Below are 56,440 nucleotides of genomic sequence, written 5' to 3' on the forward strand. Positions count from 1 at the left end.
CAGACCTTGTTGATCGTCATGCCGGGCACCATGTCGGGCAAGCCGGCCTTGATGAGCGACTGGCGCGCCGGGTTCTGGCCCGAACCCGCCGCCAGCACCTGGCCCAGAATCACTTCGCTCACCTGATCCGGCTTCACGCCCGCGCGCTCCAGCACGGCTTTGATTACCGTCGCGCCCAGTTCCGCCGCCGCGATCTTCGCGAGCGAGCCGCCGAACTTGCCTACCGCCGTACGCGCGGCCGATACGATCACTACGTCAGTCATTTTCTATCCTCATCAAACAGCGAAACGTGAGCGGAATTTCCGCGCGCGTGAAATCCACACCACGCGGAAAAGCGTCCAGTTCGAATGGACGGGTGAGTTCGATGCGAAGAACTCGGGCAGATTGATGCGCAGCGTCGCGTGCGGAGCAATGTCCGACCGACCGATGCATGAGCGAGCGACTTCAAAAGGCGTCGCGCCGACTACGGAATGACCTCGCCCGTGAGACAAGGTTCGCTCCGCAGAAAAAATCCCGAACGGGATGCGGCAAACGTGCAGCCTGTTGCATGGCCCATTTAAATGGGCCTCTAATAAAATCTCTCAGGTTCAGCACCGGCCTTCTCTTTCACCTTGCCGCCGTAAATCGCGCGAGCGCGATTCATCCGCGCGAACTTTCGCGCAGTCTTGCAGCGGGCAGGTTGGAAGTTATCCGGTTTTGGGCGCTTGTGCGACGCACCAAATTAGTAATAATTCTAAACGGAAAATATGAGTAAAAAATTTCATATTGATAGGTATAAACCCTAAACCGGTTGAACAATTACCGACCTGATGTACGGTTTTTAGCAACATCGCTCGAACGCGCGTTCAATAATCATCCTATATGACAACGAAAATTGCGCAGGTTGTATGATGAATTGCCGCTCTCGGGTAAATACGTAGTGCAGTGGACCGACGCTTTAACGTGCCGCCTGTCGTCGATGCTAAAGCATTCGCGCCGGTTTATTTCTCATAAACGAATTAACTACTGCGTATAACAAACTCGTCTTTATCAGAAAGGAAATCCAGCTCTCTAACGCTGATATATGACGGCGTCATGAAAATATCAGCCGTTAATCGATTGCTCATTGCCGCGACATATTGCCGTCCATCAGCGGGAATATCGGCTTCGGCGGATAGCGAAATCCGCTCGAAGCCTCACGCATCGTCAAAGCGCTAAAACGATTTTTCCGCCCTTCGCGCGCGAGCAGCACGCCATCATCCGGTCGTTCGATTGCCGTTCGCCTTTCGTCAGCACCACGTCGCGATGATCGATCTCGCCGCCGAGCACCCGCACTTCACACGACCCGCACAGACCTTCTTCGCAGTCGCTCTGCACATCGACGTTCGCCCGTCTGAGCGTGGTGAGCAGCGTCTGATCGGCCGGGACGGTCAGCACGAGACCCGAATCCTTCAATTCGACCTCGAACGCGCGCTCGTGCTCCGGGTCGAGCGTGCCGAGCTTCGATTCGAAATGCTCGATCTTGAGCGCATCTTCGGGCCAGGTTGCGCTCGCCTCGCCGAGCGCATCGAGCATGCGCGCCGGGCCGCATGCGTAGACGAGCGTGTCTTCGTTCACCGCGAGCGTCGCAAAATCGTTGCGCGTGCCTTCGTCCGACACGTACTCGCGCAGGCGATCGCCGTGCAGCGCGCGCATCTCGTCGAGCAAGGCCATCGACGTGCGCGAGCGTCCGCTGTAATGCACCTCGTAGTCGAGGCCGAGCGTGCGCGCGCGCCGCGCCATCGCGCTGATCGGCGTGATGCCGATGCCGCCCGCGATCAGCACGAGTTTTTTCGCGCGCTCGTCGAGACGGAAATGATTGCGCGGGCCGCGGATGCGCCATTGCGCGCCGCGTTTCACGTTCTCGTGAACCCACGCCGAACCGCCGCGGCTTTCCGTCTCGCGCAGCACGGCGATTTCGAATGCGCCGGTGTCGCCCGGATCGCCGCACAGCGAATACTGGCGCGACAGCCCGGTTTCGCCGCAGACGACATCGATATGCGAGCCCGCCGTCCAGCGCGGCAGATCGCGGCCGTCCGCCGATACGAGCCGCACGCGCACGACGCGATCCGCGCAAGGCCGCACCGAATCGACGATCACCGCGCGGCTCACCGCATGCGACGACGGCTCGCCGATCCGCACCACCGCGCGCGGCTCGCGCACGGCCGGATTCGCGCGCTCGGGATTCATCGCCGGGTCCCATTCGACATAAAGATGCTCCGGCCCGCGAAACGACGTGTTCGGCACGTAGGTGAAACGCTGCTCGGCGAGCCGCATGTGCGGCATGCGGCGCGTGAGCTCGTCGAGGAAGACCTGCATCTCCATGCGCGCGAGGTTCTTGCCCATGCACTGATGCGCGCCGTAGCCGAACGTCAACTGATCGCTGGCGTTTTCGCGGCGGATGTCGAAGAGATCGGCATCGGCGAACTGATGTTGATCGTGATTCGCCGACGACGTGACGATCAACAGCTTCGATCCCGCGGGAATGTCGATGCCGCCGATCTTCACGTCCTTCGTCGCGAGCCGCCGCCACGCCGCGACCGATCCGTTATGACGCAAGCACTCCTCGACCGCGTTCGGAATCAGGCCCGGGTCTTCGCAGATGTCGCGCCAGGCCTGCGGATGCTGCAGCAGGAGCTTCAACGCATTCGCGGTCGCGTTCGCGGTCGTCTCGTGCGCGGCGACGATGCCCGCCATCATCATCGAATGCAGATACGAGTCGGTGACGACTCCGGGCAATTCCTTTTGCTTGCGGATGCCGTATTGCATCCAGCCGGGACCGGACGGGTCTTCGCGCATCTTGTCGAGCACCTTGCCCGCGAATTGCCAGAACTTGCCGACGGCGTGCGCGACTTCGACCTGTTCTTCGGGCTTGGGCCGCCCCCACGTGTTCACCGTGTGCGCGATCGAGTAGCGGCGCAGCGTGTCCATGTCCTCTTCGGGCACGCCGAGAAAATGCAGCGCGACGGTGAGCGGCACTTCCCAGAGCATCTGATCGACGAGATCGGCGCGTCCGTCGTCGATGAAGCGATCGACGTACTCGCGTGCGAGCGCGCGCACCATCGGTTCGTGATGCGCGAGCGCTTCGGGCGTGAACGGGTCCATCAACGCGCGGCGGCGCGGCATGTGCGCGGGCTCGTCCTCGTTGACGAGCGTGCGGTTGAGCGCGAAGCCGTAAGACGCGAGCACCGCGTTCGCTTCGGGACCGGTCGGCGTGATCTTCTCCAGAGCGATCGACGGACTGAACGTGAGGTTGTCGCGAAAGATCGCCTTGATGTCGTCGTAGCGCGTGACGACCCAGTAACCGAGCTTCGGGCTGAAGAACACCGGCTCCTGTTCGCGCGCCCAGCGCACGTATTCGGGCGGGTCTTGTTGATAGCCGTCGCCGAAAGGATCGAACTCGGCTGCGCGCGCGCTCACGGGACAGCCGTTCGGCGCGCGCGATTCTTCACGGAAGGGGCATTGGGGCGCGGAGTGCGCGCCGGCCACGTCGGTCATGCTCGTCTCCAGATGGTTTTTTTAGCGTGACCCTAGTATGACCGGCTTACCACTTCCAGCGCACGCCCAACCCTCCGCCAATCGAACTGCGATTCGAGCCACCGACGTTGGTCGAATAGGCGACGTTCGCGAACAGACTGCCGCGCGCGCTCACTTTCGCGACGATGCCCGCGCCGAATTGCACGGTCGTCGCGGAGACGCTCGTCGGGATGACGGTCGAGCCCGCGAAGGTCGCCGTGTCGGTCGCGCCGAAATAGCGCCACAGATTCGCGCGCAGATACGGCTCGAGCGTCGTGCCCGCTGCATCGACGTGGCCATAAAGCCGCACGCCGAGTCTGCCGATGAAACCGTTCGCCTCGTGGAAGGACACGGTCGAGATGCCGTCGTCGATGTCGTTCAGGCTTGCGTGTTGCCAGATGAGTTGCGCTTGCGGTTCGATCGCGAGCGCGGCGGAAAGCGGAACCGGCAGGCCCGCTTCGAACGATGCGGCGAACGCGCTGCCGTGCGTCGAGGCGCCGACGCCGCGGTTCGATTGCGGCTCGGCCGTGAGCGAACTCCCGAGCAGCACGGCGTCCGTGTACCAGCCGCCCGGGCCGATGTGCGTCCAGTAGAGCCCCGCGCTATACGCGTTGAGCGACAGATGGCCGGCGTCGGCGTTCGGAAAGCCGAGCGCGAAGCCGTTGACATCGCCGCTCGCGCGCGCGAAGCCGAGCAGGAAGCCGTAGTGATTGCGATGGCCGCCCGGCGTCGTGTCGGCGTAGATGTCGTGGCCGATCTGCACCCCGCCGATGCCGCCGCTGAATTCGGGATCGGCCGCGCCGCTGTTGTGCTGCGTCGCATGTCCACCCCAGACGCGCGCCCACGCTGCGGGGAGCATGCCATCTTCCGTCAACAGCGCTTGCTCGCCCTGTCGCTCGTGGAACGTGCCGATTTGCTGAACCGTCAGCTCGCGCGCCATTGGCGGCAGTTCGGCATAGACGGGCACTTCCATGCGATAGAGCGGAGTCGGCGCCGAGCCGGCCGGCGGTGGCGGTGGAAGCGGCGGCGTGCCGGCGGCGGCCATCGGCGTTGGCGCGGGCACGGGCGGGGTTGGCGGGTTCGTTGGCGGATTCGTTGGCGGATTCGTTGGCGGGTTCGTCGGTGGATTGGTTGGCGGATTCGTCGGCGGAGCCGGGGCAGGCGCGGGCGCAGGCGGTACGCTCGAACGCAGATACCAGTTGTCCGCCGTTCCCCCGCTGACGCCGCCTTTGAAGAGGTAGTACGCGTAAGCGCCCGCCTCCGCCGGATGCGCGAGCGTGAACGCGCCCGCCGACGTCGCCGCGCCGTTCGTCGATTGCACGACGAGAATGCCGTCGCCCGTCGTCAGCGCGCCCGCACCACCGACGTTCGTCACGCCGATCGATGTCGTTCCCGTGCCCGCGCCTTGCGCGATCACGAGTCTGTCGCTCGGCGAAGCGTCCGCGCCCAACGTGCTCTGCACGAGAAGCCGCCCGTCGTTGCCGGTGTAGTTGCCGCTCACGACGAACGCGTCGCTCGTGCCCGGGCCGCCATTGGTCAGATCGATCGTGCCCGCGTTGTTCAGCGCGACGAGCTGCCCGGCGATCGCCGGCTGTATCGACGTGCGTCCGATGCCGCCCGCGAAGATCGTGCTCGTCGCGTCGAGGTTGAGCGTGCCCGCGCCGGTCGCGGCATCGCCGAGCGTGAGTCCATTCGCGTCGAATGTAAGCTGCGTGCCGTTCGACGCGTTCACCGTCTCCCAATTGGAGAAACGCGCGAGCCCGTTGGTCTGCACGTTGTCGAACGTGAGCGAGTCCACGCCGGGACCGCCATCGAAAGCGGTCGTCGGAGCAAGCGCGCCCGCGTTCAGATTCCGGATCACGGCGGAGTCGTTGCCCGCGCCCAGCGAAACCGGCCCCGCGATCGTGCCGCCGCTCCACGTGAGCGTGTCGGCGCCGAACGTCGTCGCGACGCCCTGCCCGATCGATCCGCCCGTGATCGTCAGCGCGTTGTTGCCGCTGCCGAGATTCACACGCCCGCCAATCGTTCCGCCCGACAGATTGAACGTGTCGTCGCTCTGAGCGGAAGTCACATTGCCGTCGATCTGACCGCCCGACATCTCGTAGATGTTCGCGCCCACATTCAAGTCCACGTTGCCGATGCGCCCGTTCGTGATGCGCACGACATCGCCACTGACGATCGCGCCGACGATGCGCCCGCCCGACATCGTGAAGGTGTCGCGCCCATCGCCCTGATCGAGCGAATCGACCTGGCCCGCCGTCATCGTGAAGGCGTCGATGCCGTCGCCCTGGCGAATCTGACCCGTGACCGTGCCTCCGTTCATGTTGAACGTGTCGTTGCCGGTGTCGGTGCGCACCGCGACGCCCGCGCCTCCTGAAATCGCGCCCGTGTTGGTGACCGAGACACTGATCTTGCCGCTCGCAACGATGCCCTCGCCGCTCGTGCCGAGAATCGTGCCGCTATTGGTGATCGTTTCGGCGCCGCCCGCGACCGTCACGCCCGTCGCGCCCTGAATCGTCCCGGCGTTGTCGAGCGTGCCGCCGCCGTTCGCGATGATGCCGCTCGCGCTCTGGCTCACGATGTTCCCGCCCGTCGTGTTCGTGATCGCGGCGCGGCTGGCGACGAACATGCCCAATCCGCCCGCGCCATGCGCGACGATCGATCCCGTGTTGCTGATCGCGCCGGTCGTGGCGTCGAGCGAAACAATGCCGTGTGCGTTGAGGCCCGACACGTCGATCGTGCCGTTGTTCGTCAGCACGTTCTGGCCGACGCCGCCTACGATGCCGCCGTCGGCGAACATCGCGTGGGCCGACGCGCCGGTCGTCGTGATCGAGCCATTGTTGATGACCGTGTCGCCGCCGGTGTTCGCGCCCATGCCGACCGACCCCGAACCGCTCGTGACGAGCGAGCCGTTGTTGATCAACGTGCCGCCGCCCGGACTCGCGAAGTCGTTCATGGCCGCGGCGTTCGCTCCGGTCGTCGTGAGCGTGCCGCCGGTTTCGTTGCGCATCATGACGGCCGCTCCGCGGTTCAACATCGCTTCCGAACTGGCGCCGGCGGTGAACACGGCGCCCCGGTTCACGAGCGTGTTGTGTCCGGACGCGGAGCCTTGGGAACTCATGCCGTCGAAATCGTTGCCGCTCACGCGCAGCGTGCCGGCATTCGTAACGATGCTGGCGTCGCGAACCAAAACCACGTTGTTGTCGATAACGTCGATTTCCGTTCCGGGCAGCACATTGATCGTGACGTTGACGCTGCCCGGCACCGCGATGATCGGCAAAGTGGACGGATTCGGCGGGCGCGTATCGCATGTGACCGTCTCGCCGGACTGCGGGGCGTTGTTGTCACATGCGCCGAGCACGGGCAGCGCGCGAAAGATATACGAGACACCGAGCGCAAGCGAGATCGCGTGCGCGCGCGGCCTCGATCGAACTGGAATCGACGAGCGACGCATGAGTTCTCCGACCTCGCGGACGTTTTCGATTTACTCAGCAGTCCAGCGCATCGTTGCATCGTTGCATCGATGCGCGCGTCGCCGGTTTCCGCCTGCAATGCTATGGACAGGGTAGTGCACGCGATGGCTTACGCAAAGCGCGCACGATGGTGCGCCGCGCCGCAAGTCACACAGGCTTGCCCTCGCTCGACGCCCAGTTGGGCATCAACTGATTGCTCGGCAGCGTCTCGTCGATGAGCTTTTCCGCGGTCTGCCGTCCCGCGACGGGCAGGCCTCGCGGATCGAGCGCGCCGATCTGCACCAGCACCGAAGCCTGATCCCAATAGATGTGTTCGTTGTATAGCTTGTCGCCGCGAAAGCGGATCACGGCGAGCATCGGGACTTCGAAGTATTTTCCCGTCGGCGCGAGTCCGGGCAGCAGCCAGTCGATTTCGCGATCGTGCGTCGCACAGAACACGAACTCGTCGACGACACGGTCCGCGCCGATCGTGCGCGACACCGGTATCAGTTTCGTGTCGGCCGGATTCGAGTGGACGAAGTGATACTTATAGAAACGCTTCAATTGATCGTGACCGACGCCGCCGGTCATCGTCGGAACGTGGTTCACGTAGGGTTCGGCGACCATCGTCGGCATGACGGCGTCGACGTCGCGCGTGCCGAATTCGAAATAGCAGTGCTGCTCCCACAGCAGATTCAGATCGAAGAGCGGGCCGAGCACCTTGCGCAGCATCGACAGCGTGCGCGAATAGGCCATCAGCGCGGCCGGTTTGTCGTAGCGTTCGCTGCCGGAAACGACGAAGCCCGCCGATGTGCCCGGATACACGTATCGCTCGATGTGCGGCCGGCCCGCAAGCGCGGCCTCGACTTCGCGCGAATCGTGCGCGCCGTGTTCGGCGAAGTGGAAGACCATCGGGCAGCGGATCGTCGGGATATCGGCGAGGCAGGCGGCGAAGTCGTCGGCGTAGTAGCAGGCGGCGCAATCGACGTCGGCCTGCGCGGCGATGCGAGTCGCGAATCGCCCGCCGCGCCCGAATCCGACGACGCCGACCTTGCCCGCATGGCGCGGCAACGCGCGAAGGCTATCGACGAGCGCCGCGAAGTTTTCGGCCGCGATGCCGCCGGGCCGCGCATCATGCTCGGGAAGTTGCGGCGCAAGCACGACGTAACCTTCTTCGGCGTAGAGATCGGCCGTGTGGCGAACGAAGTCGTCGAGACCCGCCGTGTCGTGCAACAGCACGATGCCCGGTCCCGAACCCTTCGCGGGCTGCGCCATGTAGGCGGGAATGGTCGTGCCGTCGCGCAGGGTGATGTCGATGAACGCGCCGCTCATTGTCCGTGTCTCCTTATATATAGAGCGTGTTTGCCCGCGCGCGCTTCGCGGCTACGGGAGCAACGTGTCGGCAAGCAGCTTGACGTTGAGCACGACGATCACGCTCGCGATCAGCCACGCCAGCCCGCTCGTCCAGCGCGAAACGGCGAAGACGCCCATCTTGCGCCGGTCCGACACGAAACGCACCAGTGGAATCACGGCGAACGGCAATTGCATCGACAGAATCACCTGACTGAGCACGAGCAACTGGCCCGTGCCCTTTTCGCCGTAGATCGCCGTGACGACGATCACGGGAACGATAGCGATCGCGCGCGTGATGAGACGCCGCGCCCAGTTCGGGATGCGCAAGCGCAGGAACCCTTCCATCACGATCTGGCCGGCGAGTGTCGCGGTGACGGTCGAGTTCAGGCCCGACGCGAGCAGTGCGACCGCGAAGAGCGTCGATGCGATGCCCAGTCCAAGCAATGGCGACAGCAAGTGAAACGCGTCGCCGATTTCCGCGACCTCCTCGTGGCCGCTCGCGTGAAACACGGCGGCGGCGACGATCAGAATCGCGGCGTTGATGAAAAGCGCGAGCGTCAGCGCGATGGTGCTGTCGACGGTCGCCCAGCGGATCGCGGCGCGCCGGGCCCGGACCGACTTGCCATATGCACGCGTCTGCACGATCGACGAATGCAGATAAAGGTTGTGCGGCATGACCGTCGCGCCGATGATGCCGATCGCCACGTAGAGCATTTCGCGATCCGCGACGATGCGCGGCGAAGGAATGAAACCGCGCAGGACATCGGCGAGTGGCGGCGCGGCGGCGGCGATCTGCAACGCGAAGCAACTCGCGATCACGACCAGCAGCGCGATGACGAACGCTTCCAGCAGGCGAAAGCCTTTGTTGATCAGCAGCAGCAAAAGAAAGGCATCGAGCGCGGTCAGCAATGCGCCCGCGATCAGCGGAATGCCGAAGAGCAGTTGCAGCGCGATGGCGGTGCCGATCACTTCGGCCAGATCGCACGCGACGATCGCCGCCTCGCACGCCAACCACAGCATGAAGTTCACCGGCTTCGAATAGTGATCGCGACACGCTTGCGCGAGATCGCGTCCGGTCGCGACGCCCAGGCGGACCGCGAGCGCCTGCAGCAGAATCGCCATCAGATTCGACAGGAGGATGACCGTCAGCAGCGTGTAACCGAAGCGCGACCCGCCGGCGATGTCGGTCGCCCAGTTGCCCGGGTCCATGTAGCCGACGGAGATCATGTAGCCCGGACCGGCGAACGCGAGGAAGCGGCGAATCCATTTGCCGCCGGCCGGAACGTGAACTGTCGCGTACACCTCCGGCAGACTCGGGCGGAACGCGTCGTCCTGCTCGGGCGGTTTCGGGGTGGGACGGACAGGATCAAGCATCGGCTCGTTTCTCCTGCGCATATCGGCGGTGGATGTCTTGAAAATATGCGCCGCGCCGGATGAACATTCAAGCGCGCCGGACCGGAATGTCGCGCATTGAGTCCTGATGCTGATAATTCGACTTATCAGATGTGGCGATTTTCCTTGTCAAATTCAGAACTGGTTGATAACCTCGCGCCAACTGACTGAAAAGAAAGCAGAAATGGCTGGCAATACGGCACGCTCCGGACGGAGTTCGATGCAAGGCACGGTGGACAACGGTCACTTGCGCGCGCCGAGCCGGCTCACGCGCCAGCACTTCGCGCTGTATCGCGGTTATCTCGATGGCGTGTCGGAGACGCAGTTGCACGCATCGTACGGCGATGCCAGCACCGACGTCCGCACCACGCGACGGCTGATCACCGCCCTGCGCGACACGCTCTCCGTTCTCGCCCGGCGCGCGCAGGATACGGAAGCCGCGCACTTGCTGCGGCTTCGTCCGGGAAGTATTCCGCTGTTCGAGCCGCAGCCCGCCGCTGCGGCCGCCACGCTGGAGGCGTTCCGGGAGAAGATCGATCCGGACGGCGTTTACGGCGAATCCGAGTTGCTTGCGCTGTACGAGGAAGCCTATCCGCCGGACGCCTCCCCTGCCCTGGACCGGCGCGCCGCGCGAAACGCGCGGTTGCGGCGCCGGCAGGCGGATGCGCTCGCGCGCATGGAGGCATCGCTCGCGCAGGATCCGAGTCCGGATCATCCTGTCGACGGCTGGTTCGAGCCCGCAGTCACGGCGCGGCTCACGGCGGCCGGGCTCGCGACCCTCGCGGATGTGATCGAGCTCATCGAACGCCGACGGCATCGCTGGTACACGGCGGTGCCACGGCTCGGTCCGAAAGGCGCGCAACGGGTGGTCGACTGGCTTCAGCTTCATGCTCAGGCGCTTCGGCACACGCTTTCACCGGTCGCGCTCGTTCCGCGCCGGCAGTGGCAAATGGACGATGTGGCGTCCACGCAACCCACGGAACACGACGCGGTCGCGATTGCGCCGATCGAGGCGCTGCGTGTTCCGGCGGCGCTCGACGGATCGAAAGGCACGAATCGCGCGAGCACAGGCGCGCCGTTCGACACCGATATTCGCGCGATTTTTGCCTGGCTCGACGCCCGATCGGGCAGCGTACACACGCGGCGTGCGTATCGGCGCGAAGCCGAGCGCTTGCTGCTGTGGGCTTTGGTGGAAAAGGGCAAACCATTGTCGTCGCTGGATGGCGGCGAATGCGGCGAATACATCGACACGTTCTTGGCGGATCCGCAACCAGCCGTTCGATGGATCGCCGCGCAACGGGGCGAGCGATGTTTCGCCGGCTGGCGCCCTTTCGCCGGCCCGCTTTCGGACCGCAGCCGCGAAACGGCGCGCTCAATATTGAGCGCGTTTTGCGAATGGCTCGTCGGCGAGGGTTATCTGGCGGTCAATCCGCTTGCCGGGTTCGCTCGCGTCGCGACGCCGCCCGTATTCGAATCGGCCGTGCGCACGCTCGACCTGGCGCAGTGGACGTGCGTGCTGCAGTCGGTCGAGCGTGCCGAGTATTCCTTTTCGGAGCACCGCGACAGATTGGCGCTGCTTCTCGCCTACGCGACCGGCCTGCGTCGCGCCGAACTTGCGGCCGCCACGACGGACGCGCTCAGCGTGGGGCGGCTGCCGGGCGTTGACGGCGCGGTCTGGCGTCTTTCCGTCGATCAGGGTCGCGGCGCGCCACGCACGGTGCTTTTGCCGCCGGTCGTGATCGAGGCGATAACGGAAAATCTCGCCATGCGCGGCCTGCAAAGTCCCCTGGATTGCGCGGAAGGCACGCCGATCATCGCTCAGGCGCGCGGCGGGCGCATTCTGACGGCCGACGGCATCGGGAAGATTTTCAAGAGCATTTTCTCGGATGCCGCGGCGTTCATGGAGTCGCGGGCGTCCGGAAGCGGCCTGCATTTGAAGCGCGCCAGCACGCACTGGCTGCGCCACACCCATTCGACACACGCCCTCGCCCACGGCGCCGAACTGCGCGAAATCAGCGCCGGCCTCGGGCACGCCGACCTCTCCACGACCGCGCTTTATCTCAGAAACGAGGATACGAGTCGTTTCCTCGGCGTCGAAAAGCTGATTCGCAGCGCATCGATGGCGCTGAAATCTTCGGATCCATCCTAATTTCGCGTTTACACAGGCGGGCGGCGTTGTAAAAATGCCCGGTGCAGGCACTCAAGTACTTCAGAGTTTACTTGAGGTTTACCGGTTCGCCGTTTATTCTTCGGTTTGCAGCTCGTTTTCCACCAACCGAAGAATTATTTGCTTACCCAGGCCCGCCAGTGACTGCGAATTCCATGCTAAGCGCTCGGCTTCCCGAAGTCGATCAATCCGTTTCGATCGAAACGCTCTTGGGAGTGGCCGCCCAAGCCACTGACATTCTCAATCAGATCCGCGACGCGATGTTGGAGCCGTATCCGCGAAAGAGCGCGCCGACGTTTACGAGCGCGCAGGTCGCGTCTTTGTGCGGCGTCGACAAGCAGCGGTTTCAGTACCTGACCACCAAGGGCGGTCTGCCCGCGGGGACATCGAAGGGCGCGGGCCGCAGCAAGGAGTTCACGCTCGAAGAGGCGCTGACCTGGATTCGCGCGACGAAGGAGCGCGCGCGCCGGCCGGAAGGCAAGCGCGGTCGAATCGTGACCGTCGCGAACTTCAAGGGCGGCGTCGCCAAAACGACGACCGCCGTGTCGGCCGCGCAAGCCTTGACGCTGCTCGGGCGCAGGGTGCTGGTCATCGACTGCGATCCGCAAGGCACAACGACGCAGTTGTGCGGATGGGCACCCGACGCCGAGATTTCGGACGATCAGACCCTTCTTCCGCTGGTGTACGGCGATCGTGAGACGCTGCACTATGCCGTGCAGGAAACGTACTGGCACAACCTGGATCTGATCCCGGCGTCGTCGTCACTCTTTGACGCCGAATTCGAGATTCCCGCCAAGGTTCTGAACGATAGCACGTTCGAATTCTGGGAAATCGTTCGCAAAGGCTTGATGCCGCTGGCGAACGAGTACGACGCAATCGTCATCGACACGCCACCGGCGCTCAGTTATCTGACGATCAACGCGTTGCTCGCGTCGGACGCGATCTTGCTGCCCTGCCCGCCCGAAGCGCTCGACTTCGCGAGCTCGACACAGTTCTGGCACCTTTTCGCCGATATCGCGAAGAAGTTGCCTGGCGTGCTCGAGCAAAAGCGCTTCGATTTCGTGAACGTAATCATGACAAAGGCGAAGTCGGACGATGTATCGCGCGTTGTGCGCGGCTGGCTTCAGAAGGCCTACGGCGATCGTGTGCTGCCCTTCGAGATTCCGGAATCGACCGTACCGAAGGGCGCATCGGCGCAACTGTCGACGGTCTACGACCTGTCGAAGCCAGACGGCAGCACGGCCGCATACAACCGATTCAAAGAGCCGCTCGACCGACTCGCCGAGCATCTCGACGCGCAATTCGTTCGCGCGTGGAATCAGACGGAGGAATAAATGGGCATCGGGGACAGACTCCTCGCCAAGACAGCGAACATCGGCAGCAAGCCGACGGACGCGGCGCAATCACGTCCAGTCAATACGGAGCCGCGCACATCGCCCGGGCGGTTGATGGATGCTCAGCATCGCATCAACACCGCGCAGGCGCGGATCAAGGAACTCGAGTCGCAACTCGAGGAGCGAGCCGCGCTCGAAGTTCCGCTCGACGCGCTCGTTGAAGTGAATGGGCGGCGGCGAAAGCTCACCGCCGAGCAGTTTCAGGAACTGAAAAACAATCTTGCCCAGCACGCGCTTGCCACGCCAATTTTGGTGCGCGCGTTGCCGGACAGTCGCTATGAAATCGTCGCGGGACACAATCGCGTCGCCGCGTATAAAGAGCTCGGACGCTCGACGATTCGCGCGAACGTTGCGTCGATCGAGGAAGGCGAGATCGAGTTTGCGGCGTTCTTTTCGAACCTGCTTTCGCCGTCGCTGACGGATTTCGAGAAGTACTGGAACTTCAAGCGATTGCAGGAATTGAGCGGACTTTCACGCGCCGAGATTTCCGAGAGCGCAGGATTGAGCAAGAGCCACGTCACGCGAATTTTTTCATTCGACGCGTTACCGGAAGCGGCCAAGCTTGCGCTCGCTGAAAAGCCCGAGCGACTGGGAAGCAACGCAGCGCAGAAGCTCGCGGCACTGACTGAAGCGGGCAAGGCGGACAAGGTGGTGGAGGCAATTCGCCGCCTGATCGACGACGAAAATTTCACTCAAGACAAGGCTGTCGCGCTCGCAACGGAAAAGCCGCGCGTCGCTGCTCCCAGTGCCACAGTCGTTCGATCAGGACGCAGAAAGGTTTGCGAGGTTTCCACGAGAAATGGCGTGGTCGGCGTTCGTTTCTTTGAAAAGGATGCGACCGATGCGGCGCAGTGGGGACAACGAATAGCCGACTTCATCAATAGAACGCTGAGTGAGTCGGAAGAGGACTAAGGTTCTAGTAGGTTTTCTTTTGAAATCAACAACTTAATAAGTCGATTCGATTCAAGTCGGTTGAGCCTAGCAGAACCCCCTTAGAAATCAACGACTTGCAATAACATCAACGGCGAGGCCGCTATGTGACGAGCAAGCTGTAGAAAGACAAAAGCCTTCGGCGCCAACCGAAGGCTTTTGAATATCGGGCTTAATTGCATATCGCCCGTTCCGCTTCCCGACGCCAATCGGGTCACGAGTACACACATCTCGGAGTTTAGCGGAACGCGATAAGCAGTCAAGCGTTTGTCTTCCATTTTTCGAAATGGACGTACTTGATATGCGTATCGCGCAACTTTCCGTTGCAGGCGAGGTTATTTCTCGCCCTAAAGAATCTAATCCGGTGTCGGCGGTAGCTGACCAACTCGCTCTCGATGAGTACGCTTGCGATCGATCGAATCTTCCTTGGGTGATTTTTCGCGCAGCGCATCGCGCGACCCATACGACCGCCCTGCCCGCACGTGCGCGCGCCCTGCTCGCAGCGCTCGCTCGAACCGTCGATGCCTCCCGCCCATACGCGCCGATCTTTGCCCGGCGTGAACTGCTCACCGGACGCGCCCAGCAATCCATGCGCACGTTCTACCGCAGCATGGACGATCTCGAAAGCGCCGGCTTTATCACCCGCCCGCCGCAGACACGCTATGGCGCGGCTGGACTGTTCGGCCGCGCCTACATTCATCTGACGTCGAAAGCAGCCGTCTTGCTCGGACTTGTCGAATCCATAGACGAGTCCGACAAACGGACCGCCCCGACTTCGGAGGAGGTCGCCGGCACCGAAAGCACCGTTTCTTTGGCTCCGCCGTCTGCCACGGTGGCAGACCGCCCTATATATAAGGATCTATTCCCTACTACTCAAAAGAGACAACCAGGACGCCTTCCCGCGGACCTCACGCGTCTGCTGCCTCTGGGATTTCGTGAATTCCTGATCTTCAAGCTGATGCGCGAAGCAAAACTCCACGGAAAGCTCCTGTCCGATGTCGTTGAAGCCAGCTGGCATCATCTGCACCGCGCGACGCATCCGATTAGCTATCTCCGGACATTGCTTCGCGCCCCCGTCGACTTTGCCTATCGCGTACGAAGCCAGCGAGACGCGCAAGTCGAGGAGCGAAATCAGCGCACGCGTTCGAAACGCGTCGACACGGCGATCTCGGGTCTTGCCGGCCAATCCTTTGCCAGCCGCGACGGATTGCGACGCTATCGTGTTTCTGAGGATGCCCGCTCCGTTCTCGTTCATCATCGCCACGAGAATCAGCCGCGGGTACACGCTGGCGGGTGGGCACCAGATTTCCTTGCCGCGATCGAGGCAGGCCATATCGTGCCGTTCGACCACAAAGTCTCTGATGACGTCCACGGACATGCTCCACAACTCGCGTCAGAGCGTCCCGCCGAACTCGATCGTCGATCCGAGGCCCACCTCAACGATCTCAGAACGTTCCTACGCTTGAAGCAAGCTGGCGCCGCCCCATCTACGACACAGAGGGAAACGACGAAGCCGCCGGGTCAAAACCGCTCGGCCTCGTTTCCTTTGAGTTCGCTCTTACAGACGATATCGCGAGTGGCGTCATCGGCGAGGACGCGCGCGACCGAAACCGGATGAGCTTAGATCAGACAAATGACACGCCCTGAGCACAGTCGACAAGTTTTCAAATTAACTGCTGCGTCGCAACAAACGCTGATATACTCTAAGGTTGCGCCTTAATGGGCGATTGGAAAACGCAAGTACCGCGTCTGGATGCGGTTTGCGTGTTTTGCTCGATGCGATTTTCAGCAAGCCGTCCGTGGTCGAAGCTGTCATCGAAATCATGGCGAGCCGTTACGCTCGCTGCCGGGGATCTGTCGTCGCCGAGCAAACCTGTCGAGGAGAAAGTATGGCAAGTTTTGATCGGGAAGATTCGGAGCTGGATATCGTCGCGCCGGCGCGCAAGGCACCCGGCCGGCGGGCGAACAAAGGGAAGGGCCAGGCCGGCACGATACAGCCCGATGTCGCGATGACCGCGGAGCAGAATGAAGAGCGGCAACGTCAGATGCGCGCGCTCATCCAGTTGGGCAAGGAGCGCGGTTATCTCACGCACGCCGAGATCAACGACCATCTGCCGGACAACTTCGCTGAAACGGCGGCGATGGAAACCATCGTCAGCACGTTTCACGATATGGGTGTCGCGGTCTACGAGCAGGCGCCCGACGCCGAAACGCTGCTCTTGAGCGACGCCGCCCCGAGCGTGGTCACGGACGAGCAATCGGACGAAGAAGCGGAAAACGCGCTGTCGACCGTCGATTCCGAATTCGGCCGCACGACCGATCCCGTTCGCATGTACATGCGCGAAATGGGCGCGACCGAGCTGCTCACGCGCGCTGGCGAAATCGCCATTGCGAAGCGGATCGAAGACGGCTTGCACGAGATGATTCAGGCGATCGCGGCTTGCCCGTCGACCGTCGCGACCATTCTCGCGGATGCGGCGCAAGTCGAATCGGGCGAGCTGAAGATCGACGATCTGGTCGATGGCCTGAAGGAAGAAGACACGGCGGACGAAGACATTTCGACTCCCGATACGACCGATTCCGCCGAAATCGATACGGATTCCGACGATTCGGACAGCGACGACGATGACGACGACGATCTCGACGGCGGCGGCGATGCCGGCGCGTCGAACGAAGCGCGTCTGAAGCAACTGAAGGCCGACTGCCTCGAGATCTTCGCGCGCGTGCGCGAGTTGTCGGAACAGGCGAGCAGTACTAAGGGTTCCGGTGCGGTCGCGACGAAGGCTGTCGAAAAAACGCGCGCCGAAATCCAGCGCGAGCTCGGTTCGATTCGCTTCACGGCGAAGACCATCGATCGTCTGTGTGTCGACGTTCAGCAGCGCGTGGCGCAGGTGCGGGACATCGAGCGTCGCGTGTTGCAGATCGCCGTGGATCGTTGCGGCATGCCGCGCGAGAAGTTCGTCGAATCGTTCGTCGGTCACGAAACCGACCTCGAATGGACGACGCGCGCGGCGGCGGGCTCGAAGCAATACGGCGCGTCGCTCGAGCGCAGCCTGCCGGCGATTCAGTCCGAGCAGCAAAAGCTCATCGACATCGAAGGCACGGTCGAGATGCCGCTCAAGCAACTCAAGCAGATCAACCGCCAGATGACGGCTGCCGAGCTGAAGATGCGTCAGGCCAAGCGCGAGATGATCGAAGCGAATCTGCGTCTCGTCATTTCGATCGCGAAGAAGTATGTGAATCGCGGCATGCAGTTCCTGGACCTGATTCAGGAAGGCAATATCGGTCTGATGAAGGCGGTGGACAAGTTCGAATATCGTCGTGGCTGGAAGTTCTCGACGTATGCGACGTGGTGGGTTCGTCAGGCTGTGACGCGTTCGCTCGCCGATCAGGCGCGCACGATTCGCGTGCCGGTTCACATGATCGAAACGATCAACAAGCTGAACCGCATCTCGCGCGAGATTTTGCAGCAGACGGGCCAGGAAGCGCATCCGTCGGTGCTCGCCGAGCGCATGGAAATGCCGGAAGAGAAGATCCGCGGCATTCTCAAGATCGCGAAGCAGCCTGTGTCGCTGGAAACGCCGGTCGGTGAAGATGCCGACGCGACGCTCGGCGACATGATCGAAGACCAGGGCGCCGCGTCTCCGGCGGATGCCGCCGTGCACGCGAACATGCGCGCCGCGATCGACGATGCGCTCAACGCGCTGTCGCCGCGCGAGGCGAAGGTGTTGCGTATGCGCTTCGGTATCGACACGGCTTCGGACTACACGCTCGAAGAGCTGGGCAAGCAGTTCGACGTGACGCGCGAGCGTATTCGCCAGATCGAGAGCAAGGCGATGCGCAAGCTCATGCACCCGAGCCGCGCCGACAAGCTGCGTCCTTTCCTGGATCGCTGATCCTGCGAGGCGTCCGGACCCGTCCGGACGAACTCGAAAGCGCGTGCCGCCGATTCAGGCGGCACGCGCTTTTTTATTTCCGTGACGACATCAACCGTGCGCGGTGCCTTTGGGCATCTTCGCCGCCGCGCACACCTGCAGCGCGGCGATCGCTTTATCCGCGAGCGTGAGCGTTTCCTCGCAGGCGCGACGTTCGCGGAAGATCGAGCATCCGCCGCCCGCGTTGACGCGCGCCACGGCGTTGCGCACCTTGTCCAGCGCGGATTGCGGCGAACCAGTATCGCGGATGATCGAGGCGACATCGAACGCGCTGCCCGCGTCGGTTTCGACGTAGCCGGGGCATTGCGTTTGCGCGTGCGCCGCGACGCAGATCAATCCGAACGCGGCGACGGCGCAGCGAAGCGAAAGCGCGCGGGCAAAAAGAGAGCGGAAGAGGGCATCCATAGGCGTCACCAGCGTCAGATATCGCATCGAAAGAACGGGCACGTCCGGCGAATTCGTGTGGATATCCTGAGCATCGCCGGGCAAGTTCTTGATGTGAAACGCATTTCATCCGGCGAACGAAATTCGCGCGCTGCTTCGTTTCCCATTCTGAACCGGATCAAAAGTCGCGTCGACCGCGCACAAAATCGTTAAATCTGAAAGGTCCGGACAGTTTGTCCGAGTTCGCGCGCCTGCGCGTCCAGCGACAGCGCCGCGTCGTCGATGCCGCTGCCTTGCTCGCGTGGCGCCGTCGCGATCGCTCGATTCGACGTGCGCATTCACCTCCATGATGTCCCCGATTTGCGGCGCTGCTTTCCAACGAAAGGGACAGATGCCCGCACGCCGCACGGGCATTCGCGATCAGTCGCGCTTCGGGATTTCCAGGCCGCGTTTCACGGCAGGCCGCGCGAGGAAAGCTTCGAGCACGCGCTCGACGTTCGTGAACTCGTGAAAGTCGACGAGTTCGCGCGCTTCGTAAAAGCCGATCAGATTGCGCACCCACGGAAACAGCGAAATATCCGCGATGCTGTATTCGTCGCCCATGATCCATTCGCGGCCATCGAGCCGCTTGTCGAGCACGCCGAGCAGCCGCTTCGATTCCGCGACATAACGCGCGCGCGGCCGCTTGTCTTCGTATTCCTTGCCCGCGAACTTGTGGAAGAAGCCGACCTGCCCGAACATCGGGCCGACGCCGCCCATCTGGAACATCAGCCATTGCAGCGTTTCGTAGCGTTTCGCCACGTCGTCGGGCATCAACTGGCCGCTTTTCGCCGCGAGATACACCAGAATCGCGCCGGATTCGAACAGCGGCAACGGCTCGCCGTTCGGCCCGTCCGGATCGATGATCGCGGGAATCTTGTTGTTCGGATTGAGCGACAGAAACGCGTCCGACATCTGGTCGTTCTTGTCGAAGCGCACGAGATGCGGCTCGTAGGGCAGGCCGGTTTCTTCCAGCATGATCGAAACTTTCACGCCGTTGGGCGTCGGCAGCGAATAAAGCTGGATGCGCTCCGGATGCTGAGCGGGCCATTTCACGGTGATGGGAAAATCGGAGAGCGCGGTCATGTAAGGTCCGTTTCTAGTCGAACCGCGAATATAACCATTTCGCCGGAATCGTGTTCCGCACGGCCGCGATGCGCCGTGTCACGGAACGGACGCATCGGAAAGCAAGGATTGAGGGATCTCGAACAGACGTCGCCTGTCGAAGCGCAGAGTCTGTCATTACCTCGAATACAAAGACGATTGTAGGAATCGCTGAACGACACGAGGATTGCGCGTAGCGCCCCAGGTCAAGAAGTCAACCGACAAAGAACAAACCAAGCCCTTGCGGGAACAATGCAGCGCGTGCGCGGAGTGCGGGCCGGTTCGCTGGCTCGCTTATTGCATCGACGCGGATGCCCAAGCATCCGTGTCGGACTTTACGAACCGTTGGTTACCGCTGCCATGAAAACCGCTCCTCTCGCAACGCTCACCGCATTCGCTGCCGTGGTCGGGGGACTGCTGCCCAGCCTGTGCGATGCAACGCCTCTCGAAAGCCAGCTCGACTGCAAATCCAGTGCGCACCGATTCATTGCGCCGCTCGTCGCCGACAAGTCGATCGACGCGCGTCCCATGCGCGTCGAGGCCAACTCCGTGAACGCATTCAAGCCGACGCACGGCAGCGATCTCACCGCGTATGGCTTCCGCGTCTTCGCCGTGCTGGGCTACGAGCAGGGCGACGACATGTTCAAGCGCGGCAGCGGCCAGCCGATCAACGATTCCGCGTACGGCGTCGTGGTGCTCGCGGCGTCGGAAACGGTGGAAGCGAAGGTGCGCGAATCGGGCAGCACGGCCGTCGTCAAACAGGTCGTGCCGATGGTGATGACCGCCGTCTTTTGCGATGGCAGCGGCGCACACAACACGACGACGGCGGGCGCCGTCACGACGGAAGCATCGCGTAACCGCTGATTCATCGTCGATAATGTTCTCCCGATTCGCGCGCGCAGGTGTCGCGCGCCCAACAACAGGAGAACGCCGACATGTCCGACGCAGCCAACCAGTCTCAACGAATCGCCATCGTCACCGGAGCGGGCAGCGGCATCGGGCGTGCGGCGGCGCTCGCGCTGCTTCATGACGGCTGGTCGGTCGTGCTGGCGGGAAGGCGTCCCGCGCCGCTCGACGCGGTGATCGGCGAATCGAACGCCGGCGGCCGCGCGCTCGCCGTGCCGACCGATGTCTCCGATCCGCAATCGGTCGAAAAACTCTTCAAGGCGGCGGTCGAGCGCTTCGGCCGCGTCGATCTGCTGTTCAACAACGCAGGCGTTTCGAATCCGCCCGGACCGTTCGAGGACTGGACGCCCGAGCAATGGCGCAATGTCGTCGACGTCAATCTGAACGGCATGTTCTTTTGCCTGCAACAGGCGTTCCGCACGATGAAGGCGCAAACGCCGATGGGCGGCCGCATCATCAACAACGGCTCCATTTCCGCGAGCGCGCCGCGCCCGAATTCGGCGGCCTACACCGCGACGAAGCACGCGGTGCAGGGCCTGACGAAAACCGCATCGCTCGATGGCCGCAAGTACGACATCGCGGTCGGACAGATCGACATCGGCAATGCGTTCACCGAGCTGTCCGAGCGCATGTCGCGCGGCGTGCCGCAGGCGAACGGCGAGATCGCCGTCGAACCGATGATGGACGTGAAGATCGTCGGCCAGTCGGTGCTGTACATGGCGAATCTGCCGCTCGAAGCGAACGTGCTGTTCCACACCGTGATGGCGACCAAGATGCCGTTCGTCGGACGCGGTTGAGCGCTTTCTACGCAGTCCGATACCAGACGCGTATGCCCGAATACCAGTGGCTGACGCTGGTATCGTCGCCGGCGCCGAACGTCGAGAGACTCTCGACGTTCAGCACGTCGATATCCTTCTCCGCGATCCACCGGTTCGCGCGCTCGACGAGCGCCGCGCCGTTCTCGTACACGTTGCCCTTGATGATGTGATGCTGCAGGACCTGTCGCTCGAAGTCTTCGTAAGCGATCTTTGCCATCCGTTGTCTCCTGTGTTTTCGTTTTGATGCGCCGGGGAATCGGCGCGCGTTCATGTTGCGGCGCAGCGCTATCGCCGCATGACGCGTTCTGCCGATTCGAGCATCATATGGCCTGACACACGCTCGTGCGAATCGGTTTATCCCGCGTTCGCGCGCGAGACAAGGAGAGCACGATGGACATGCGGCAACGCGAGCACATCGAGGCAGTCGTCGCGGCGACGACGCGGGCGGAACCGGTCGTGTCCGCGCCCGCGCCGCTGCGCACGCACGAAAGCATCATCCAGTCTTCGTGGCGGCGTTGCGTGCATCAATACGGGCTCGATCCGTCGCGCATGCAGGAAGCGCGCATCCTGCCGCAGACGCGCCTGCGCGAGCATCAGCAGCGCATCGACGATTTCGCGCGCATCGCCCGTCACGGTCTCGAAACGCTCTACGAGCAGGTCGCAGGCATGGGCTACGTCGTGCTGCTGACCGATGCGCTCGGCGTGACCGTCGATTACATCGGAGATTCGAACACGGACTTCGCGCTGCGCCGCGCGGGTCTCTATCTCGGCGCGCAATGGAGCGAAGCCGGCGCCGGCACGTGCGCGGTCGGCACCGCGCTCACGACGGGCCAGGCGCTCACCGTGCATCAGGTCGATCACTTCGACGCGACGCATATTCCGCTGACCTGCACCGCCGCGCCGCTTTACGATTCGCGCGGCGCGCTTGCCGCGATTCTCGACATTTCCGCGCTCACGTCGCCGCAAGCGCGCGACAGCCAGAATCTCGCGCTGCAGCTCGTGCGCATCTACGCGGGACACATCGAGAACGCGAATTTCCTGCGCACGCATCGGCAGGACTGGATTTTGAAGCTGAACGCGTCGCCGGAATTCGTCGATGTCGATCCCGAATATCTGATCGCGCTCGACGCGAGCGGGCGCATCGTCGGACACAATCGCCGCGCACACACGATGCTCGCGGCAGAAATCGGCCGGCCGATCGCGCCCGGCGCGGTTGCAGCCGGAGCGGCGGCGTCGCTGATCGGCGTGCCGTTCGATACGCTCTTCGATACGCGCATTGAAGAACTGGGCCGCTTCGTGTACTCGCGGCCGAGCGAATTGCGCGCGGTGCCGCTCGCGAAATCGGGCGCGCTGCTCTACCTGAGCGTGATGCCGCCCGCGCCGTGCTTCACGCCGGCTGCGAACGCGGCTTTGCCACGCAACGTCGAAGTGCCTGCGCCGCTGGCCGCGCTGAGCGGCGGCGATGCCGCGCTCACGCGTCAACTGGAACGCGCCGCGAAGCTCGCCGATTCGCCGATCAACCTGCTCGTCAACGGCGAAACCGGCAGCGGCAAGGAGTTCTTCGCGAAGGCGCTGCATGGCGCGAGCGCGCGTCGCGCGGGGCCGTTCGTCGCGGTGAATTGCGCGGCGATTCCGGAGACGCTCATCGAAAGCGAATTGTTCGGGCATCTGCCGAACAGCTTCTCGGGCGCGGGCGCGAAGGGCAAGCGCGGACTCATTCAGGAAGCCGACGGCGGCACGCTCTTTCTCGATGAAATCGGCGACATGCCGCGCGAACTGCAATCGCGTCTGCTGCGCGTGCTGGCCGAAGGCGAAGTGCTCGCGATCGGCGCGTCGCGGCCCGTATCGGTCGATGTGCGCGTGATTTCCGCGACGCATCATTCGCTCGACGCGCTCATGCAGGACGGACGTTTCCGCGAAGACCTGTACTACCGTCTGAACGGCGCGCGCTTCACGCTGCCGCCGCTGCGCGAACGAAGCGATCTCGACTGGCTCGTCGACAAATTTCTCGAAGGCGCGGTTTCGCTGACGCCGGCGGCGCGCGAGCGGTTGCATCGGCATGAATGGCCGGGAAATCTGCGCGAGCTCAGCAACGTGCTGCGTTATGCGCGCGCGGTGTGCTCGAACGGTCTGATCGATGTCGACGACCTGCCGGAAGGCTTCGCGGGCGCGCCCGCGCCGGTCGAGCCGCCGCGGCGTGTCATCGAGGATTTCGATCCGCATCGCCTGCCGCCCGAAGGGATGCTGCTGATGCAGTATCTGCGCGCCGCGAGCTGGAATCTGAGCGCGGTCGCGCGGCAGATCGGCGTGAGCCGCATGACGTTGTATCGGCGCATGGCGCGCTATGGCATCCGCTCGCCGAATCAGCGCGACGCGAACGGGCACTGAACGCCGATACGCCTGTACGCCCGCCGATACACCTGCCGCTGTGACACCTGTCACGGCTGCGCCCCGTACACCCTCGGAATCGCCCGTTTTTCGCGGGTTATCCCTCGCTTTTTCGCGCTCGTTCGACTGGCATAGCGCTTGCCTTTATCCGCCGCACAAAACACAAAACGGAGACACTGGCATGCGTGAAAGCGCGGCGCCGCTCGTCGGCATCATCGCCAATCCTGTTTCGGCGCGCGATATCCGGCGCGTCATCGCGAACGCGAACAGCCTGCAGCTCGCGGACCGCGTGAATATCGTGTTGCGGCTGCTTTCGTCGCTGGCGTCGTGCGGCGTCGGACGCGTGTTGATGATGCCGGACCGCGAAGGCCTGAAGGTCATGCTGGAGCGGCATCTCGCGCGCAAGCACGGTCCGGATGCCGGGCTCGCCAAAGTCGAATTCCTCGACATGCCCGTGACCGCGCGTGTCGACGACACCTTCCGCGCCGCACGCACGATGCGCGAAGCCGGCGTCGATGCGCTCATCGTGCTCGGCGGCGACGGCACGCATCGCGCGGTCGTGCGCGAGTGCGGGCAAGTGCCGATCGCGGGTCTTTCGACGGGCACGAACAACGCCTATCCGGAAATGCGCGAGCCGACCATCTCGGGCCTCGCGGCGGGACTCTACGCGACGGGCCGCGTGCCGCCGAACGAAGCGCTCGCGTCGAACAAGCGGCTCGACATCGAGATACGCGATCCGAACGGCAACGTGCGCCGCGACATTGCGCTCGTCGATGCCGTCATCTCGCACGAGCATTTCATCGGCGCGCGGGCGCTGTGGAAGATCGACACGCTCGCCGCCGTCTACGTTTCTTATGCCGATCCGCAGGCGATCGGCATGTCGGCGATCGCGGGTCTGCTCGAACCGCTCGGGCGTCACGATCCGGGCGGCGTCGCGATCGAGCTCGCCGCGCGCGGGCAGGGCGAATTCGATCTGCACGCGCCGATCGCGCCGGGCCTCGTCGAAGCCGTGCCGATCGCGAACTGGACGCGCTTGTCCGATGGCGTGCCGCATCGCGTGAAGCAGCGCTCGGGCATCGTCGCGCTCGACGGCGAACGCGAGCTCGCCTTCGGCCCGGCCGATGAAGTCACGATCACGCTGAAGGAAAACGCCTTTCGCAGTATCGACGTGGCCGCGTGCATGCGTTACGCGGCCACGTCCGGGCTGATGCGTCGGCTCGAGCTTCGCTAATCCACCAAGGAGACAACCATGACAGCGTCGCAACAGCATGCGGGCGGCTTGCCGCTCTCTAAGGAAGAACTGCTGGGCGCGTATCGCAAGATGCGCACGATTCGCGATTTCGAGGAGCGCCTGCACGTCGATTTCGGACGCGGCGACATTCCCGGCTTCGTGCACCTGTACGCGGGCGAGGAAGCGGCGGGCGTCGGCATCATGACGCATCTGAACGATGGCGACCGCATCGCGAGCACGCATCGCGGACACGGACATTGCATCGCGAAGGGCGTCGATCCGGTCGCGATGATGAAGGAGATCTACGGCAAGAAAGGCGGCTCGTGCAACGGCAAGGGCGGCTCGATGCATATCGCCGATTTGTCGAAAGGGATGATGGGCGCGAACGGCATTCTCGGCGCGGGCGCTCCGCTGATTTGCGGCGCGGCGCTCGCGGCGAAGTTTCGCGGCAAGGGCGAAGTGGGCATCACGTTCGCGGGCGACGGCGCGTCGAACCAGGGCACGTTCCTCGAAAGCCTGAATCTCGCGGCCGTGTGGAATCTGCCGGTGATCTTCGTGATCGAGAACAACGGCTATGCGGAATCGACGGCGCGCGATTACGGCACGGCGGTCGACAGCTATGTCGATCGCGCGGCGGGCTTCGGCATTCCGGGCGTGACCGTCGACGGCACCGATTTCTTCGCGGTCCACGAGGCGGCGGGCGAAGTCATCAAGCGCGCGCGGGAAGGCGGCGGTCCGGCGCTGCTCGAATGCAAGATGATCCGCTTCTACGGCCACTTCGAAGGCGATGCGCAGACCTATCGCGCACCGGGCGAACTCGACGATATCCGCTCGAACAAGGATTGCCTGAAAAAGTTCGCGGCCGCCGTCACGCAAGCCGACGTGATTTCCCCGGCGGAACTCGACGCGATCGACAAGGAAGTCGCCGCGCTGATCGACCGCGCGGTGCAGGAAGCGAAGGACGCACCCTTGCCGACCGCCGCCGATCTGCTCACCGATGTCTACGTCAAATATTGAAACGAGGAGACAACCATCATGGCCCGCAAACTGAGCATGAAGATGGCGATCAACGAAGCCATCGATCAGGAAATGACGCGCGATCCGAGCGTGATCGTGTTGGGTGAGGACATCGTCGGCGGCGCTGGCGCGGACGGCGAGAAAGACGCGTGGGGCGGCGTGCTCGGCGTGACGAAAGGGCTCTACGCGAAGCACGGCGACAGATTGCTCGATACGCCGCTCTCGGAATCCGCGTATGTCGGCGCGGCGATCGGCGCTGCGGCGTGCGGCATGCGGCCGGTCGCGGAACTGATGTTCATCGACTTCATGGGCGTGTGCTTCGACCAGATCTTCAATCAGGCCGCCAAGTTCCGCTACATGTTCGGCGGCAAGGCGGAGACGCCCGTCGTGATTCGCGCGATGGTCGGCGCGGGCTTTCGCGCGGCGGCTCAGCATAGCCAGATGCTCACGTCCGTGTTCACGCACATTCCCGGCCTGAAAGTCGTCTGCCCAAGCACGCCTTACGACACCAAAGGCTTGCTGATCCAGGCGATCCGCGACAACGATCCCGTCATCTTCTGCGAGCACAAAAATCTCTATGGCTTCGAGGGCGAAGTGCCGGAGAACTCGTATGCGATTCCGTTCGGCGAGGCGAACGTCGTGCGCGACGGCAAGGACGTGTCGATCGTCACGTACGGACTGATGGTGCATCGCGCGCTCGAAGCGGCGGCGACACTGGCGAAGGAAGGCATCGAGGCGGAAGTCGTCGATTTGCGCACGCTGTCGCCGCTCGATATCGACACGGTGCTCGAAACCGTCGAGAACACGGGGCGGCTCGTCGTCGTCGATGAAGCGAATCCGCGCTGCAACATCGCCACCGATATTTCCGCGCAAGTCGCGCAACAGGCGTTCGGCGCGCTGAAGGCCGGCATTCAGATGGTCTGCGCGCCGCATACGCCGGTGCCGTTTTCGCCGACGCTCGAAGACCTGTACATCCCGAGCGCCGCGCAGATCGCCGACGCCGCCCGAAAAACCATGAAGGGAGGAAAGCACTGATGTCCGCAATCACACCGATCGTGATGCCCAAATGGGGCTTGTCGATGAAGGAAGGCACGGTCAACGAGTGGCTCGTGGAGGAGGGCACGGAGATTACCGTCGGCATGCCGATTCTCGATGTCGAAACCGACAAGATCGCCAATGCCGTCGAAGCGCCCGACGCCGGTTTGCTGCGGCGCAAAGTGGCGCAGGCGGGCGATACGCTGCCGGTGAAGGCGCTGCTCGGCGTGCTCGCGGCCTCCGACGTGAGCGACGGCGATATCGATGCGTATGTGTCCTCGTACGTGACGCCCGCCGAGGACGAGGAAGCGGGCGAGGAAGCGGCGGCGTATCACTTCGTCGATGTCGATGGCATCCGCGTGCGCTATGCGTCGCGCGGCGGGGAAGACGCGAACCGGCCTGCGGTGCTGTTCATCCACGGATTCGGCGGCGATCTCGACAACTGGCTCTTCAATCTCGACGCGCTCGCGGAGAAGCATCGCGTGTTCGCGCTGGATTTGCCGGGCCACGGACAATCGACGCCGAAAGTGCCGGGAACGTCGCTGGCGGATCTCGCGGGCTTCGTCGGCAAGTTCATGGACGCGGTCGGTCTGGAAAAGGCGCATCTCGTCGGACACTCGATGGGCGGCGGCATCGCGGCGCAGATGGCCGTCGATCAGCCGGCGCGCGTGCAATCGGTATCGCTGATCTCGCCGGCCGGTTTCGGCGACGAAGTGAACAACGCGTACACCGAAGGCTTCGTCACAGCCGAATCGCGCCGCGAGCTGAAGCCGGTCGTCGAGTTGCTGTTCGCGAACCCCGAGCTGGTGAGCCGCCAGATGCTCGACGATCTCCTGAAGTACAAGCGGCTCGACGGCGTCGGCGACGCGCTGACATCGCTCAACGGCGGACTGTTCGCGGGCGGCAGGCAGAGCGCGCAGCCGGGCGGCAAGCTCGCCGCGACGGGCAAGCCGGTGCTCGTGATCTGGGGCGAAAAGGACCGGATCATTCCCGCCGCGCACGCGAAGCAGGCGCCGGAAGGCGCGACCGTGCGCGTGTTCGACGATGCCGGGCACATGAGCCAGATGGAGAAGGCGAACGAAGTAAATGCGCTGTTGAAGGAGCACGTGGGCAAGGGCGGCTGACGTTTTCCCAACCTGCGGCGCCCCGCCGGAGCAGGCCGCCGGCGGGGCGCGCTCGTGTTTCGCGGTTATTGGCTAACATGCGTGGATGGCGTCGTTCGCGACGCGCCCGGACATCGATTCCATGCCCTTCCAACTGATCGATCCCGCTTCCCTTTCCGGCGATCCGCTCGACGCCGAGGAAGCGCTTCTCTCGCGGGCGGCCGCCGGCGAGGCCGTCGCGCACGTCTGGGAAGCGCCCGTTTCGCTGGTCGTGCCGCGCAGCTATCAGCGTTACGCGGCGCTCGCCGATGCGCGCGAGGCTTTCGCACAGCGCGGATGTCCTGTCTGGCTGCGTCTGTCGGGCGGCGGGCTCGTGCCGCAGGGCCCCGGCATTCTCAATGTGAGCCTCGCGTATCCGGTGCGCGCGCCGATGGGCACGCTCTCCGAGGCCGTCTACCTGCATCTGTGCCGGATTCTCGCGGAATCGCTCAACTCGCTCGGCGTGCTGACGCACTGGCAGGCCGTCGAAGGCTCGTTCTGCGATGGCCGCTTCAATCTCGCCTGGGGCCCCGGCGACGACGCGCGCAAGATCGCGGGCACGGCGCAGTACTGGCGGCGCGTGCCGCACGGCGACACGGATCAGCCGCTGTACGCGGTGCTCGCGCACGCCGTTCTGCTCGTCGATGCCGATCCGATCGAAATCAACGAGCGCGCCAACGCATTCGAAGCGATGATCGAAAGCGGACGCCGCTACGAGGAAATGAGAGTGGTGACCGTCGCGCAGGCGCTCGCCTACGAATGTTTTTCGCTACCCGCCGACCTGCGCGAGCGCGTGCGCAGGGCGTTGATCGACCGCGTGAAGGACGCGCCGCTGCCGGAACAATAAAAACGCATCGAGGTGGCCATGCCGCTCAGAAGTGCTTCGAACGGGTTCTTCTTCGCGCTGTGGGTGGCCGTGTGCGCGGCCGCGCCCGAATTTCTGTGGCAAGGCCTCTTTTCCGTCTTCGGCCATTTTTCCCTGACCGATGCCGCCGCCGCGCTTTTGATCGGCGCCATTCTCGCGTTCTTCGTCGAGCCTGTTCTGGAGCGCGTGCGCAGTCTCGGCGACGCGCCCGCGCACGCGGAGAAATCGCCGGCCTTCGCCGCGTGCGAGGCGCTGAGTTTTGCGGTCGTCGCCGTCTGCGTGCACGAGGCGATCACCGTGTATGTCGCGGCCAGTCATTCGAACGAGCACGCGGGCGAAAATCTCGCCAAAGCCGTCGCGCAGGCGCTGCAATGGGCGATCACACCGTTTTTCATCACGCTGGCGTGGATGGCGGCGCGCGCGCCCTCGTGGATTGCATGGTCCGCGGCGGCGCTGGCGGTGGTCGTCAGCTTCGTCGCCGGCGTGATATTCGGATGGAGCGCGCACGTGCTCCTGACGAGCGTGATTCCGGCGACCTGCGTGCTGATCGCGGGATGCATCATCGTGCGGGAACAATGGGATGCGTCGACTTTCAGGCGCTGCGCCCGCGCGACCGGCGTGATCGCGCTCGCATGGCTCGTGCTGACGGGTGCGCTGCAGCTCGTGTTATGGCTCGCGCACGTGCAGGCGTTTCGCGTCTATGAACGATCGGAGTTCTGGAGCGACCTGCGGTTTTACATCGGCTGGGTGACGGGCTTGCTCGTCGCACCGGCGTACGTGCCCGACGCGCCGCCGCACGCCAGCGGCGACGACCGGCACGTGCGGCGTTGACGCGTTTGTCAGTACGTTCCGGGCGGCGGCTGCCAGCCGGGCGGAGGCGGCGGCGGCGGTGTGGTGCTGTACGCGCCGGAAGGCTGGACCATGCGCGTGGCGCCGCGCACCGGCACTTTGTCGCCGGCGGCGTACATGCATTGCAGATAGGCGTAATCGTAGCGTTGCTGCACGTTGTAACCCGATGCCTGCGATGCGCCCGCGCCGACCGCGCTACCGGTCAGCAAGCCCGCCCCCGCGCCGATGGCCGCGCCCGTGCCGCCGCCGAACGCCGCGCCCGCCGCCGCGCCGATCGCAGTGCCGACGACCGCGCTGCCGACCGCGCTGTTGGTTGCCGCCTGATTGGCATCCACGCCGCCGACCTGATTGAGGGCGAACTGGCGGCATGAGGAATCGTCGGCGCGGAACTGGTCGAACGTTTTGGTGCTGCCGGGCAGCGCCATCACGCTGGGGCCGGTCGGCATCACGGTACAGGCCGAAAGGCCGATTGCCGCGAGGAGCAGGGCAAGCCTTGAATGGTTCATGGAATCTTGCGAATTCGCTTCGTTGTCTGTTTCGGGGCGCCGGGAGGCATTAGTTCGACGGCGGCGGCGTGGCCGGAACGGGACGCCATGCATCGGCACATTGCTTCACGTACGGGTAGTAGGCCTTCGCGGACTCGCAGTAGTACCACATGCCGGGTTGCTGCGCGGGCGCGCCCGGATCGGCGGCGGGCTGGCCCTGCTCGACATACTGGACCGGCGCGGACGGCTGGACGACCACAGGCGGCGGCGGATAGTAGTAGTACGGCGCGGGCGCCACGGGATACGGGTAATACACGGGTCCGCCGACCCACACGCCGACGCGCGCCCAGGCGTACGCATTGGCGGTCACGCCCGCGCTCGCGATCAGCGATAGCGCGATAAAAGCCTTCAGGCGATTCACGAACTTCTCCAGGAAAAATTGTTTGCGGTGTCGATGCCTATAACGGAAATCCGACCTCCGCTGTTGACCCCGCACAGCGCATCTTTCAACGCTATTCCACTTGCTAGAGAAATTCAATTACACGAACCGGCCCGTATTTTTCGGCGCGTTACCCGGTAATAAAGTGTCGCGATTTCAGGCGCGCAGCACGGTAATTCCGGCTTGTTCGATCGGCTCGGTCAGCTTCGTGTCGGCTGCTTCTTCGACGATGACCGTCTGCGCCAGTTCGATCCCGCCGATCCTGTACGCCGACGCCGCATTGAGCTTCGCCGCCGACGCGAGCACGACGGTTTCCGCTGCCCGCGCCGCGAGCGCGCGCTTGATGTGCGCTTCCTCGAAATCGCCGGTGGTGAGTCCGGCGGCCGGATGCACGCCGGTCACGCCCATGAAGTAAATGTCCGCATGGATGTGCGACATCGCTTCGACGGCAGCCGCGCCGACGGTCACGATCGAATGCTTGTAGAGCTTCCCGCCGATCAGCACGACTTCGACCGATGCGTGCTCGGCCAGCGCAACCGCGACGCTCGGGCTATGCGTGACGACTGTCGCGCGCAGCGTTTCCGGCAGTTGACGCACGAGCAGCGCGGACGTCGTGCCGCCATCGACGATCACGACCTGTCCCGGCGCGATCATCTCCGCCGCTTTCTTCGCGATGCGCCGTTTCGCCTCCGACTCCATTTCCTCGCGCCGCGCGAACGGCGCCAGCGCCGGCGAAGCGGGCAATGCGCCGCCGTGCACGCGCTGTAGCAGCCCTTCGGCGGCGAGTTCGCGCAGATCGCGCCGGACGGTGTCCTCGGAAATGCCGAAACGCGCGCTCAGTTCCGTCGCGAGCACTTGCCCGTCGCGCTTGAGGGCGTCGAGGATCGCTTTCTTGCGTTGGCTGGTCAACATGGGTTGCACGAATTTTCTTGATATTGCACGATACTGCACGTTACCATGCGTCGAACGAATTGTCGAACAACAGGTGATCCGATGGAAACGAACGACCGCGTGCGCATCCTCAAAACCGAAGTCCTGTCCGACGACTGGTACGTTCTCAGAAAAGTTACGTTCGACTTCCAGCGCCGCGACGGCGCGTGGCAGCGTCAGAGCCGCGAAACTTATGATCGCGGCAACGGCGCGACCATCCTGCTGCGCGACCGCAAAACCGGCAACGTGCTGCTGACGCGCCAGTTCCGCATGCCCGCGTTCGTCAACGGCCACGACGGCATGTTGATCGAATCGCCCGGCGGCTTGCTCGACGATGCTTCACCTGAAGAGCGCATCCGCGCCGAAGTGGAAGAGGAAACGGGCTATCGGGTGCATCGCGTCGAAAAGATTTTCGAGGCGTTCATGAGCCCCGGATCGGTGACGGAGAAGCTCTACTTCTACGTCGGCGATTACGACAGCGCGATGCGCGTGTCGGAGGGCGGCGGCGTCGAGGAAGAGGGCGAGGAGATCGAGACGATCGAAGTGCCGCTGCAAACGGCCATGCAGATGATCGAGCGCGGCGAAATCATGGACGGCAAGACGATCATGCTCCTGCAATACGCCGCCCTGAAAGCGCGCTCAGGCGAGTAGCGACACCGCCTTGACCTGCGCCCACAAGCGCGTGCCTTCGACGATGCCCAGCCGGTCTATCGAACAGCGCGTGACGCGCGCGAGCAGCGGCGAGCCGTCGACATCGAGGCGCACCACGGCTTGCGACGGATTGGCGTCGTCCGCAATGCCGACGACCGTCGCGGGCAGCACGTTGAGCACGCTGCTGCGCTCATGCTCGTGCGTGCCGGTGATGAGGCTCACGTCGCGCGCTTTCACGGTCACGCGCATCGTCTTGCCGCGGGCCATCGGCGCATGCACGACGGCGAGCTTCACGCGCGATCCCGGCAACGCGAGCGTGAGCAGGCCATAGGCGCTGTCGTATCCGTCGACGATACCTTCGAACACGACCGATGCGTCGTCCGCGAGCGCGAGCGGCAGGTCGAGCCGGGCGAGCGTATCGGCGATCGGACCGCTCGCGAGCGCGCGGCCGCCTTCGAGCAGCACGAGATGATCCGCGAGGCGCGCGACTTCTTCGGGCGCGTGGCTCACGTAGAGCACGGGGATATCCAGCTCGTCGTGCAGACGCTCCAGATACGGCAGGATTTCGAGCTTGCGCTTCTGATCGAGCGACGCGAGCGGTTCGTCGAGCAAGAGCAGACGCGGGCTCGTCAGCAGCGCCCGCGCGATGCCCACGCGCTGCCGCTCGCCGCCCGACAAACCGGCGGGCATGCGGTCCAGCAGATGCCCGATGCCAAGCAGTTCCGCCGCCTGCGAAAGATCCACGCGCCGCTCCGAAGCCCGCACGCGATCGAGCCCGAAGCGCAGATTCTTCTTTACGTTCAAATGCGGAAAGAGGCTCGCTTCCTGAAAGACGTAGCCGAGCGGGCGCTTGTGCGTCGGCAGAAAGATGTTGCGTTCGGTATCGAGCCACACTTCGCCATTGACGACGAGCCGCCCGACGCGTGGCCGCGCGAGCCCCGCGAGGCATCGCAGAAGCGTGGTCTTGCCGGAACCGGAATGGCCGAAGATCGCGGTGACGCCGCGTCCGGGCAGCGTGATATCGAGATCGAACGTGAAGCCCTCGTGCTCGACGAGAAAGCGCGCCGCGATGGCTTCGTCGGAAGTGCGGTGCGCGCGGCCGAGCGCCAGACGGGAAGAAGTGAGTTCAGACATGAGCCGTAACGGAACGCCGGCTGGAATAGAGCATCAGCAGAACGATGAACGAGAAGACCACCATACCGCCGGCGAGCCAGTGCGCCTGAGCGTATTCGAGCGCCTCGACGTGATCGAAGATCTGCACGGACACGACCCGCGTGCGCCCCGGAATGTTGCCGCCGATCATCAGCACGACGCCGAATTCGCCGACCGTATGCGCGAAGCCGAGAATCGTCGCCGTGACGATGCCCGGCCGCGCGAGCGGCAGCGCCACCGTGAAGAACGTGTCCCACGGACCGGCGCGCAGCGTCGCGGCTGCTTCCAGCGGACGGCGGCCGATCGCTTCGAACGCGTTCTGCAACGGCTGCACGACGAAGGGCATCGAATAGATCACCGAGCCGACCACGAGCCCCGTGAACGTGAACGGCAACAAGCCGATGCCGAGCGCCTGCGTCAGCTTGCCGACATAACCGTTCGGCCCCATCACCACGAGCAGATAGAAGCCGATGACGGTCGGCGGCAGCACGAGCGGCAGCGCCACCACCGCGCCGACGACGCCCTTCGCCTTCGAGCGCGTGTGCGTGAGCCACCACGCGATCGGCGTGCCGACGACGAGCAGGAGCGCCGTCGCCAGCGACGCCAGTTCGAGCGTCAGCGTGATGGCCTGGAGATCGGCGCTATCGAGCGGCATCGACGGAATTACAGTTGATAGCCGTAGGACTTGATCACCGCGGCGGCTTTCGGGCCCTTCAGATAATCGATGAACTGCTTCGCGACCGGATTGTCGCGGCCCTTGCTCAGGATCACGGCGTCCTGCTTGATCGGCTCATGCAGGTCGGACGGCACGATCCAGGCCGAGCCGCTCGTGATCTTGCCGTTCTTGTAGATCTGCGACAGCGCGACGAAGCCGAGTTCCGCGTTGCCCGTCGCGACGAACTGTTGCGTCTGCGAGATATTCTGACCTTCGACGACTTTCGGCTTGATCTCCGCTGTGAGGCCGAGCTTGTCGAGCGTCTGATAGCCGGCGAGGCCGTAAGGCGCGGCCTTCGGATTCGCGATCGCGATGTGCTTGAAGTCGTTTTTCTTCAGCACTTCGCCCTTGTCGTCGACGTAGCCGTCCTTCGCGGACCAGAGCGCGAGCGCGCCCGTCGCGTACGTGAAGCGGCTGCCGGGCACCGTCGCGCCTTCGCTGTCGAGCTTGGCGGGCGTGGAGTCGTCGGCGGCGAGGAACACTTCGAACGGTGCGCCGTTCTTGATTTGCGCGTAGAACTGACCCGTTGCGCCGAAAGACGCGACCACCTTGTTGCCCGTGTCCTTCTCGAAGTCGGCGGCGATCGCCTGCACGGGCGCCGTGAAGTTGGCCGCGACCGCGACCTGCACTTCACCCGCAAGCGCCGACGTCGCAGCGATGCCCGCAGCGAGCGGCACGAAGGCGGAAAGCAAAGCGCGCAAAATACGAGTCTTCACGTAAAGCTCCTTGAATCGAGTTGACATTCTGGTTATGGATCGACTTCGGACGGCAGGTTGCAGGCCGCGAGCGTGTGGCCGTGTGGTTCGGCGCGCACCGTAATATATACGACTATATTACGTCGGCGCATGCTCGTTCCATGACATGTCGGTCATGAGTCTCGTCGGATGATTGTCATGCTTCCGGTTTGTGAGCCGCGCTCAAAGAATTGGGTTGACGTTTTTAGCATTTTTCACTGACACTAACCAATCAAGACAGCTCGACAGCCTGAGAAAACTGAGCAGCACTCAATTCGGAGACGACACCGTGACCGACGCATCGAATCTGCAACGCCTGAAGCTCGGCATCGAAGGGCACGTCGCGCGCGTGACGCTCGATCGGCCCGACGTGCGCAACGCGTTCGACGACGCGACCATCGTCGAGCTGACGGCCGCCTTCCGCGCGCTGGATGACGACGCCAACGTGCGCGTCATCGTCCTCGCCGCGAACGGCCCGGCGTTCTGCGCGGGCGCGGACCTCAACTGGATGAAGCGCATGGCGGGCTATTCGGAAGCGGAGAACCGCGCCGACGCGCTCGGCCTCGCGACCATGCTCAACACGATCTACGCGTGCGGCAAGCCGGTGATCGCGCGCGTGCAGGGCGACGCGTATGCGGGCGGCATGGGCCTCGTCGCGGTGTGCGATATCGCGGTCGCGGCGGACACGGCGCACTTCTGTCTCTCGGAAGCGAAGCTCGGCCTGATGCCCGCGACGATCGCGCCCTACGTGATCCGTGCGATGGGCGCGCGCGCGGCGCATCGGTACTTCGTGACGGCGGAACGCTTCGATGCCGCCGAAGCGTTGCGTCTGAACTTCGTGCACGAAGCCGTCGCCGCCGATCAGCTCGACGTGTGCGTCGATGCGATCGCCGCGAGCATCGCCGCGAACAGCCCGAACGGCGTGCGCGAATGCAAGCGGCTCGTCGCGGATTTCGCGGACAAGGATATCGACGAAGCATTGATCGGCGAGACCGCCGAGCGCATCGCGCGGATTCGCGCATCGGACGAAGGGCGCGAAGGCGTGCGCAGTTTCCTCGAAAAGCGCAAGCCTGCGTGGCTCGGCTGAGCGGAGCACATCGACGTGATTACGCTGCACCATTGCGTGAGCGCGCGCTCGTTCCGGCCGCTCTGGGCGCTGGAAGAGATCGGCGTGCCCTATGAACTGAAGATGTTGCCGTTTCCGCCGCGCGTGTTTGCTCGCGGCTTCAAGGACGTGAATCCGCTCGGCACGATTCCGGCGTTCGAGGACGATGCGCTCTTCATGACCGAATCGTCGGCGATCTGCCAGTATCTGGCGGCGCGCTACTCGCCGGGCGCGCTCGACGTCGCGCCGCACGAGGCGGATTTCGGCCGCTATCTCAACTTCCTGCATTTCGGCGAAGCGACGCTCACGTTTCCGCAGACGCTCGTTCTGCGCTATGCGCATCTGGAGCCGCCGGAGCGTCTGCAGCCGCAGATCGTCGACGATTACGCGCGGTGGTTCCACGCACGCCTGCGCGCGCTCGCGCCGCGTCTCGAAACGCAGCCGTATCTGTGCGCCGGGCGCTTCACGGCGGCGGATATTTCCGTCGGCTATGCGCTGATGCTAGCGGAGCTTCTGGAGTTGAGCGGCGGCTTCGCACCGTCGATTGCGGATTATTGGCATCGCCTGCGCGAACGCGATGGTTTTCTCCGCGCGATACGCGCGCAGGAAGCCGCGGCGCTCGCCCAGGGCGTTTCGACGACGCCTTCGCCGCGGCTGCGCCCGTAGTTACCCTCCTTCAAGTCCCCTCGTCCGGAGGGCTGTGCGATGCATCGCGCGGCCGTACTCTTCACATCACGCGCTGACGTTCACGCGCACCGATTCAGAGAGACTTTCCTGACGAGGTTGGCGATGGTTTTCCTTTCCTGGTTCCTGTCGGTCGTTGTCGCGCTGCTCGCGACGGCCACCATTGCGATGGCGCTGCCGCGCTCCGCCGCGGACGAATTGAACGCCACCGCGCCGCAGTCGATTTTCAGCATCGAGATGAATCGCATCGACGCGGTGCTCGCGGCCTGTACGCCGAATGCCGATTGAAGGCGCGCCGGAGGTTAGCGTCGTCGAATCAATGCGTTGCAGCAAAGGCCAAGACGATATCCACAGGGTTTTGCACCGAAACGGTGGACAACCTAAAGCGTCGAGACCTAAGTGCCTGAAAAGTAACCCCAAGCCTTGCGCGAGGGGCGCGCCGGGAGACCAACCCAATCGACGAGATCGAAGCTCCGTGCGGATGCCGCGCCGCGACAGACGGCGAATTCCGCTATATTCGAGCGCTGATGCGCGCCTGACGGACCGCATCGCACGGAGACCCGCGACGGATGACCCAGCACGAAATTGCCGCAAACGACTACGACGAATTCCGTTCGGGCATCGTGGAAGTGCTCGAAAGCGCCCGGCGCGCGGCCGCGCGCAGCGTCAACGCGATCATGACGGCGTCGTACTGGGAAATCGGACGGCGGATCGTCGAATCGGAGCAGGGCGGAACGCAGCGGGCGGCTTACGGGGAGACGCTCATCGCGCGGCTGGCCGCCGATCTCACGAGCCGTTTCGGCCGAGGATTCGGCAAGGCGAACCTCGCCAACATGCGCGCGTTCTATCTGCAATGGCCGCGCGAGAGGATTTTCCAGACGCCGTCTGGAAAATCCACGACGGACTCGCCAATGCTCCAGACGGCGTCTGGAGAATCCGCACTCGCCGCGCTCGCCGCCCGCTTCGTGCTGCCGTGGTCGGCCTACGTGCGTCTGCTCTCCGTGAAGAGCGACGCGGCGCGCGCCTTCTACGAGAGCGAAGCGCTGCGCGAGGGCTGGTCGGTCCGCCAGCTCGACCGGCAAGTGAACAGTCAGCTTTTCGAGCGGCTCGCGCTGTCGCGCAACAAGGCGGCGTTGCTGGAAAAGGCCGCCGAGCGCGCTCCCGGCGATGCCATCACGCCCGAGGAAGCCATCAAAGATCCGTTCGTTCTCGAATTCCTCGACATCAAGGACGAATATTCCGAGTCGGATCTGGAGGACGCGCTGATCCGGCGCCTCGCCGATTTCCTGCTCGAACTCGGCGACGATTTCGCTTTCGTCGGACGACAGAGACGCTTGCGTATCGACGACACGTGGTTCCGCGTCGATCTGCTGTTTTTCCATCGACGGCTGAAGTGCCTCGTGGTCATCGATCTGAAAGTCGGGCGATTCAGCTACGCGGACGCCGGGCAGATGCATCTCTATCTGAACTACGCGCGCGAGCACTGGATGAAGCCGGGCGAAAATCCGCCGGTCGGGTTGATTCTGTGTGCGGGAAAGGGCAGCGCGGAGGCGCGCTACGCGCTGGACAACCTGCCGAACAAGATTCTCGCGGCCGAATATCAGACGGTGCTGCCCGACGAAAAGCTGATCGCGGAAGAACTGGAGCGTTCGCGCGAGGCGCTGGATGCGCGGCGCGGCAATGCCGGCTAGCGCAGGAATTACGTGGCGAACTGGCAAAAAAAAGCCCGCTTCAGTTGAGCGGGCTTGAATCCACATCGGTTGAGACATGGAGGAGACAGGTGTAAGTATAAACCCTTAAGCCTCCGCGTCAATACCTAAAACAAAAAAAATCGCAATCGGGTGTGCACCGCAGCGAATTTGCAACAGCTTGTCGCCGTTCACGGCTTGCCGAGGCTGTGGTAATACGCCGCCAGATTGGCGATATCCGCGTCCGACAAGGTTTTCGCCATCAACGACATCATCTCGTTCTTGCGCTCGCCCGAGCGGAAATCGCTGAGCGCCTTCACGAGATACTCCTCCGTCTGTCCGGCGAGATTGGGCGCTTCCGGCAGCTTCGACATTCCGTCGATGCCGTGACACGCCGCGCACGCCGACGCCTTCGCGCGCCCGGCCTTCACGTCGCCGGCGGCGAACGCGGCGTGCGGCATCGCCGCGAGCATGCCCGCCAGCAAAGCCGCCGTCAGCGCGCCCCTCATTTGGCCCCCGTATACGAGATGCGGTAGATCGCGCCCGCGTAGTCGTCGGAGACGAGAAGCGAGCCGTCCTGCAGCATTTGCACGTCGGCGGGGCGGCCCATGTACTCGCCGGTCGGCGTGAGCCAGCCTTCCGCGAAGACTTCCGCCTCGCCCGCGGTGCCGTCGTCCTTGATCGGGATGAACATGAGGCGCGCGCCGATCGGCTTCGTGCGGTTCCAGGAGCCGTGCTCCGCATCGAAGATGCCGCCCTGATATTTCTGCGGGAACATCTTGCCGTTATAGAACGACATGCCGAGATCGGCGGCGTGCGCGGCGAACTCGACCTGCGGGAACACGACGCCCGCCGGCGGGTTCTGGTCCTTGTACTCGACCGTGCGCACCTTGCCGCCGCCATACCACGGGAAGCCGAAATTCTCGCCGCCCTTGGACGCGTGGTTCAGTTCGCCGGGCGGGATGTCGTCGCCCATGCCGTCGACCTGGTTATCGGTGAACCAGAGCGTCTTGTCCTTCGGACTGAAGTCGAGGCCGACCGAATTGCGCACGCCGTGCGCATACACTTCGCGGTTCTTGCCGTCCTGATCCAGACGAATGATGCCGGCGAGCCCGTTGCGGTCGAGTTCCGCGAGCTTGTCTTTCGGCGGCACGTTCCACGGCTGGCCGAGCGCGATGTACAGCTTCTTGTCCGGCCCGATGCGGCAGTAGCGCGCGCCGTGATTGAAGCTTTCGAACTGCGCCGGGATCAGCTTGCCCTGCGGCACGACGACCGCCGCCGCGACATCCGGTCCGCCTTCGCCGAAGAACTGCGCCGCCGGAAAGCCGAGCACGCGATTCTGCTCGACGACGTAAAGCACGCCGTCCGGCGAGAAGCACACGCCGTTGGGCACCTTGAACGTCACCGACGACGCGAACTGCACGACATCGCTTGCGACGCGCTGCTTGGTCCGATCGGTCACCTGCCACACGCGATTCTTGCGCGTGCCGACGAAGACGACGCCCGTCGACGGCTCGATCGCCATGGCGCGGGCTTCCGGCACGATCGCATACAGCTCGATCTTGAAGCCCGGCGGCAGCTTGATCTGCTCGAGATTCTTGCGCAGCGCGTCGGCGGTCTGGCCGGCTTGCGGGACGGTTTCCGCCGGCGTGGAATTGCCGGTCTGACGGAAATTCGACAGCGTGCTGACGTTGTCCTGCGCCGCGTTCGCGTACGGCAGGCAGGCGAACATTGCACCGACGGCCAATGGCAAAAGCTTGAGCGTTGCGTTCATCTGGTTGTCTCCTGTTGTTGTCGACTGGCTTTGGGAAATTGCACTGAACAACACACGACTACTTTCGCCGAAGCGCGCAGCCCGGAAAGCAACCCGACGCGAACGCCGCGACGCTGCCCTGCAAATGAAATCAATCTTAGGATAGAAAACGCTTATGTAAGCACTGGATGACCCATTTTCAGGGCCGGCCGCCACGTTGTGCGGACGCTATTTGCGTCCGTCGAAGAGAAACACGTCGGCGCGATTCGGGCTCGGCAGCGCGACGACGAGACGCGCGCTGTCGAGCACCGCGTTACCGGTCACGGTCGTGTCGGGGAGCGGGCAGGGCGCGGGGCCGAACGTCACCGAGACGTCGTAGGCGTTCGTGCCTTCGTGCGGCGCCGCCGTGCCCTTGAAGATGCAGCCGGAGGTCGTCGTGCCGGCCAGATAGCCGTCGCCCGCGACCGTGATGCGCGTCTGCGTCGTTCCGCCGAGCGACATGCCGCGCCCGCTGTAGAGCCCGCCGAGATTGGCGCGGGTCGGCGCGATGTCGAGAATCGTCGCGGCGTTGCCGGAGAACGCGAGGCCCGCGCTGCCGTCCTTGTTCGCGACGCTTCCATCGACGGCCGGCGCGTGCGCGAAGTCGACGCTGAACACGGCCGGCGATGCGCTCGCCCGGCCGATGCGATAGTCGAAAGCCGAGTCGCTGGTGAAGCGTCCGGCGCTCGATTGCGCGCCGTTCTTCGCCACCGCGACGCCCGCGAGCCCCGTGCCGCCCGCGCCGCCGTAGAAGAGATAAGCGGTGCCGTCGAAGAGCATGAGCAACGTGGCTTGTGCGGCGCTGCCTTTGAGCGTGCCTTTGTAGACGCCGCCGGAGGGCAGCGTCGTGGTCACGGTGCCGGGCGGTGGCGGGGCATTGGAGCCGTCGGTGGAACACGCAGCGAGAGCGACGGCGCAAACCACGATGGGAATCGCGTTTCTTGTCATTCAGGACTCCGGTCGCGAGCGGTGAGAGTTCTGTATAAGCGCTTCAATCATGCAGGTCAAGCGCGCCGCGCTTCATCATTCAGCGCTCATTCAGCCTCTTTACGATGCATTCCATGGCGACGCGACACACGCAACGCGAGCCGAACCCAACAAGACATCGTCCGATCTGAGGAGCAAAACATGAACAAGTCGACTATCGCGGTATGCGCACTGGCCGTTGCCTGCACGGTGGGAATGAGCGGCTGCGCGTCGATGGGCAGTTCCGCCGACGTGTACAACAGCATGCAAACGCAGCACGAAGAAACGGTGCGCATGGCGACCGTCGAAAGCGTGCGCGGCGTGACGATCGAAAACAACGACGGTCAGTCGAGCCCGCTCGGTGCGCTCGGCGGCGGCCTGCTCGGCGCGGTCGCGGGCAGCGCGGTCGGACGCGGACATGGCTCGTTGCTCGCCGGTGTGATCGGCGGACTGGCCGGCGCCGTGGCGGGCGATCAGGTGCAGGACCATTTCGAACAGCAGAGGGGACTCGAGATCACGGTGCGGCTCGACAACGGCGATCTGCGCGCGATCACCCAGGCCGCCGATGGCCAGATGTTCTACGCCGGCCAGCGCGTGCGGCTCTTGTCGAGCGGCGGGATCACGCGCGTGACCGCGTGACGTACGAGGAAGCGGCCGCTTGCTTCTTCGTGCGTTCGGCGCGGTTCTAGCGATAAATCGACGCCTGCGTGCCGCTCTTCGCGCGGCCCCAGATTTGCTCGTCGGTGAGCGTCGTTTCGATCAGTTCGACGGGCGCTTCGCCGTCTCGAATCACCGCGACGCGAAAGCCGTCGATCGGTTCGTACGGGCCGAGCAGCACCGTCTTGCCTTCGATCGCTTTCGTCAGGTCGCTGACCTTGAACGCGGCGTGCGGCACGGTGCGCATCAACTCGGGCAGCGCGCTGCCTTCTTCGAAGCGATGATATTGCACGTGCATGAGTTCGCACTCGGCGTCGCTCGTATGCATGCGGAACTGCGCGCTGTAGCGCTCGCCTGCGCGCGGCTCGTGCGTCGGGATACCCATGTGATGGAATTCATAGGTGACGCCGTTTCGGATGAACATCGGGGCTCCGGTGGTTCAGCTTCAATACGCCCCCGCCATCGGCAAAAGCAGATAAGGCAGGAGGTCTTCATAGCGCATCGGCTCGGACGAGGCGATTGCGTCGACGTTCGTTTCCTCGGACGATGCATCGCGCTCCGGCTTCCCGGCGATCAGCGATGCCGCCGCGATGGGCGTCGGTTCGATCTTCATTTTTCCCTCCTGTCCTGCGATGTGTGAGGGAAGTTTGATCGTGGAGATTAGACGATCGTGAGCACGCAGACCCAATCGGCCAACGCTGGCCCGGCGTCGAAGCCGCGCTTCATCGTCTTCGGCGCCTTCGATCGCCACAACTTCGGCGACATGCTGTTCGCGCACGTCGTCGCGCGTCTGCTCGCGGAGCGCCGTCCGGACGTCGAACCCGTGTTCGCCGGATGCGCGCAGCGAGACTTGCGCGCGCTCGGCGGTCACGACGTCGCCGCGCTTTCGCAACTGGCAAAGCGCTGGCGTGAAGAGCCCGTCACGCTGATCCACGCAGGCGGCGAACTGCTGACGTGCGACGCATGGGAAGCGGCCGTCATGCTGCAGAAGCCCGAAGAAGCGCAAACTCGCATCGCCCGATACGGCTCGCGCCCGGCGGACCGCATCGCCTGGGCGCGCGCCGAGCTCGGCACGGAGGCGCTCGCGCCCTATGTCGTCGGCCGCGAGACGTTCGCGCATCCCGCGTCGATCTGCTTCAACGCGATCGGCGGCGCGACGCTCGACGCCCGCGACGCCGCATTCCGCGAAGAAGTGCTGACGAAACTCCGATCGGCCGACCGTGTCAGCGTGCGCGACGCGCAAACGCAAGCCACGCTGAAGCGCGCGGGCATCGATGCGCGGCTCGTTCCCGATCCGGCATCGATGGTCGCCGAACTTTTCGACGCCCGCATCCGCAAGCATTCGAGCGCACGGCGCGGCTATCTGGCGGTTCAATTCAGCGCGGATTTCGGCGACGACGCCACGCTCGCGCAACTCGCGCATCAACTGGATCGGCTCGGCAAGACGACGGGCCTCGGAATCGTGCTGTTTCGCGCGGGCGCGGCGCCGTGGCACGACGACATCGCCGTCTACGCGCGCCTCGCCGCGTGCATGCGCCACGCGGCCGTGACGATCTTCGAGTCGCTGAACACATGGGACATTTGCGCGTTGATCGCGAATAGCGACGGTTTCATCGGCAGCAGCCTGCATGGACGGATCGTCGCGATGGCGTACGGCTTGCCGCGCGTGAATATCCGGCACGCGGACGCCGCCAAGCAGCGCGCGTATGTCTCGACCTGGGAAATCGCGGACGCGCCGGGCGTCGTGCCGATCGCGGACACGCACGCGGCGATGCGTGAAGCACTGTCGATGAATCGCGCAGTGCTTCGAGAAAAGGCGTCGGCGCTGGCGAAGGCGTATCGCGCGGCGTGCGCTTCGATCATGAACCCGCAAAAGCCAGATACGCCTTGACCGCCGCCGCCCGCTCGAAGCGCCGGTACACCATCGCCACTTCGGACGGCACCGCTTTTCCCGCGATTTCCCGATACTCCACGCCCGGCACCGTCACGCACTGCGCGAGCGAGCGCGGCACGACGGCGACATCGCCGCCCAGCGACACATGCGCGAGCACGTCCGCGAGCGTGCCCGGCTGCGCGACGACCCGCGCCGTGAAGCGCCCGCGCCGCGCCACTTCGAGCGTGCCGGATTCCTGCTCGGGCACGACGAACGACTGATCGCACAGTTGCGCCGGCGTGATGACGCTCGACGCCGCCAGCGGCGAATCGGCCGGCAGCGCGACGATGAACGCATCGCGATGCACCGTGCGCGCCTCGACGCCTTCCGGGTACGGAACCGGCGGCCGCACGTAGGCGATATCGATGCGCCCTTCCATCAACAGCGCGCCGGCCTCGCGCATCACGATTTCCTCGATGCCGATCTCGACGAGCGGATAGCGCGCCCGAAAACCGCGCACCGTCGCCTGCAACACGCCCGAGTACACCGCCGACGCGACATAGCCGATGACGATCTTCCCCAGTTCGCCACGCTCCGCCAGCGCCGCGCGTTCGGCGCCGCGCGCGAGATGTTCGAGCGCGCCGACGGCCTCGTCGTGATAGGCCTCGCCGGCGGCCGTCAGCGCGACCGATCGCTTGGTCCGATGAAACAGCCGCACGCCGAGGAGCCGCTCGGCTTCCTGAATCTGCTTCGTGAGCGCGGGCGGCGCGATACCGAGTTCTTCCGCCGCGCGCGCGAAGTGCAGATGCCGGGCGACGCTCAGAAAACAGCGCACATGACGCAATTCGACAGGCATTGTGTATTCACGAATTCGATAATTATTCGACGATTCTATGCCAATGACAGGAAAGACAGACGCCATTAGCATCGGGAGACTTTCTCGCTTTTTCGCGCACCGCCATGTCGAACATATCCGGGAACCGCTTCGTCCTGCTCACCGCCTCCGCGACGTGCGCGCTCATCACACTCGACACGAACGTCGTCGCGGTGGCGCTGCCGTCCATCGCACGCGATTTCCACGCCGGTTTCGCCGATGTCGAATGGGTCGTGAGCGCGTACATGGTCGCGTTCGCGGCGTGCCTGCTGCCCGCGGGCGCGCTCGCCGACCGCATCGGCCGCAAGAAAATGCTGATCGCGGGCCTCGCCGTGTTCTCGCTGGCGTCGCTCGGTTGCGGACTCGCACCGTCCGCGCTGGCGCTGAATCTCGCGCGCGCGGCGAAGGGCTTCGGCGCGGCGATGCTGCTGACGTCGGCGCTGGCGATCATCGCGAACACGTTTCACGAAGGCGCGGCGCGCGCTCGCGCGTGGGCGATCTGGGGCACCTGCATGGGCGTATCGACGACCATCGCGCCGCTCGTCGGCGGCGTCATCACGCAATGGGCCGGCTGGCGCTGGATCTTCCTGATGAATCTGCCGATTTGCGCGCTGCTCGCGGCGTGCGCGTGGCGCGGCATGCGCGAATCGCGCAACCCGCACGCGGGAGCGCTCGATCTCGCCGGCAGCGCGCTCTTCGCGGCCGCGCTCGCGCTCGGCATCTGGGCGCTGATCGACGCGCAAGCCGACGGCTGGACCCACTGGCGCACGGTGGCGCGCCTGGCCGCGTGCGCGGTGCTGTTCATCGTCTTCGTGCGGGTGCAGCGCTCGCGCCCGCACGCGATGATCGACCTCGCGCTCTTTCGCCAGCCGCGCTTCGTCGCCGCCGTGCTCGCGATGTTCGGCTACGCGGCGTGCGCGCAAGTGATGATGACCTTCCTGCCGCTCTATCTGCAGAACGCATTCGGCCTGCCGGCGGTGCGCGCGGGCCTCGGCATGCTGCCGTTCGCGATCGCGATGGTCGTCGGTCCGCATATCGGCGCGTCGCTCGGCAGGCGCGTCCCGGCGATGGCGCTGTTGACGCTCGGCCTCGCGACCATCGGCGCGGGCAATCTGCTGACGGCGCTCTTCGCGGGCATGTCGAATTATTCGATGATCGCGGTCGGCATGATCGTCACGGGACTCGGCGCGGGCATGCTCAACGGCGACACGCAAAAGGCGATCATGGCGTGCGTGCCGCCGAACCGCACGGGCATGGCGTCCGGCATCAGCACGACGACGCGCTTCACCGCGATCGTCACGTCGGTGGGCGTGCTGGGCGCCGTGCTCGCGACCCGCACGCACGCCGCGCTCGATACCCACGCGTCGAGCCTCGCCGATCCGCCGCGCGTGCTCGATCCCGCGTTCCTCTCGCGCCTGCTCGCGGGCGATCTCGCGCACGCGGGCGGCAGTCTCGCCGGGCCGCAGGGCGCGTCGCTCATGCGAATCGCGCGGGAGAGCTTCGCGAGCGGTTTCGCGGCATCGCTCGGCGTGGCGGGCGTTTGCGCGCTGACGATCGCGGCGGCGGTCTGGTTGCTCGCGGGCCGGGTGCGCGTCGAAGGAGGCGCGGAGGCGTCGGGATCGGCATTGGCCGAATGACGGTCTCGCCGCACGCCGCGTTCCGTCCTATGCTTGTTCTGGCGAATCGAACGGAGCGAGCGCGCCATGAACAGCCTGGAAGGAAAAATCGTCGCCGTCACGGGCGGCTTCGGCAGTCTGGGACTCGCGACGGCGCGCGTGCTCGCCGAGCGCGGCGCGCGCGTCGCGTTGATCGGACACGGCGGGCCGTCGGACGCGTTGCCCGCGCCGCTCGCCGATGCGTGCGTCGTCACCGGCATCGATCTGACGGATGCGAAGTCGGCGCAAAGCGCCATCGACACGATCGTTCAGCGAACGGGCGGCCTGCACGCGCTCGTCAACGTGGCGGGCGCGTTCAGTTGGCAAACGGTCGCGGACGGCAGCGCCGACACCTGGCAATCCATGTTCGATGTCAACGTGAAGACCGCGCTCAACGCGTCGAAGGCGGCGCTCGCGCACTTGAGCGCGCAGGCAGGCGGGCGCATCGTCAATATCGGCGCGCTCGCGGCGATGAAAGCGGGCATGGGCGTGGGCGCATACGCGGCATCGAAGGCCGCGCTGCTGCGCCTGACCGAAGCGCTCGCGGAAGAGCTGAAGGACAAGGGCGTCACGGTGAACGCGGTGGTGCCGTCGGTCATCGATACCGCGCCGAATCGCCGCGACATGCCCGACGCCGATTTCTCCCGCTGGGTGAAGCCGGAAGAACTCGGCGCGGTGATCGCGTTCCTGCTTTCGCCCGATGCGCAATGCATCACGGGCGCGGCGATTCCCGTGACGGGCCGCGTCTGACGCTCAGCGCGTCTGCGCCTTGAACGCCTCGCCCTGCATGCCCGCGCGATCCACGGCCGCGATCCGGTTGCGGCCGTTGTCTTTCGCCTGATACAACTGCGCGTCGGTGAGATTGATGAACGCCGTCACGTCCATGCGCTCGCCGGGCACGACGGTGCCCACGCCGAAGCTCGCCGTCACTTGCTGATCGTGCGGCGAGCGCACGTGCGGGATCGCTTTTTCGGCGATGAACGCGCGGCAGCGCTCCGCGATGCGCATCGCGGCTTCGGCGTCGGTATCGGCGAGAATCAGCGCGAATTCCTCGCCGCCGAAGCGGCCGAGAAAATGCCGCGGGCCGGCCGCCTCGCCGAGCACGCCCGCGATGCGCTTCAGGCATTCGTCGCCCTGAACGTGGCCGTAGTAATCGTTGTAGGACTTGAAGAAGTCGATATCGATCATGACGAGCGACAGCGGCTTTTTGGATTCTTTCGCGGCGTTCCATTCGCGCGCCATGACGTCGTCGAAACGGCGGCGGTTGCCGACGCCCGTCAGGCTGTCGCTGAACGACAGGCGCTCCAGTTCCTGCTGCAACTGCGCGAGCTTTTCCTCGGTGCGCTTGCGTTCGCTGATGTCGAACATGAAGCCGATGAGCGCCTCGACCTCGCCTTCCTCGTTGCGCTCGACGTGCACGACGTCACGCAGCCACACATAGCCGCCGTCGCGGGTGAGCGCGCGGTAATCGGCTTCGTGATCCGTGCCCGCTTTCGATTGCGAGACGCAGAAGTTGACGACGGCTTCGCGGTCGTCGGGATGCATGCGCTCGGCCCAGTCGTGCACCGTCTTCCACGACGACGGCGCCCAGCCGAGCAGCGACTCTATCTGCGGCCCGATGTAGGCGAATTCCATGCTCGCCCAGTCGATTTTCCAGGGAATCGCCTTGGTCGATTCGAGCAGCGTGCGATAGACGGCGTGATCGTCCTCGCCGAGCGCGCGTTCGGGCGGCGCGAGTGTGTCTTCGTGGCGCAGGAACGCGGCCTTGAGCGGGCTTTCGGATGAGTCGCGATTCATCGTGTCGGGGTGCGGCGGTGGCGGGTTTGCGGATACGTGTGTTATCGGCAGGAATTGGGCGGTTCTGAAGGGTGACATCGGTCCAGAAGCGGCGACGCGCGGGGAGTGTTTCGGACTTTACTGGTGTCGAGCATGAGTGCATGCGCCTATGCTCGTCGGGTGGCTTCAATGCCACATAAGGTGGTCTCGTACCTTTGCCCCGACCTGGTTCGGGGCTTTTTTTGTCTTTGCGGATTGCGTCGGACCGGCGCCTGTTCGAGTCGCGCAGGCATTGGCTCGAGGCTTCAAGCATTCGAAGCGCCGTTCGGCATAACGAACGGCGAGCACGACCATCGCGGACGTTTCAGACGAGCAACTCAGCGCATGTCGGCCAGCGCCGCTTCGGAATGCAGCAGCATGTGTTCCAGACCGGCGCGTGCATCCTCCGGTGCTTCCACGAGAAATACCGATTCGCGTAACGCGAGGTCAGCGCTCAGACTGCCGTCGAAAAACGAGCGCAGCCCCGCTTCCGACGCGACGATGACATTGCTGCGCAGCGCCGCGTCCGGGTTCGTCACGTCCGGAATGTCGGGAACGATGTCCGGATCGAAGCCATCGACGGTCGCGTGAAAAAATCCCCAGGTGTCGGTCTCGATCAGGAACACATAGAAGTCAGGCAGCGCCAGAATCTGCTCCGGCGTATGGGTCGCCTCGATACGCGCTTGCAGCAGGTTCAGCGCATCGATCGCGGACATGCGGGCGCGAGCCGCGGCGAGCGGCCCCTGCGCCTCTTCCATCTGCTCGACACGCCCCGCTTCGATAGCCTCGCGCGTGGCCACCGCGACGGTCAGCGCCGACGGATGGCCGACACCGAACTCGATCTTGAAATTGCATATGGCGCACATCGCGGCACCTCAAGGCGTGACGATGTTGAAGTAGAACTCGAACGAGTCGAGCCACGTGAGAAACTCGCCGAGTTTCTGGCTGTTGCCGTCGACCTTCGCGGTGCCCGACATGATCAACTTCTGCATGTTGGTGGCGCCCAGCATGATGTTGTTCAGGTCTTCCCGCGTCATCGTGATCGATGCGTCGGCGGCGTTCGAAGTCTTGCCCTTCGAATAGTGGATCGCGCTGTTCTCCACGCCGAGCACGACCTGCTCTTTCGTGTCGGTGAGGGCGAGATTGAAGCTGACGCTCTTTCCCGCCGCCCGGTCGCCATTGAGCCGGATGCCGAGGAAGTCCAGGAACATGTCGAGCGGCATGGCGCGGATCGTGTCCGGGCTTTGAGGCTGCGGCGCGGGTACTTTCTGGATGCCGTTGCGCAATTCCATCGCGCCCGTCAGATAGAAATTACGCCACGGAGCCGATTCGGCCTGATAGCCCAGTTGCTCGTACGCGTCCGCAAGCAATTGCTTGGCGGCAACGTTCTGCGGGTCCGCGAACACGACGTGATTCATGACCTCCGCGACCCAGCGGTAATCGCCCTTGTCGTACAACGCATGGGCTTTCCGGATCACGGCTGGCGCGCCGCCCATAAATTCGACGTACCGCTTGCCGCTCTCCGTGGGCGGAAGCCGATGCAGGTTGGCCGGCACGCCGTCGAAGAAGCCGAGACGCAAGTTGTATTGCGCGACCGCGTCGTGATAGACCGTGCCGTAATAGCTTCGGCAATACCAGTGTTTGGCGAGACTGTCCGGCAGGCGGATGACTTCGCCGATTTCCAGCGGCGTTTGCCCCATGTTCGCGAGACGCAGCGTCTGGTCGTGCAGATAGCGATACATGTCGCGCTGAGCGACGAGAAACGAGAGGATGCGGTCGTTGCCCCAGGTTGGCCAGTAGTGCGACGCGAAGAGCACTTGTGCATCGCCGCCGAACATGTCGATCGACGATTGCAGATACTTCGACCAGAGCAGACCGTCGCGGACTTTCGCCCCGCGCAGCGTGTAGAGGTTGTGGAGCGTGTGCGTCGCGTCCTCCGCCGCGCAGAACGCCTTGAGCTTCGGCATATAGAACATGAACTCGGAAGGCGCCTCGGATTCGGGCGCCATCAGCACTTCGATGTCCACGCCATCGAGCGTCATTTTCTGGCCGGTCTTTTCCGCGAAGATGGTCGGAAAGGCCAGCGTGATGGTGCCGACCGACGTCGTCTTGCCGAGCCCGCCGTCGACGATGCCGGTCGGACTGCGCGGCAAAAGCGAGCCGTACATGTAACTGGCTCGCCGGCCCATCGCATTGCCCGCGATGACGTTTTCGCCCACGGCCGCTTCGGTAAATCCGACGGGCGCGACGATCTTCACCTTTCCCGATTGCAGATCCTGATCGCTGACGAGCCCGCGAACGCCGCCGTAGTGATCGACGTGACTATGTGTATAGATGACGTGCGTGATCGGCTTGTCGCCCAGATGCGGAATCACGAGCTGCTTCCATACGGTGGAAGCGACCTCCGTTGTGATGAACGGATCGACGACGATGTAACCCTGAGCGCCGCGAATGATGCTCATCACCGAAAGATCGTAGCCGCGGACCTGCCAGATGCCGTCCACGACCGTGTAGAGGCCGTGATTCATGTTGAGCTTGGCATTGCGCCAGAGGCTCGGATTCACGGTCGGCGGCGCGTTGTTCTCGGGGCCGCCGCTCACGAACGAAAACTGCTGAAGGTTCCAGGCGGGAATGTTCCCTTGTCCCGGAATGACGACCGGCTCAGGCAGCGTCGCGATCAGGCCGCGGCGGGCGTCTTCGAAATCCTGTGCATCGGCGAAGGAGAGAAAGTTCGCATATTGCTGGTTGATGTCGAGCGTCGCGCGTGTCGCGGGTTTCGATGCCGCGCCCGTGGGCGTCATCGGTGCGTTCGTCTGCGCGAGCGCATCTCCAACGACGCCGGATAGTCCGGTCGCCGCGCCGGCAATCGCCACGTTCTTGAGGAATACCCGTCGAGCTTCGCCGTCTGCTGGATTTTTTGGCTGAGACATGCCTTCTCCCCATTCGCGAACCTTCGGTGTTCGCGCTAAAAAACCGCCGGATTGATTTCGACTGTTCAACTTTTTGTAGCGATATCCGAAAAGTGCGCTTTCGGCGGTGGTTTAAATTGATCGCGGGGATATTCAGATAGGCAGCGTTAATGCAATTCGCAAAACACTTCTTTTGATCGGGATATTCACGCCTCGCGTGCCACCGAGAAATGCACGACATCCGTGCGCGCTTCATCGAAGGCCGCTTCGCAATAAGCCAGATACAAACGCCACGTGCGCAAGAATTTCTCGTCGAATCCCTGCGCGCGAATCTCGTCGACATGCGCTTCAAACGCGTTGCGCCAATATCGCAAAGTGCGGGCATAGTCCGCGCCGAAAGAAAGCGTCATGTGCGCGTGAAGCCCCGCCCGCCGCGTCGCGCGCACGAAGCGATCCGGACTCGGCAACATGCCGCCCGGAAAAATCGTCTCCCGAATGAAATCGCTCGACGCGCGATAAGCGGGAAAGCGCGCATCGTCGATCGTGATCGACTGCACGAGCGCCTTTGCGCCCGGCGCCAGGCAGCGGCGCAGCGTGCGGAAATAAATCGGCCAGAATCGCTCGCCGACGGCCTCGAACATTTCGATCGACACCACCGCGTCGTATTGCCCGTGCAAATCGCGATAATCGCGCAACTCGATATCGACGAGCCGGTCCAGCCCCTCGCGCGCCGCGCGCTCGACCGCAAACGCGTGCTGCGCAGGCGAAATCGTCACGCCATGCACGCGAATGCCGAGACGCGCCGCATGCAGCGCAAAGCCGCCCCAGCCGCACCCGATCTCCAGCACGCGCATGCCCGCCTTCAGCCCGAGCGTCTCGACGATCCGCCGATGCTTGCGATGCTGCGCCGCTTCGAGCGAAAGACCGGCGTCGCCGTCGAACCAGGCGCTCGAATACGTCCACGTCGGATCGAGCCAGAGCGCGTAGAACGCATTGCCGATGTCGTAATGCGCGTGAATGTTGCGGCGGCTGCCCGCGCGCGTATTCGTCCGCAGCCGATGCCGCACGTTATGCCAGCACCGCGCGACGAAGCCGCCCACGACCGTGCGCGCGATCGCCGGTTCGTTGCGGATCGCGAGCCGCAGCACGGCGCAGGGATCGGGCGTGTCGAGCCATCGCTCGCGGTACGCCTCCGCAAAACCGATGTCGCCCGCCCGCAAAATCGCCCGGCACGCGCGCCAGTCGTGGATGGAAAGACGCGCGGCCGGCTGCATCAGCGGATCGCCGAACACGCAGCGCCCGCCATCCGGCGTGACGAGCACCAGATGCCCGACGCGAATGCGCCGCAGCAGGCTCAGAAAGATCCGCGCGGACAGCCGCAATTCCGTCGGCGCGCAGAAGGACCGGAGCAGGTTCATGATCGGGCCTTGTCGTTCGGTTCTTCGGTGTCCGCCGGATGCCTGCCGAAAAAGGGCACGCGTTTCATCCAGAGCCGCAGCGCCTGCCAGTGAATGCGCACGATGACCATCGCGGCGAAAAGCGGCGAGCGCAGCGTCGTGCGCCACACCAGCGCGCGGGTGAGCGGCCGCGCGACGAGACCGATTGCAGTGCGGATCAGAAGACCGTCGCGGTCGCAATAATCGATCGAAACGGACAGACGGTCTCCATGACGGCGCACGCGAAACGCATAGTCGCCGGTGACGTCGCAAAAGGGCGAAACATGCAGCGTCTTGCGGCAGACGAGCACGGTGTCGTCGGTGATCGGCGCGTGATCCTTCGCGCTCAGCAAGTACCCGCGATGCTCGCCGAACGTGTTGCGCACATCGGCGTAAAGCGCGCGCAACGCGCCCGCGCGGTCGTGACAGAACCAGAAGCTCACCGGATTGAACGCGTAGCCGAAAACGCGCGGGATCGTCAGCAGATGGATTTCGCCATCGGCGGGAATGCGCGCCTGCGCGAGGCACGCGCGCATCCAGAGATCGAGATCGCAGTCGTGGCGCGGACCGTAATCGCGCCTGAAAAGGGCGAGCGGCCGTATACGGTCGATGCCGAATCCCACGCGATGAAGCGCATCGAGTTGCGCGACATCGCAATAAACGTAGCTCGCCGGATACTCGAAGCGATGCCGCGCCGGGCGCAGCCGCTCGTGCATCACGCGGCCCGTCAGCCATTGCGCCGTCTTCATGGTTTGGCCCATGCCGGCTGCACGCCGAAGTCGCGCGCGACGCGCAATGCCGACTTCAGCCCGTCCTCGTGAAAGCCATAGCCGGTCCACGCGCCCGCGTGCCACGTGCGCCGCGCGCCCTGAATGCGCGGCAGACGCGTTTGAGCATCGATGGCGGCCAGATCGAAAAGCGGATGCTCGTATTCGTAGCGGCCGTGCTCCGTGCCGGGCGCGGGTTCATCGACGGGATTGAGCGTGACGATCACGGGCGTCGTGAACGGCAAGGGCTGAAGCTGGTTGAGCAGATAGCTCACGCAGACCGGCACGGCCGCGTCGCGCGCAAGCCCCGCCCGCGCGCCGATGTAGTTCCACGCCGACCACACGCGGCGGCGGCGCGGCAACAGCGCCCGATCCGTGTGCAGCACCGCGACGTTGCGCTGATAGCGCACGGCGCCGAGCAACGCGCGTTCTTCGTCGGAAGCGTCGTCGAGCAGGCGCAGGCTCGTCGGCGCGTGCGTGGCGAGCACGACGGCGTCGAAGCGCTCGGGGCCGGCTTCGTCGGTCATCACGATGACGCTGTCGCCGTCGCGGCGAACGCCTCGCACGGGCGTTTGCGTGCGCACGTCGTCGAGCGTGGCCGCGATGCGCCGCACATACTCGCGCGCGCCGCCCGCGACCGTCTTCCACGGCGGGCGGCGATTCACCTGCAACAGCGCGTGATTCAGGCAGAAGCGCAGGAACGTCGCGGCGGGAAAGCGCAGGATGTCGTGCGCCGCGCTCGACCAGATCGCCGCGGCCATCGGCAACAGATAGTGGCGTCGAAACGGCGCGCCGTAACCCGCCTCGACGAGCAGTTCGCCAACCGAGCAGCGATTCGCGCTCACGCGCTCCAGATGCGCGTGCGCCGATGCATTGAACCGCACAATATCGCGCAGCATGCCGAGAAACGACGGCGAGAACAGGTTGCGCCGCTGCGCGAACACGGTGTTGAGATTCGTGCCCGCCCATTCGAAGCGGCCGCCGTCGAGGGAAACGGAAAACGACATGTCGCTCCGATGCGCGACGACGCCGAGTTCATCGAAGAGCGCGACGAGGTTCGGATAGGTGCGATCGTTGAACACGAGAAAGCCTGTATCGACGGGATGCTGCATGCCGTCGAGCGCGACATCGACGGTATGCGTGTGTCCGCCGAGATAATCGGCCGCTTCGAAAAGCGTCACGCGATGCTTGCGCGAAAGCAGATAAGCGCTCGCGAGACCGGCGATCCCCGCGCCGATCACCGCGATGCGCTGCTGTCTTTCTTTTGTCGATGCGTTCATGACAGGCGGTCTCCTCGCGCCGGAAGGTCTCCTCGCGCCGCGTGAATCGGGCTGTTTCCGATAGATACGAAAAGACCGCGCAAGCGGATGCAGGCGCGGCGACGTCACTCGCGCTGGCCGGGGCTTTGAAATCCGGGCAGGCCGATCTGCTCGGGCGATTGCGGCACGCGCCGGAAACGCGCGGTGTCGTAGCCCATTGCGTCGAGACGCGCGAGCAGCGAGCGATAGACCTCGTCGCTCATCGATGGCTCGCGCGAGAAGATCCAGCCGAGCTTCTTGTTCGGATAGCCGAGGATCGTGTAGCGATAATCCGGATCGACGTAGAGCGTGAGTTGCGTCACGTGAACCGGCCAGAACGGTTGCACGCTCCATTCGCCGCCGTTGCTGCCGGGCTTCACGGTGTCGACGAAACGATGCGTCGTTTCCGCGTGTTCGAAGCCGTTCTTGCGGCCGTGAAAGACGTCGTCGATCTTGCCGTCGGGGCGCAGCGACCACTCGACGTGCGTGCCGACGAAGTCGCGTTCCGCGAAGTACGGAATATTCGCGATGACATACCAGCGCCCCATGTAACGCGGCACATCGACGGGCACGGTTTCAAGCGGCCGATCCGCGCGCGGATTCGAATTCGGCGGACTCGAACAGCTCGCCAGCGCCGCGGCGACGCCCGCCGCCACGAGCGCGGCCACGAGCACGCGATGCGCGTTTTTCATGATGTCACCTTCATCGGACGCTTCTCGAACAGAACCTGCGCGACGCCCCATTCGCCGCCGCGCGCGTAGCCGAAGAGTTCGGCGACCGCCATGTAGAACATGCGCCAGCGCTGGAACCAGATCGCGGCCGCGTCGCCGTAGACGTCGCTAAACATCGGCAGGACGCGATCGCGGGCGGCGTCGAGCGCGGCGAGCCATTGGTTCGCGGTGCGCGCGTAGTGCGTGCCGTTAATCCACCATTGGCGCGTGACGCGCAGATCGTCCTGGAAATGCAGGAGCAGCGACGCCGACGGCATCGTGCCGCCCGTGAAGAAATAGCGCGACATCCAGTCGCCGCCGTCGCGCGACGTGAAGTGATACGCGAGCGTCTCGTGCGCGAAGTGGTGGACAAAAAGTCGTCCGTCGTCGGCGAGCCAGCGGGCGATCTTCGCGAGCAGCAGGCCGTAGTGCTTCATGTGCTCGAACATTTCGATCGACACGATGCGGTCGAACGGCGCTTCGGCGCGCCCGAATTCGAAATCGACGATATCGCCCGTCATCACACTCAGATTGACGATTCCGCGCTGCCGCGCCCGCGCTTCGATGAACGCGCGCTGCCCGTGAGCATTCGACAGCGCGACGATTTGCGCGCGCGGATAACGCTCCGCCGCCCACAACGCGAACGAGCCCCAGCCGCAGCCGAGATCCAGAATGCGCTGGCCGTCCGCGAGTTGCGCGCGCTCGGCATAGCATTCGAGCATCGCGAGTTCGGCTTGCGCGAGCGTCTCGCCGCCGCGCGGATAGAAGCCGCACGAATACTTCACACGCGGGCCGAGATGCGCCTCGAAGAACGCGTCCGGCAATTCATAGTGCTGTGCGTTGGCCGCTTGTGTGGCGATTGCGATCGGGCTCGCGCGCAGTTCGGCGAGCAGGCGGTCGAAGGCTTCGGTACGCAGCGCGTTGTCGCTCGCGTGTTCGTCGATGAGACGCCGGCGGATCAGCAGGCGCATGCCGGCGCGCACGAGCGCATCGGGCACGAAGCCGCGCTCGCACGCGCGCACGATGCGGCTTTCGTCGAGCGCGGGCATGTCGGCGGGTGTGGCGGGCGTTTCGCGGGCGGCGATGTTCATCGGCATGTCGTTCCTTTGTTCACACGCGCTTGCGCGGCCACGGAATCAGCGCGCTCGTCGTGCGCATGTAGTCGCGATA

The 56,440-nt window shown here is 64.3% G+C and carries 53 protein-coding genes (1 of these 53 cut by a window edge); 23 read left to right on the forward strand and 30 right to left on the reverse strand.

Annotated features, from left to right (window positions below):
* The 5 genes from NOV72_RS12315 to NOV72_RS12335 all read right to left on the reverse strand — a co-directional run.
* On the reverse strand, positions 1 to 263 hold a 263-nt coding region (locus NOV72_RS12315), incomplete at its 3' end, for a thiolase family protein (protein ID WP_483862439.1).
* A gap of 922 nt (positions 264 to 1,185) precedes the next feature.
* Positions 1,186 to 3,516, reverse strand: a complete 2,331-nt coding sequence (locus tag NOV72_RS12320) for a cytochrome P450/oxidoreductase (protein ID WP_106854881.1) — start codon at positions 3,514 to 3,516, stop codon at positions 1,186 to 1,188.
* A gap of 46 nt (positions 3,517 to 3,562) precedes the next feature.
* Positions 3,563 to 6,988: an autotransporter outer membrane beta-barrel domain-containing protein gene (locus tag NOV72_RS12325; RefSeq protein ID WP_106854882.1), complete on the reverse strand. Its 3,426-nt coding sequence runs from the start codon at positions 6,986 to 6,988 to the stop codon at positions 3,563 to 3,565.
* 166 nt (positions 6,989 to 7,154) lie between these two features.
* The gene (locus tag NOV72_RS12330) at positions 7,155 to 8,318 is read right to left on the reverse strand and encodes a dienelactone hydrolase family protein (protein WP_106854883.1); all 1,164 of its coding nucleotides are present in this window, start codon (positions 8,316 to 8,318) and stop codon (positions 7,155 to 7,157) included.
* A 51-nt stretch (positions 8,319 to 8,369) separates the two neighbouring features.
* Positions 8,370 to 9,713, reverse strand: a complete 1,344-nt coding sequence (locus NOV72_RS12335) for an Nramp family divalent metal transporter (RefSeq protein ID WP_106854884.1) — start codon at positions 9,711 to 9,713, stop codon at positions 8,370 to 8,372.
* Between the two features lie 238 nt (positions 9,714 to 9,951).
* On the opposite strand from NOV72_RS12335, the gene NOV72_RS12340 reads away from it, so the two are divergent.
* The 5 genes from NOV72_RS12340 (at position 9,952) to rpoD (ending at position 18,118) form a co-directional block, all read left to right on the forward strand.
* On the forward strand, positions 9,952 to 11,880 hold the full coding sequence (locus NOV72_RS12340) for a site-specific integrase (RefSeq protein ID WP_106854885.1): 1,929 nt from the start codon (positions 9,952 to 9,954) through the stop codon (positions 11,878 to 11,880).
* Positions 11,881 to 12,053: 173 nt separating this feature from the next.
* Positions 12,054 to 13,232, forward strand: coding sequence for a ParA family protein (locus NOV72_RS12345; RefSeq protein ID WP_106854886.1), 1,179 nt, complete (start codon positions 12,054 to 12,056; stop codon positions 13,230 to 13,232).
* Positions 13,233 to 14,204 carry a ParB/RepB/Spo0J family partition protein gene (locus NOV72_RS12350; protein WP_106854887.1) on the forward strand — a complete coding sequence of 324 codons (972 nt, stop codon included), beginning with the start codon at positions 13,233 to 13,235 and terminating at the stop codon, positions 14,202 to 14,204.
* A 304-nt stretch (positions 14,205 to 14,508) separates the two neighbouring features.
* Positions 14,509 to 15,840, forward strand: a complete 1,332-nt coding sequence (locus tag NOV72_RS12360) for a replication protein O (RefSeq protein WP_106854889.1) — start codon at positions 14,509 to 14,511, stop codon at positions 15,838 to 15,840.
* Between the two features lie 271 nt (positions 15,841 to 16,111).
* Positions 16,112 to 18,118 (forward strand): RNA polymerase sigma factor RpoD, encoded by a 2,007-nt coding sequence (gene rpoD / locus NOV72_RS12365; RefSeq protein WP_106854890.1) that lies wholly within the window; start codon positions 16,112 to 16,114, stop codon positions 18,116 to 18,118.
* A 90-nt stretch (positions 18,119 to 18,208) separates the two neighbouring features.
* Here rpoD and NOV72_RS12370 read toward each other — a convergent pair whose 3' ends face one another.
* From NOV72_RS12370 to NOV72_RS12375, 3 genes are all read right to left on the reverse strand, one after another.
* Positions 18,209 to 18,562, reverse strand: coding sequence for a hypothetical protein (locus tag NOV72_RS12370; RefSeq protein WP_106855090.1), 354 nt, complete (start codon positions 18,560 to 18,562; stop codon positions 18,209 to 18,211).
* 188 nt (positions 18,563 to 18,750) lie between these two features.
* Positions 18,751 to 18,879 carry a hypothetical protein gene (locus NOV72_RS32990; protein ID WP_281261809.1) on the reverse strand — a complete coding sequence of 43 codons (129 nt, stop codon included), beginning with the start codon at positions 18,877 to 18,879 and terminating at the stop codon, positions 18,751 to 18,753.
* An 82-nt stretch (positions 18,880 to 18,961) separates the two neighbouring features.
* Positions 18,962 to 19,666 (reverse strand): glutathione S-transferase N-terminal domain-containing protein, encoded by a 705-nt coding sequence (locus NOV72_RS12375; RefSeq protein WP_106854891.1) that lies wholly within the window; start codon positions 19,664 to 19,666, stop codon positions 18,962 to 18,964.
* 378 nt (positions 19,667 to 20,044) lie between these two features.
* On the opposite strand from NOV72_RS12375, the gene NOV72_RS12380 reads away from it, so the two are divergent.
* Complete coding sequence (locus NOV72_RS12380; RefSeq protein WP_106854892.1) at positions 20,045 to 20,548, forward strand: hypothetical protein; 504 nt, start codon at positions 20,045 to 20,047, stop codon at positions 20,546 to 20,548.
* A 71-nt stretch (positions 20,549 to 20,619) separates the two neighbouring features.
* Positions 20,620 to 21,387, forward strand: a complete 768-nt coding sequence (locus NOV72_RS12385; protein WP_106855091.1) for an SDR family oxidoreductase — start codon at positions 20,620 to 20,622, stop codon at positions 21,385 to 21,387.
* Between the two features lie 7 nt (positions 21,388 to 21,394).
* Here NOV72_RS12385 and NOV72_RS12390 read toward each other — a convergent pair whose 3' ends face one another.
* On the reverse strand, positions 21,395 to 21,625 hold the full coding sequence (locus tag NOV72_RS12390) for a hypothetical protein (RefSeq protein WP_106854893.1): 231 nt from the start codon (positions 21,623 to 21,625) through the stop codon (positions 21,395 to 21,397).
* 173 nt (positions 21,626 to 21,798) lie between these two features.
* Between NOV72_RS12390 and NOV72_RS12395 the strand changes: the two genes are divergently transcribed.
* The 7 genes from NOV72_RS12395 (at position 21,799) to NOV72_RS12425 (ending at position 29,917) form a co-directional block, all read left to right on the forward strand.
* Complete coding sequence (locus tag NOV72_RS12395) at positions 21,799 to 23,796, forward strand: sigma-54-dependent Fis family transcriptional regulator (protein WP_106854894.1); 1,998 nt, start codon at positions 21,799 to 21,801, stop codon at positions 23,794 to 23,796.
* Between the two features lie 181 nt (positions 23,797 to 23,977).
* Positions 23,978 to 25,027 (forward strand): ATP-NAD kinase family protein, encoded by a 1,050-nt coding sequence (locus NOV72_RS12400; RefSeq protein ID WP_106854895.1) that lies wholly within the window; start codon positions 23,978 to 23,980, stop codon positions 25,025 to 25,027.
* 18 nt (positions 25,028 to 25,045) lie between these two features.
* Entirely contained in the window at positions 25,046 to 26,044 is a 999-nt protein-coding gene (locus NOV72_RS12405; protein ID WP_106854896.1) for a thiamine pyrophosphate-dependent dehydrogenase E1 component subunit alpha, read from the forward strand.
* An 18-nt stretch (positions 26,045 to 26,062) separates the two neighbouring features.
* Positions 26,063 to 27,079 carry an alpha-ketoacid dehydrogenase subunit beta gene (locus NOV72_RS12410; RefSeq protein ID WP_106854897.1) on the forward strand — a complete coding sequence of 339 codons (1,017 nt, stop codon included), beginning with the start codon at positions 26,063 to 26,065 and terminating at the stop codon, positions 27,077 to 27,079.
* Complete coding sequence (locus tag NOV72_RS12415; RefSeq protein WP_106854898.1) at positions 27,079 to 28,203, forward strand: acetoin dehydrogenase dihydrolipoyllysine-residue acetyltransferase subunit; 1,125 nt, start codon at positions 27,079 to 27,081, stop codon at positions 28,201 to 28,203. The genes NOV72_RS12410 and NOV72_RS12415 overlap by 1 nt, the downstream gene beginning before the upstream one ends.
* 121 nt (positions 28,204 to 28,324) lie before the next feature.
* Complete coding sequence (locus NOV72_RS12420) at positions 28,325 to 29,068, forward strand: lipoyl protein ligase domain-containing protein (protein ID WP_106855092.1); 744 nt, start codon at positions 28,325 to 28,327, stop codon at positions 29,066 to 29,068.
* Between the two features lie 18 nt (positions 29,069 to 29,086).
* Positions 29,087 to 29,917 (forward strand): hypothetical protein, encoded by an 831-nt coding sequence (locus NOV72_RS12425; RefSeq protein WP_245933007.1) that lies wholly within the window; start codon positions 29,087 to 29,089, stop codon positions 29,915 to 29,917.
* 8 nt (positions 29,918 to 29,925) lie between these two features.
* Here NOV72_RS12425 and NOV72_RS12430 read toward each other — a convergent pair whose 3' ends face one another.
* The 3 genes from NOV72_RS12430 to NOV72_RS12440 all read right to left on the reverse strand — a co-directional run bounded on the left by NOV72_RS12430 (position 29,926) and on the right by NOV72_RS12440 (position 31,771).
* The gene (locus NOV72_RS12430) at positions 29,926 to 30,441 is read right to left on the reverse strand and encodes a YMGG-like glycine zipper-containing protein (protein WP_106854900.1); all 516 of its coding nucleotides are present in this window, start codon (positions 30,439 to 30,441) and stop codon (positions 29,926 to 29,928) included.
* A gap of 49 nt (positions 30,442 to 30,490) precedes the next feature.
* Positions 30,491 to 30,841 carry a hypothetical protein gene (locus NOV72_RS12435; RefSeq protein ID WP_106854901.1) on the reverse strand — a complete coding sequence of 117 codons (351 nt, stop codon included), beginning with the start codon at positions 30,839 to 30,841 and terminating at the stop codon, positions 30,491 to 30,493.
* A 174-nt stretch (positions 30,842 to 31,015) separates the two neighbouring features.
* Positions 31,016 to 31,771, reverse strand: coding sequence for a DeoR/GlpR family DNA-binding transcription regulator (locus tag NOV72_RS12440; protein WP_106854902.1), 756 nt, complete (start codon positions 31,769 to 31,771; stop codon positions 31,016 to 31,018).
* An 81-nt stretch (positions 31,772 to 31,852) separates the two neighbouring features.
* Here NOV72_RS12440 and NOV72_RS12445 point away from each other — a divergent pair, with 81 nt between their 5' ends.
* Positions 31,853 to 32,440, forward strand: a complete 588-nt coding sequence (locus tag NOV72_RS12445) for an NUDIX domain-containing protein (RefSeq protein ID WP_106854903.1) — start codon at positions 31,853 to 31,855, stop codon at positions 32,438 to 32,440.
* On the opposite strand, the gene modC is transcribed toward NOV72_RS12445, so the two are convergent.
* Genes modC through modA form a run of 3 tightly spaced genes read right to left on the reverse strand, consistent with a single transcriptional unit; the run spans position 32,429 to position 35,050 of the window.
* The gene (gene modC / locus NOV72_RS12450) at positions 32,429 to 33,574 is read right to left on the reverse strand and encodes a molybdenum ABC transporter ATP-binding protein (protein WP_106854904.1); all 1,146 of its coding nucleotides are present in this window, start codon (positions 33,572 to 33,574) and stop codon (positions 32,429 to 32,431) included. The genes NOV72_RS12445 and modC overlap by 12 nt on opposite strands.
* Positions 33,567 to 34,247 carry a molybdate ABC transporter permease subunit gene (modB, locus tag NOV72_RS12455; RefSeq protein ID WP_106854905.1) on the reverse strand — a complete coding sequence of 227 codons (681 nt, stop codon included), beginning with the start codon at positions 34,245 to 34,247 and terminating at the stop codon, positions 33,567 to 33,569. The genes modC and modB overlap by 8 nt, the downstream gene beginning before the upstream one ends.
* An 8-nt stretch (positions 34,248 to 34,255) precedes the next feature.
* Positions 34,256 to 35,050 (reverse strand): molybdate ABC transporter substrate-binding protein, encoded by a 795-nt coding sequence (modA, locus tag NOV72_RS12460; protein WP_425428726.1) that lies wholly within the window; start codon positions 35,048 to 35,050, stop codon positions 34,256 to 34,258.
* Between the two features lie 280 nt (positions 35,051 to 35,330).
* Between modA and NOV72_RS12465 the strand changes: the two genes are divergently transcribed.
* From NOV72_RS12465 to NOV72_RS12480, 4 genes are all read left to right on the forward strand, one after another.
* Entirely contained in the window at positions 35,331 to 36,128 is a 798-nt protein-coding gene (locus NOV72_RS12465) for an enoyl-CoA hydratase/isomerase family protein (protein WP_181291020.1), read from the forward strand.
* 15 nt (positions 36,129 to 36,143) lie between these two features.
* Complete coding sequence (locus NOV72_RS12470; protein WP_106854907.1) at positions 36,144 to 36,812, forward strand: glutathione S-transferase family protein; 669 nt, start codon at positions 36,144 to 36,146, stop codon at positions 36,810 to 36,812.
* 39 nt (positions 36,813 to 36,851) lie between these two features.
* The gene (locus NOV72_RS12475; protein WP_245933008.1) at positions 36,852 to 37,118 is read left to right on the forward strand and encodes a hypothetical protein; all 267 of its coding nucleotides are present in this window, start codon (positions 36,852 to 36,854) and stop codon (positions 37,116 to 37,118) included.
* Positions 37,119 to 37,399: 281 nt separating this feature from the next.
* Positions 37,400 to 38,521 carry a PDDEXK nuclease domain-containing protein gene (locus tag NOV72_RS12480; protein WP_106854909.1) on the forward strand — a complete coding sequence of 374 codons (1,122 nt, stop codon included), beginning with the start codon at positions 37,400 to 37,402 and terminating at the stop codon, positions 38,519 to 38,521.
* Positions 38,522 to 38,709: 188 nt separating this feature from the next.
* Here the strand turns inward: NOV72_RS12480 and NOV72_RS12485 are convergent, their stop codons facing one another.
* From NOV72_RS12485 to NOV72_RS12495, 3 genes are all read right to left on the reverse strand, one after another.
* Positions 38,710 to 39,027, reverse strand: coding sequence for a c-type cytochrome (locus NOV72_RS12485; protein ID WP_106854910.1), 318 nt, complete (start codon positions 39,025 to 39,027; stop codon positions 38,710 to 38,712).
* On the reverse strand, positions 39,024 to 40,292 hold the full coding sequence (locus tag NOV72_RS12490) for a PQQ-dependent sugar dehydrogenase (RefSeq protein WP_106854911.1): 1,269 nt from the start codon (positions 40,290 to 40,292) through the stop codon (positions 39,024 to 39,026). Before NOV72_RS12490 ends, NOV72_RS12485 begins: the two co-directional genes overlap by 4 nt.
* A gap of 207 nt (positions 40,293 to 40,499) precedes the next feature.
* Positions 40,500 to 41,258, reverse strand: a complete 759-nt coding sequence (locus NOV72_RS12495; RefSeq protein WP_106854912.1) for a hypothetical protein — start codon at positions 41,256 to 41,258, stop codon at positions 40,500 to 40,502.
* A 180-nt stretch (positions 41,259 to 41,438) separates the two neighbouring features.
* Between NOV72_RS12495 and NOV72_RS12500 the strand changes: the two genes are divergently transcribed.
* A complete protein-coding gene (locus NOV72_RS12500; protein ID WP_106854913.1) occupies positions 41,439 to 41,915 on the forward strand; it encodes an outer membrane lipoprotein in 477 nt (158 codons plus the stop codon).
* Between the two features lie 46 nt (positions 41,916 to 41,961).
* Here NOV72_RS12500 and NOV72_RS12505 read toward each other — a convergent pair whose 3' ends face one another.
* Positions 41,962 to 42,357 carry a hypothetical protein gene (locus tag NOV72_RS12505; RefSeq protein ID WP_106854914.1) on the reverse strand — a complete coding sequence of 132 codons (396 nt, stop codon included), beginning with the start codon at positions 42,355 to 42,357 and terminating at the stop codon, positions 41,962 to 41,964.
* 21 nt (positions 42,358 to 42,378) lie between these two features.
* Positions 42,379 to 42,546: a hypothetical protein gene (locus tag NOV72_RS32285; RefSeq protein ID WP_181291022.1), complete on the reverse strand. Its 168-nt coding sequence runs from the start codon at positions 42,544 to 42,546 to the stop codon at positions 42,379 to 42,381.
* A 150-nt stretch (positions 42,547 to 42,696) separates the two neighbouring features.
* Between NOV72_RS32285 and NOV72_RS12510 the strand changes: the two genes are divergently transcribed.
* Positions 42,697 to 43,824, forward strand: coding sequence for a polysaccharide pyruvyl transferase family protein (locus NOV72_RS12510; RefSeq protein WP_106855094.1), 1,128 nt, complete (start codon positions 42,697 to 42,699; stop codon positions 43,822 to 43,824).
* Here NOV72_RS12510 and NOV72_RS12515 read toward each other — a convergent pair.
* Positions 43,793 to 44,662 (reverse strand): LysR family transcriptional regulator, encoded by an 870-nt coding sequence (locus NOV72_RS12515; RefSeq protein ID WP_106854915.1) that lies wholly within the window; start codon positions 44,660 to 44,662, stop codon positions 43,793 to 43,795. The two genes, NOV72_RS12510 and NOV72_RS12515, sit on opposite strands and share 32 nt — an antisense overlap.
* Before the next feature lie 104 nt (positions 44,663 to 44,766).
* On the opposite strand from NOV72_RS12515, the gene NOV72_RS12520 reads away from it, so the two are divergent.
* Both NOV72_RS12520 and NOV72_RS12525 read left to right on the forward strand, forming a co-directional pair.
* The gene (locus NOV72_RS12520; RefSeq protein ID WP_106854916.1) at positions 44,767 to 46,317 is read left to right on the forward strand and encodes an MFS transporter; all 1,551 of its coding nucleotides are present in this window, start codon (positions 44,767 to 44,769) and stop codon (positions 46,315 to 46,317) included.
* Positions 46,318 to 46,383: 66 nt separating this feature from the next.
* Complete coding sequence (locus tag NOV72_RS12525; protein WP_106854917.1) at positions 46,384 to 47,085, forward strand: SDR family NAD(P)-dependent oxidoreductase; 702 nt, start codon at positions 46,384 to 46,386, stop codon at positions 47,083 to 47,085.
* 3 nt (positions 47,086 to 47,088) lie between these two features.
* Here NOV72_RS12525 and NOV72_RS12530 read toward each other — a convergent pair whose 3' ends face one another.
* The 9 genes from NOV72_RS12530 to NOV72_RS12570 form a co-directional block, all read right to left on the reverse strand.
* A complete protein-coding gene (locus NOV72_RS12530; RefSeq protein ID WP_106854918.1) occupies positions 47,089 to 48,132 on the reverse strand; it encodes a sensor domain-containing diguanylate cyclase in 1,044 nt (347 codons plus the stop codon).
* Between the two features lie 356 nt (positions 48,133 to 48,488).
* Positions 48,489 to 49,016, reverse strand: a complete 528-nt coding sequence (locus NOV72_RS12535; RefSeq protein ID WP_106854919.1) for a hypothetical protein — start codon at positions 49,014 to 49,016, stop codon at positions 48,489 to 48,491.
* Positions 49,017 to 49,025: 9 nt separating this feature from the next.
* A complete protein-coding gene (locus tag NOV72_RS12540; protein ID WP_106854920.1) occupies positions 49,026 to 51,080 on the reverse strand; it encodes an alkyl/aryl-sulfatase in 2,055 nt (684 codons plus the stop codon).
* A 185-nt stretch (positions 51,081 to 51,265) separates the two neighbouring features.
* Positions 51,266 to 52,477 (reverse strand): SAM-dependent methyltransferase, encoded by a 1,212-nt coding sequence (locus NOV72_RS12545; protein ID WP_106854921.1) that lies wholly within the window; start codon positions 52,475 to 52,477, stop codon positions 51,266 to 51,268.
* Entirely contained in the window at positions 52,474 to 53,256 is a 783-nt protein-coding gene (locus tag NOV72_RS12550; RefSeq protein ID WP_106854922.1) for a DUF1365 domain-containing protein, read from the reverse strand. Before NOV72_RS12550 ends, NOV72_RS12545 begins: the two co-directional genes overlap by 4 nt.
* On the reverse strand, positions 53,241 to 54,542 hold the full coding sequence (locus tag NOV72_RS12555; RefSeq protein ID WP_106854923.1) for an NAD(P)/FAD-dependent oxidoreductase: 1,302 nt from the start codon (positions 54,540 to 54,542) through the stop codon (positions 53,241 to 53,243). The genes NOV72_RS12550 and NOV72_RS12555 overlap by 16 nt, the downstream gene beginning before the upstream one ends.
* Before the next feature lie 104 nt (positions 54,543 to 54,646).
* Complete coding sequence (locus NOV72_RS12560) at positions 54,647 to 55,252, reverse strand: lipocalin family protein (protein ID WP_106854924.1); 606 nt, start codon at positions 55,250 to 55,252, stop codon at positions 54,647 to 54,649.
* The gene (locus NOV72_RS12565; protein ID WP_106855095.1) at positions 55,249 to 56,361 is read right to left on the reverse strand and encodes an SAM-dependent methyltransferase; all 1,113 of its coding nucleotides are present in this window, start codon (positions 56,359 to 56,361) and stop codon (positions 55,249 to 55,251) included. The genes NOV72_RS12560 and NOV72_RS12565 overlap by 4 nt, the downstream gene beginning before the upstream one ends.
* Before the next feature lie 19 nt (positions 56,362 to 56,380).
* A protein-coding gene (locus NOV72_RS12570) for a DUF1295 domain-containing protein (protein ID WP_106854925.1) crosses the window boundary here: on the reverse strand, positions 56,381 to 56,440 show its 3' portion. Its footprint extends 720 nt past the window's final position; 60 of the gene's 780 nt are visible here — the last part of the coding sequence; its start codon lies beyond the right edge, outside the window; it ends in the stop codon at positions 56,381 to 56,383.

The organism is Caballeronia novacaledonica, assembly GCF_900258035.1.
Lineage (GTDB): Bacteria > Pseudomonadota > Gammaproteobacteria > Burkholderiales > Burkholderiaceae > Caballeronia > Caballeronia novacaledonica.

Coding starts and splice junctions, on each gene's coding strand:
- NOV72_RS12320 (WP_106854881.1), bottom strand. CDS start 3,516: ATGACCGACGTGGCCGGCGCGCACTCCGCGCCCCAATGCCCCTTCCGT.
- NOV72_RS12325 (WP_106854882.1), bottom strand. CDS start 6,988: ATGCGTCGCTCGTCGATTCCAGTTCGATCGAGGCCGCGCGCGCACGCG.
- NOV72_RS12330 (WP_106854883.1), bottom strand. CDS start 8,318: ATGAGCGGCGCGTTCATCGACATCACCCTGCGCGACGGCACGACCATT.
- NOV72_RS12335 (WP_106854884.1), bottom strand. CDS start 9,713: ATGCTTGATCCTGTCCGTCCCACCCCGAAACCGCCCGAGCAGGACGAC.
- NOV72_RS12340 (WP_106854885.1), top strand. CDS start 9,952: ATGCAAGGCACGGTGGACAACGGTCACTTGCGCGCGCCGAGCCGGCTC.
- NOV72_RS12345 (WP_106854886.1), top strand. CDS start 12,054: ATGCTAAGCGCTCGGCTTCCCGAAGTCGATCAATCCGTTTCGATCGAA.
- NOV72_RS12350 (WP_106854887.1), top strand. CDS start 13,233: ATGGGCATCGGGGACAGACTCCTCGCCAAGACAGCGAACATCGGCAGC.
- NOV72_RS12360 (WP_106854889.1), top strand. CDS start 14,509: ATGGACGTACTTGATATGCGTATCGCGCAACTTTCCGTTGCAGGCGAG.
- rpoD (WP_106854890.1), top strand. CDS start 16,112: ATGGCAAGTTTTGATCGGGAAGATTCGGAGCTGGATATCGTCGCGCCG.
- NOV72_RS12370 (WP_106855090.1), bottom strand. CDS start 18,562: ATGGATGCCCTCTTCCGCTCTCTTTTTGCCCGCGCGCTTTCGCTTCGC.
- NOV72_RS32990 (WP_281261809.1), bottom strand. CDS start 18,879: ATGCGCACGTCGAATCGAGCGATCGCGACGGCGCCACGCGAGCAAGGC.
- NOV72_RS12375 (WP_106854891.1), bottom strand. CDS start 19,666: ATGACCGCGCTCTCCGATTTTCCCATCACCGTGAAATGGCCCGCTCAG.
- NOV72_RS12380 (WP_106854892.1), top strand. CDS start 20,045: ATGAAAACCGCTCCTCTCGCAACGCTCACCGCATTCGCTGCCGTGGTC.
- NOV72_RS12385 (WP_106855091.1), top strand. CDS start 20,620: ATGTCCGACGCAGCCAACCAGTCTCAACGAATCGCCATCGTCACCGGA.
- NOV72_RS12390 (WP_106854893.1), bottom strand. CDS start 21,625: ATGGCAAAGATCGCTTACGAAGACTTCGAGCGACAGGTCCTGCAGCAT.
- NOV72_RS12395 (WP_106854894.1), top strand. CDS start 21,799: ATGGACATGCGGCAACGCGAGCACATCGAGGCAGTCGTCGCGGCGACG.
- NOV72_RS12400 (WP_106854895.1), top strand. CDS start 23,978: ATGCGTGAAAGCGCGGCGCCGCTCGTCGGCATCATCGCCAATCCTGTT.
- NOV72_RS12405 (WP_106854896.1), top strand. CDS start 25,046: ATGACAGCGTCGCAACAGCATGCGGGCGGCTTGCCGCTCTCTAAGGAA.
- NOV72_RS12410 (WP_106854897.1), top strand. CDS start 26,063: ATGGCCCGCAAACTGAGCATGAAGATGGCGATCAACGAAGCCATCGAT.
- NOV72_RS12415 (WP_106854898.1), top strand. CDS start 27,079: ATGTCCGCAATCACACCGATCGTGATGCCCAAATGGGGCTTGTCGATG.
- NOV72_RS12420 (WP_106855092.1), top strand. CDS start 28,325: ATGCCCTTCCAACTGATCGATCCCGCTTCCCTTTCCGGCGATCCGCTC.
- NOV72_RS12425 (WP_245933007.1), top strand. CDS start 29,087: ATGCCGCTCAGAAGTGCTTCGAACGGGTTCTTCTTCGCGCTGTGGGTG.
- NOV72_RS12430 (WP_106854900.1), bottom strand. CDS start 30,441: ATGAACCATTCAAGGCTTGCCCTGCTCCTCGCGGCAATCGGCCTTTCG.
- NOV72_RS12440 (WP_106854902.1), bottom strand. CDS start 31,771: ATGTTGACCAGCCAACGCAAGAAAGCGATCCTCGACGCCCTCAAGCGC.
- NOV72_RS12445 (WP_106854903.1), top strand. CDS start 31,853: ATGGAAACGAACGACCGCGTGCGCATCCTCAAAACCGAAGTCCTGTCC.
- modC (WP_106854904.1), bottom strand. CDS start 33,574: ATGTCTGAACTCACTTCTTCCCGTCTGGCGCTCGGCCGCGCGCACCGC.
- modB (WP_106854905.1), bottom strand. CDS start 34,247: ATGCCGCTCGATAGCGCCGATCTCCAGGCCATCACGCTGACGCTCGAA.
- modA (WP_425428726.1), bottom strand. CDS start 35,050: ATGTCAACTCGATTCAAGGAGCTTTACGTGAAGACTCGTATTTTGCGC.
- NOV72_RS12475 (WP_245933008.1), top strand. CDS start 36,852: ATGCATCGCGCGGCCGTACTCTTCACATCACGCGCTGACGTTCACGCG.
- NOV72_RS12480 (WP_106854909.1), top strand. CDS start 37,400: ATGACCCAGCACGAAATTGCCGCAAACGACTACGACGAATTCCGTTCG.
- NOV72_RS12485 (WP_106854910.1), bottom strand. CDS start 39,027: ATGAGGGGCGCGCTGACGGCGGCTTTGCTGGCGGGCATGCTCGCGGCG.
- NOV72_RS12490 (WP_106854911.1), bottom strand. CDS start 40,292: ATGAACGCAACGCTCAAGCTTTTGCCATTGGCCGTCGGTGCAATGTTC.
- NOV72_RS12495 (WP_106854912.1), bottom strand. CDS start 41,258: ATGACAAGAAACGCGATTCCCATCGTGGTTTGCGCCGTCGCTCTCGCT.
- NOV72_RS12500 (WP_106854913.1), top strand. CDS start 41,439: ATGAACAAGTCGACTATCGCGGTATGCGCACTGGCCGTTGCCTGCACG.
- NOV72_RS12505 (WP_106854914.1), bottom strand. CDS start 42,357: ATGTTCATCCGAAACGGCGTCACCTATGAATTCCATCACATGGGTATC.
- NOV72_RS32285 (WP_181291022.1), bottom strand. CDS start 42,546: ATGAAGATCGAACCGACGCCCATCGCGGCGGCATCGCTGATCGCCGGG.
- NOV72_RS12510 (WP_106855094.1), top strand. CDS start 42,697: ATGCTGTTCGCGCACGTCGTCGCGCGTCTGCTCGCGGAGCGCCGTCCG.
- NOV72_RS12515 (WP_106854915.1), bottom strand. CDS start 44,662: ATGCCTGTCGAATTGCGTCATGTGCGCTGTTTTCTGAGCGTCGCCCGG.
- NOV72_RS12520 (WP_106854916.1), top strand. CDS start 44,767: ATGTCGAACATATCCGGGAACCGCTTCGTCCTGCTCACCGCCTCCGCG.
- NOV72_RS12525 (WP_106854917.1), top strand. CDS start 46,384: ATGAACAGCCTGGAAGGAAAAATCGTCGCCGTCACGGGCGGCTTCGGC.
- NOV72_RS12530 (WP_106854918.1), bottom strand. CDS start 48,132: ATGAATCGCGACTCATCCGAAAGCCCGCTCAAGGCCGCGTTCCTGCGC.
- NOV72_RS12535 (WP_106854919.1), bottom strand. CDS start 49,016: ATGTGCGCCATATGCAATTTCAAGATCGAGTTCGGTGTCGGCCATCCG.
- NOV72_RS12540 (WP_106854920.1), bottom strand. CDS start 51,080: ATGTCTCAGCCAAAAAATCCAGCAGACGGCGAAGCTCGACGGGTATTC.
- NOV72_RS12545 (WP_106854921.1), bottom strand. CDS start 52,477: ATGAACCTGCTCCGGTCCTTCTGCGCGCCGACGGAATTGCGGCTGTCC.
- NOV72_RS12550 (WP_106854922.1), bottom strand. CDS start 53,256: ATGGGCCAAACCATGAAGACGGCGCAATGGCTGACGGGCCGCGTGATG.
- NOV72_RS12555 (WP_106854923.1), bottom strand. CDS start 54,542: ATGAACGCATCGACAAAAGAAAGACAGCAGCGCATCGCGGTGATCGGC.
- NOV72_RS12560 (WP_106854924.1), bottom strand. CDS start 55,252: ATGAAAAACGCGCATCGCGTGCTCGTGGCCGCGCTCGTGGCGGCGGGC.
- NOV72_RS12565 (WP_106855095.1), bottom strand. CDS start 56,361: ATGAACATCGCCGCCCGCGAAACGCCCGCCACACCCGCCGACATGCCC.